Source organism: Curtobacterium sp. 1544, from assembly GCF_040544915.1.
Lineage (GTDB): Bacteria > Actinomycetota > Actinomycetes > Actinomycetales > Microbacteriaceae > Curtobacterium > Curtobacterium pusillum_C.
In genome coordinates this window covers 1-57,671 of the sequence record NZ_JBEPKX010000002.1, presented here as the reverse complement: position 1 = coordinate 57,671, position 57,671 = coordinate 1, and the positions used below count along the sequence as shown (strand labels likewise).

Here is a 57,671-nt window from a genome sequence, read left to right as displayed (position 1 = left end):
GTTGTCCTTCCTCTACATCTGGGAGGGCGGCCTCGCCATCTTCGGCGCGCTCATCCTCGGTTCGGTCGGCGCGTACATCGGCTGCCGTCAGGTCGGCCTGCGCTTCACGGCGTTCATCGACGCGGTCGTGCCGGGTGTGCTGCTCGCCCAGGCGTTCGGTCGCCTCGGCAACTACTTCAACCACGAGCTGTTCGGCATGCCGACGAGCCTGCCGTGGGGTCTCCAGATCGAGTCGTCGAACCCGGCGTTCCCCAAGGGCCTGCCCGAGGGCACGCTGTTCCACCCGACGTTCCTCTACGAGATCATCTGGAACGTCGTCGGCGTCATCGTGATCTTGCTGCTCGACAAGAAGTTCCGCCTGCAGTGGGGCAAGGTCCTGTCGCTCTACCTGATCTGGTACGGCGTCGGCCGGTCGGTCCTCGAGTCCATCCGCGTCGACACGAGCGAGACGTTCTTCGGCATCCGGACGAACGTGTGGATGTCCTTCGCGGCGATCCTGCTCGGCATCATCATCTTCCTCGTCCAGTCCAAGCGGCACCTCGGCAAGGAGCCGAGCCCGTACCTGCCCGGTCGCGAGCCCCGCTCGAAGTCCGGGGTAGACTCGGACGACACCTGGTCGGAGACCGACGACGACGCTCCGGCGTCCGTCACCGACTCCGATCCGGTCACCACCAGCACCGCTGGCCGCGCCTAGGAAGCACCCCTCCTGCGTGACCGATCCCGATCGGGCACGAGTGCCAGCAGCACCCCCAGGACCCACCACAACCGGGTCCGACACCTCGCACGCCGTCAGGCCAACTCGCTGACGGCGGGCACGGGCACCAGTCCCGCCCGTTCGGGCGGAACGCACCACCGGGCCACCGCTGTCCCTGTTCCACTTCCTCGTGAGGACGGTTCCCCATGGCGCTCCAGCCACCCCAGTCCGCAGGCCTCCTGCCGCCCCACCGTCGGTTCTCCGCGGTTCCCGACGCCGCCGGCATGTACGACCCGGCGAACGAGAAGGACGCGTGCGGCCTCGCGATGGTCGCGACGCTCCGCGGCACCGCCGGTCACGACATCGTCGACGCGGCTCTCGGCGCGCTGCGGAACCTCGAGCACCGCGGTGCGGTCGGTTCGGACGCGGGCACCGGTGACGGCGCGGGCATCCTGTGCCAGGTGCCGGACGAGTTCTTCCGCGCCGAGGTGCCGTTCGACCTGCCGGCAGCGGGGGAGTACGCGGTCGGTACGGCGTACCTGCCCGTCGACGAGGACGACCGGCACGCGGTGAAGGGCGCCGTCGAGCGCCTCGCCCGTGAAGAGGGCCTGCGGGTCCTCGGCTGGCGCGAGGTCCCGGTCCGCCCCGAGGTCCTCGGCACGCTGGCGCGCGCGGCGATGCCCGCGTTCGAGCAACTGTTCGTCGCGTCGATCCGGCACGACGTGCACGGCGAGTCGTGGAGCGGCATCGCCCTCGACCGGCAGACCTTCCGCCTCCGCAAGCGTGCCGAGCACGACGCCGAGGTGTACTTCATGTCGCTGTCGAGCCGGACCATGGTCTACAAGGGCATGGTCACGACGCTCCAGCTCGAGCCCTTCTACCCGGACCTCAGCGACGAGCGCTTCGCGTCGAAGCTCGCGATCGTGCACTCGCGGTACTCGACGAACACGTTCCCGTCCTGGCCGCTCGCCCAGCCGTTCCGCACGCTCGCGCACAACGGTGAGATCAACACCGTCCGCGGCAACCGCAACTGGATGCGGGCGCGGCAGTCCCAGCTGCAGAGCGAACTCCTCGGCGACATGGCGCCGCTGCTGCCGATCGTCAGCCCCGGTGCGAGCGACTCGGCCTCGTTCGACGAGGTCCTCGAGCTCCTCACCCTGACCGGCCGGTCGCTGCCGCACGCGGTGTCGATGATGGTGCCGGAGGCCTGGGAGAACCAGGTCGGGATGGACCCGGAGCTCCGCGCCTTCTACGAGTACCACTCGATGCTCATGGAGCCGTGGGACGGACCGGCGGCGATCACCTTCACCGACGGCTCGGTCGTCGGCGCGACCCTCGACCGGAACGGCCTGCGCCCCGGTCGGTTCCTCGTCACCGACGACGGCCTCATCGTGATGGGGTCGGAGACCGGCGTCATCGACGTGCCCGCCGGCAAGGTCGTGCGGAAGGGCCGTCTGCGCCCGGGCCGCATGTTCCTCGTGGACACCGAGGCCGGTCGCATCATCGAGGACGACGAGGTCAAGCGCGAGCTGGCGACCTCCGGTCCGTGGGGCGAGTGGCTCGACGAGGGCCGCATCAACCTCGGCGACCTGCCGGACCGCGAGCACATCGTGCACACCCCCGCTTCGGTGACCCGGCGGCAGCGCGCCTTCGGCTACACCGAGGAAGAGGTCCGCATCCTGCTGCGTCCGATGGCGCAGACCGGTGCGGAGCCCCTCGGCGCGATGGGGTCGGACACACCGATCGCCGTCCTGTCCCAGCGTCCGCGGCTGCTCTTCGACTACTTCACGCAGCAGTTCGCGCAGGTGACGAACCCGCCGCTCGACTCGATCCGCGAGCAGGTCATCACGTCGATGGGCATGGGTCTCGGTCCCGAGCGCAACCTGCTCACCGCCGGCCCCGAGCACGCGAAGCAGATCACGCTCGACTTCCCCGTCATCGACAACGACGAGCTCGCGAAGATCCAGCACTTCGAGACCGAGTCCGGCCGCCACCTCACCGTGACGATCAAGGGTCTGTACCGCGTCGACGCCGGCAAGAAGGCGATGCAGAAGCGCATCGCTGCCGTGTGCGACGAGGTCGACGCCGCGATCGAGTCGGGCAAGCAGTTCATCGTGCTGTCCGACCGCGACGGCAACGCCGAGCAGGCCCCGGTGCCGAGCCTCCTGCTGCTCGCTGCGGTGCACCACCACCTGATCCGCACCGAGCAGCGCATGAAGGTCGGCCTGATCGTCGAGGCCGGCGACGTGCGCGAGGTCCACCACGTCGCGACCCTCATCGGGTACGGCGCGTCGGCGATCAACCCGTACCTCGCGATGGAGACCTGCGAGATCCTCGTCCGTCAGGGCATGATCAGCGGCGTCACACCGGAGCAGGCCGTCAAGAACGTGATCAAGGCGCTCGGCAAGGGCGTCCTGAAGATCATGTCGAAGATGGGCATCTCCACCGTGTCCAGCTACGCGGGGGCACAGGCGTTCGAGGCCGTGGGGCTCAGCCAGGAGTTCGTCGACCGCTACTTCACCGGGACGTCGTCGATCCTCGGTGGAGTCGGCATCGAGGTCATCGCGAAGGAGAACGCCGAGCGGCACGCCCAGGCGTACCCGCAGGACGGCGCGGTGCTCTCGCACGAGCGCCTGCAGACCGGCGGCGAGTACCAGTGGCGTCGCGAGGGTCCGCCGCACCTGTTCAACCCGGACACCGTGTTCCGGCTGCAGCACGCCACGCGCTCACGCCGCTACGACATCTTCCGCGAGTACTCGCAGGCGGTCGACGACCAGTCCGAGCAGCTCATGACGCTCCGCGGCCTGTTCCGCTTCAAGAACGGTGCTCGGAAGCCCGTGGCACTCGACGAGGTCGAGCCGATCGAGTCGATCGTCAAGCGGTTCAACACCGGCGCGATGTCCTACGGCTCCATCTCGAAGGAAGCCCACGAGACGCTCGCGATCGCGATGAACCGACTCGGCGGCCGGTCGAACACGGGTGAGGGCGGCGAGGACGTCGACCGACTGCTCGACCCCGAGCGCCGCAGTGCGATCAAGCAGGTCGCGTCCGGGCGCTTCGGCGTCACGAGCATGTACCTGACGCACGCCACGGACATCCAGCTGAAGATGGCGCAGGGCGCGAAGCCGGGCGAGGGCGGGCAGCTGCCCCCGACGAAGGTCTACCCGTGGGTCGCCCGCACGCGGCACGCGACGGCCGGAGTCGGCCTGATCTCGCCGCCGCCGCACCACGACATCTACTCGATCGAGGACCTCAAACAGCTCATCTTCGACGTGAAGCGGGCGAACCCGTCCGCTCGCGTGCACGTGAAGCTCGTGAGCCAGTCCGGCATCGGGGCCGTGGCCGCGGGTGTGACGAAGGCCCTCGCCGACGTCGTGCTCGTGTCCGGGCACGACGGTGGCACGGGTGCGTCGCCCCTGAACTCGCTCAAGCACGCGGGGACCCCGTGGGAGATCGGCCTCGCCGAGACGCAGCAGACGCTCATGCTCAACGGCATGCGCGACCGGGTGGTCGTGCAGGTCGACGGGCAGATGAAGACCGGTCGTGACGTCGTCGTGGCCGCGCTGCTCGGCGCCGAGGAGTACGGCTTCGCGACCGCGCCGCTCGTGGTCGAGGGCTGCATCCTGATGCGCGTCTGCCACCTGGACACCTGCCCGGTGGGCGTCGCGACGCAGAACCCGGAGCTCCGCAAGCGGTTCAGCGGCAAGCCCGAGTTCGTCGTGAACTTCTTCGAGTTCATCGCGCAGGAAGTGCGCGAGCTCCTCGCCGAGCTCGGGTTCCGCACCCTCGAAGAGGCGATCGGGCACGCCGACGCCCTCGACGTCGACCGTGCCGTCGAGCACTGGAAGGCCTCCGGCCTCGACCTGGAGCCCGTCCTCAAGGGCCCGCGCTTCGAGGCCGACGAGCCGCGCCGGCACCAGCGCGACCAGGACCACGAGCTCGAGCAGCACTTCGACGTGCAGCTGATCCAGCAGACCTCCGACGTCCTCGAGCACGGCGGCACGATCGCGCTCGACCTGCCGATCCGGAACACGGAGCGGGCGGTCGGCACGATGCTCGGGCACGAGGTCACGCTCCGTCACGGCGAGAACGGCCTCCCGTCCGGATCGATCGACGTGACCCTGCGCGGTTCGGCCGGGCAGTCGCTCGGTGCGTTCCTGCCGGCCGGCATCACGCTGCGGCTCATCGGCGACAGCAACGACTACGTCGGCAAGGGACTGTCCGGTGGCGAGGTCATCGTCCGACCAGACGCCGGCTCGGGCTTCGACCCGGCCGAGAACGTCATCGCCGGCAACGTCATCGGCTACGGCGCGACCCAGGGCAGCATGTTCATCCGCGGCATCGTGGGCGAACGCTTCCTGGTGCGCAACTCCGGGGCGACCGCGGTGGTCGAGGGCGTGGGCGACCACGCGCTCGAGTACATGACCGGTGGCCTCGCGCTCATCCTCGGCGAGACGGGTCGGAACCTCGGCGCCGGCATGTCCGGCGGTACGGCGTACGTCCGCGGTCTCCGGACGGAGCACGTGAACACCGACTCGCTCGCGTCCGGCGAACTGCGGCTCGAGTCGCTCGACAGCGCCGACGTCGAGATCGTGAACGACCTGCTCGCCCGCCACGCGGCCGAGACCGGGTCCACGCTCGCCGCCGAACTGCTCGAGTCCGGTGACCTGAGCGACTTCGTCAAGGTGCTGCCGCGCGACTACGCGGCGGTGCTCGAGACCCGACAGCAGGCCGTCGACGAGGGCCTCGACCCGGACGGCGACGTCGTCTGGAACAGAATTCTGGAGGTGACCGGTGGCTGACCCCAAGGGATTCCTGAAGGTCCAGGAGCGCGAGCTCCCGGCCCGTCGTCCCGTGCCCGTGCGGCTCATGGACTGGAAAGAGGTCTACGAGCAGCAGGAGTCCGGCGCGCTCAAGCGTCAGGCCGGCCGCTGCATGGACTGCGGTGTGCCGTTCTGCCACCAGGGCTGTCCGCTCGGCAACCTCATCCCGGAGTGGAACGACCTCACGTGGCGCGGCGAGGGTCGCCAGGCGATCGAGCGGCTCCACGCGACGAACAACTTCCCGGAGTTCACCGGTCGGCTGTGCCCCGCGCCGTGCGAGTCCTCCTGCGTGCTGGGCATCAACCAGCCCCCGGTGACGATCAAGCAGGTCGAGGTCTCGATCATCGACGAGGCGTTCCAGAACGGTTGGGTCACGCCGCACCCGCCGGAGCGACTCACCGGCAAGACCGTCGCCGTCGTGGGGTCCGGCCCGGCCGGCCTCGCCGCCGCGCAGCAGCTGACCCGCGCCGGTCACACGGTCGCGGTGTACGAGCGCGACGACCGCATCGGCGGTCTGCTGCGCTACGGCATCCCGGACTTCAAGATGGAGAAGCGCCAGATCGACGCGCGTCTCGCCCAGATGCAGGCCGAGGGCACCCGGTTCCGTGCCGGTGTCGAGATCGGCCGGGACATCACCTGGGACGACCTGAAGTCCCGCTACGACGCGGTCGTCGTCGCGACCGGCGCCACGGTGCCGCGCGACCTGCCCATCCCGGGGCGCGACCACGACGGCGTGCACTTCGCGATGGACTACCTCGTCCAGCAGAACAAGGCGAACGCGGGCACCACGGTCGACAACCAGCTGACGGCCGAGGGCAAGCACGTCGTCGTCATCGGCGGCGGCGACACCGGTGCGGACTGCATCGGCACGGCGCACCGGCAGGGCGCGCTGAGCGTGACGAACCTGGCGATCGGCAAGCAGCCGCCGCTGGAGCGTCCGTCCGAGCAGCCGTGGCCGATGTTCCCGACGGTCTTCGAGGTCACGAGTGCCCACGAGGAAGGCGGCGAGCGGCACTACCTGGCGTCGACCGTCGAGTTCCTGGCGAACGAGGCCGGCGAGGTCCGCGCACTGCGCGTCGCCGAGACCGAGTACCTCGACGGCCGCCGCGTCCCGAAGGCAGGCACCGAGCGCGAGATCCCCGCGGACCTCGTCCTCATCGCCATGGGCTTCACCGGTCCGGAGACCGACACGCTCGAGCCACAGCTCGGTCTGCCGACGACGGTGTCCGGTGCGGTGTCCCGTCAGGCGGACTACTCCACCAACGAGCCGGGCGTGTTCATCGCCGGCGACGCGGGCCGTGGGCAGTCGCTCATCGTGTGGGCGATCGCCGAGGGGCGTGCCGCCGCTGCCAAGGTCGACGAGTACCTCGAGGGTTCGACGATCCTCCCGGCACCCGTCAAGGCCACCGACCGCGCGATCACCGTCTGAGGTCCGACGTGAACGCATCGGGAACCCGGACCGACCAGTGAGCGTCAGGCCACCAGCACTCGATAGGGTGCTGGTGGCCTCGCTTCGTTCCGCGCGGCCCCACAGCGCGGAAACCCAAGCACCATCCACCACCACGAAGGAATCCATTGAGACGCGCAAAGATCGTTTCGACGCTCGGACCGGCAACGTCGGAGTACGAGACCGTCAAGGAGATCATCGAAGCGGGCGTCGACGTCGCCCGCCTCAACCTCAGCCACGGTGACTACAGCGTCCACGAGGCCAACTACGTGAACGTCCGTCGCGCCGCCGAGGAGCTCGGCAAGCCCGTCGCGATCCTCGTCGACCTGCAGGGTCCGAAGATCCGCCTGGCGAAGTTCGCCGACGGCCCGCACGACCTCGCGGTCGGCGACGTGTTCACGATCACCACCGAGGACGTCCCCGGCTCGAAGGAGATCTGCGGCACGACGTTCAAGGGCCTCCCGCAGGACGTCAAGCCCGGCGACCCGCTGCTCATCGACGACGGCCGTGTCCGCCTCCGCGTGCTGGACACCGACGGCGTCCGCGTCCGCACCGAGGTCGTCGTCGGCGGCACCGTGTCGAACAACAAGGGCATCAACCTGCCCGGCGTCGCGGTCAACGTCCCCGCGCTGAGCGAGAAGGACGAGGCGGACCTCCGCTGGGGCATCCGTCAGGGCGCCGACCTCATCGCCCTGTCGTTCGTGCGCAACGCCGCCGACGTCGAGCGTGCCCACGAGATCATGGACGAGGAGGGCAAGCGCCTCCCCGTCATCGCGAAGATCGAGAAGCCGCAGGCCGTCGATGCGCTCGAGGAGATCATCGACGCGTTCGACAGCATCATGGTCGCCCGCGGTGACCTCGGCGTCGAGCTCCCGCTCGAGGCGGTCCCGATCGTGCAGAAGCGCGCCGTCGAGCTCGCCCGCCGCATGGCGAAGCCGGTCATCGTCGCGACGCAGATGCTCGAGTCGATGATCTCGTCGCCGATCCCGACCCGCGCCGAGACCTCCGACGTCGCGAACGCCGTCCTCGACGGTGCCGACGCGGTCATGCTCTCCGGCGAGACCAGCGTTGGTGAGTACCCGGTGCAGACCGTCCGCACGATGGCCCGCATCGTCGAGTCGACCGAGGACCACGGCCTCGAGCGCATCGCGCCCCTCGGCACGAAGCCGCGCACGCTCGGTGGCGCCATCACCCTCGCCGCCGTCGAGATCGCCGAGTTCACCGAGGCCTCGTACCTTTGCGTCTTCACGGAGTCCGGCGACTCGGCCCGACGCATGTCGCGCCTGCGCCACGGCCTGCCGATCATCGCGTTCACCCCGAACGAGGCGACGCGCCGCCGCATGGCGCTCACCTGGGGCGTCCGCTCCTTCCTCGTGGACCGCAAGACCCACACCGACGAGCTCTTCTCGCAGGTGGACGACGTCCTGCTCGAGAACGGCCTGGCCGCCCCCGGCGACCGTGTCATCGTGACGGCGGGGTCCCCTCCCGGCATCGAGGGGTCGACGAACGACCTCCGCGTGCACCGCGTCGGTGACGCGCACGCCGAGGCCGCACCGGCCTACGTGCGGGACTGATCCCAGCGTCCGACGTCCGACGGGGCGCGGACTGGAGGCGCGGCGCAGCAGCGTCGTCGGCCGCCGGTCCGCGCCCCGTCGCGTTCTCCCTCCACACGTCGCGACCCGACCTGCCGCGTCCACAGAACGCCGTGGACCCGGCCCGACGTCGGCCGGAGGCGGCAGGATGGCCGGTGTGAGCCTCCAGACCGGATCCACGGCGCAGCGCGCCGACGTGCGCCGTTGGCGCCGCTACCTCGCCGACGAACGTGCGGAGGGAGCCGTGTACCGGAACCTCGCCGCCCGTCGGTCCGGCGAGGAACGCGAGATCCTGTCCGCCCTGGCCGATGCCGAGGGGCGTCACGAGCAGCACTGGCTGGACCTCCTCGGGGACGACGTCGGACGACCGCAGCGGGGGAGCCTCCGGACCCGGGTGCTCGCCGCACTCGCGAAACGGTTCGGGTCGGTGTTCGTCCTCGCGCTCATGCAGCGTGCGGAGGACCGTTCGCCGTACGCCGACGACGCCGACGCGACCGCGAGCATGGCGGCCGACGAGCGGATCCACGGCGAGGTCGTCCGTGGCCTCGCGAACCGCGGTCGGATGCGGCTCTCGGGGACCTTCCGGGCGGCGGTCTTCGGCGCGAACGACGGGCTGGTGTCGAACCTCGCACTCATCATCGGCGTCAGTGCGTCCGGCGCGGACCGCCACTTCGTGCTGCTGAGCGGCATCGCCGGACTGCTCGCCGGCGCCTTGTCGATGGGGGCGGGGGAGTACGTGTCCGTCCGGTCGCAGCGCGAACTGCTGACGGCGTCCGCGCCGCACCCCGAGGCGGGCCGGGCCGTGGCGGACCTCGACGTCGACGCGAACGAACTCGCCCTGGTCTACCGGGCGCGGGGCATGAGCGAGTCGGACGCGCAGACCCACGCGGACGAGGTCCTCGGTGGTGCCACGGTGACGGCTCCGGCGTCGGCGGACGACCACGAGGCGATCGGCAACGGGATGAGCGCGGCGATCTCGAGCTTCTGCTTCTTCGCCTCCGGTGCGATCATCCCGGTGCTGCCGTACCTGTTCGGACTGCAGGGCTGGGCGGCCATCGCCGTGGCGGCAGCGCTCGTCGGCATCGCGCTGCTCGGTACCGGTGCGGTGGTCGGCGTGCTCAGCGGAGCGTCCCCGATCCGTCGGGCGCTGCGGCAGCTCGCCATCGGCTTCGGCGCCGCGGCCGTCACCTACGGTCTCGGCCTGCTGTTCGGGACGGGCAGTGCCTAGACAGGCAGCACCAACGGGCAGTGCCTAGCGCCGGACCGCGGCCCGCGGGGGCAGGAGCAGGAGCGCCGCGGCACCGACGACGATGAGCGCGATGCCGGAGAACACCATGAACACGGTCAGCGCGAGCCCGGGTGCGACGAGGACGACCACGCCACCGAGGATCGAGAGCACCGCGCTGACGATCGTCGGGACGCGTGACGACCCTGGGTGCCCGACGAAGCCGCCGACCAGCGAGGCGATCCCCTCGACGATGAACCCGATCCCCGCGAGCACGGCGTAGACCACGAGCGGTATCGCGGGGTCGAGCAGCGTCACCAGGCCCGCGACGCCGACGAGCGCACCCACGATCCCCGAGGTCCACCGCCAGACCGGTGGGGTCCCGTGTCCCCGGACGGCTGCGAACACGCGGAGCGCGCCGGCGACGACGAGGTACACGCCGAACAGCAGCGCGACGACGACCAGCGACGGACGCGGCCAGACGATCGCGACCACCCCGAGGGCGATCGCGACGACCGCGGTGACGATGACGAACACGCGGAACGTGCGGACGGCACGAGAGTCCACGAGCACTCCTCCCTGTCAGAACTGCTCGGTTCGACGGTACCTGCCGTCGCCGAGGTCGGTTCGTGCAACCGGATGCAACGTGGCCGGACGTAGCGTGCGGGCAGGCGCGGACCCAGCGCCCCGACAGAGTCGTCGAAAGGTGTCCACCATGACCATCGCACCCTCGCCCACCACCTACGCCGCCCCCGGCGAGGAGGGCTCGCTCGTCTCGTACCGTTCCCGGTACGACCACTTCATCGGTGGCGAGTACGTCCCGCCGGCCGGTGGCCAGTACTTCGAGAACCCGACGCCCGTCACCGGCAAGGTGTTCACGGAGATCGCCCGCGGTGACTCCACCGACGTCGACCGCGCGGTCGAGGCCGCGTGGAAGGCGTTCCCGGCCTGGGGGCGGACGAGCGTCGCCGAGCGCGCCGGGATCCTCAACAAGATCGCCGACCGGATGGAGCAGAACCTCGAGGCCCTGGCGGTCGCCGAGACGTGGGAGAACGGCAAGCCGATCCGCGAGACCATCGGCGCCGACATCCCGCTGGCGATCGACCACTTCCGCTACTTCGCCGGAGCGATCCGCGCGCAGGAGGGATCGACGGGGGAGATCGACCACGACACCGTGGCGTACCACTTCCACGAACCGCTCGGCGTGGTCGGCCAGATCATCCCGTGGAACTTCCCGATCCTGATGGCGGTGTGGAAGCTCGCGCCGGCCCTCGCCGCGGGCAACTGCGTCGTCCTGAAGCCGGCCGAGCAGACGCCGGCGTCGATCCACGTGCTCATCGACCTGATCGAGGACCTCCTGCCGGCCGGCGTGCTGAACGTCGTGAACGGCTTCGGCATCGAGGTCGGCGCGCCCCTCGCGCAGCACCCGGACATCCGGAAGGTCGCGTTCACCGGTGAGACCACCACCGGCCGACTGATCATGCAGTACGCGTCCCAGAACCTCATCCCGGTGACGCTCGAGCTCGGCGGCAAGAGCCCGAACGTGTTCTTCGCGGACGTCGCCCAGGACAAGGACGCCTTCTACGACAAGGCGCTCGAGGGCTTCGCGTTCTTCAACCTCAACCAGGGCGAGGTGTGCACGTGTCCGTCCCGGGCACTCGTGGCGAAGGAGATCTACGACGGCTTCGTCGCCGACGGCCTCGACCGGGTCCGCGCCGTGAAGCAGGGCCACCCGCTGGACCTGTCGACGATGATCGGCGCGCAGGCCTCCAACGACCAGCTCGAGAAGATCCTGAGCTACATCGACATCGGGAAGCAGGAGGGCGCGAAGCTCCTGACCGGCGGCGAGCGTGCGGACCTCGGCGGTGAGCTGTCCGGCGGGTACTACGTCACCCCGACCGTCTTCGAGGGCGACAACTCGATGCGGATCTTCCAGGAGGAGATCTTCGGCCCGGTCCTCGCCCTGACCAGCTTCAGCGGGTACGACGAGGCCATCTCGATCGCGAACGACACGCTGTACGGTCTCGGCGCCGGGGTGTGGAGCCGCGAGGCGACCACGCTGTACCGCGCCGGGCGGGACATCCAGGCGGGACGCGTGTGGGAGAACACCTACCACCAGTACCCGGCCGGCGCGGCGTTCGGCGGGTACAAGCAGTCCGGCATCGGGCGTGAGAACCACAAGATGATGCTCGAGCACTACCAGCAGACGAAGAACCTGCTCGTGTCCTACGCCGAGGGTCCGATGGGCTTCTTCTGATGAGCACCGACCGCGTGGCGGTCACGCCGGCGGCGGGGGAGCTCCTGCGCTCCCTCGCCGCCCGGCACGGCTCGCTCATGTTCCACCAGTCGGGCGGGTGCTGCGACGGCTCCAGCCCGATGTGCTACCCCGTCGGCATGTTCACGACCGGTTCCGGCGACGTGCTCCTCGGCGCGCTGGACGTCCCCGGGATCGAGCCGATCGAGGTGTACATGTCGAAGTCCCAGTTCGAGTACTGGAAGTACACCCACCTCACGATCGACGTCGTGGACGGTCGTGGCGCGGGGTTCTCCCTCGAGGTCCCCGAGGGCAAGCGGTTCTTGACTCGTTCGAGGATGCTTACAGACGACGAGTTGGGCAATCTTGGGCTCATGCCTCAGCGGCAGTAGTCCGCAAATAGTCCGCAGAATCCGGCCCAGCCGCCATCAACTCGGCGGCTGCGGCCCGGGTCCGGTCCGCAGCATCGGGGAACAGGTGCGCGTAGATCGAGAGGGTGATGGTCGGGGAGGCGTGCCCCATGGCGCGCGCGACTGATACGGCGTCAAGGCCGGAACGGATCAAGCCTGAGGCGTAGAAGTGACGAAAATCATGCGGACTGACCCCGGCGACGCCTGCCGCGTGGCACGCCTTCTCGAACCAACGCCTCAGGGCGTTGGGTGACGGCGGATCGCCCGGAAGTAACCAGCCTTCCGCGCCGAACGCTCCCGAGTCACTGACGGCCTCTGCGAGCCGCTCGGTGAGCGCTGAGGGCACAGGGACGGTCCGCTCGCTCCCGTGCTTCGGCGCGCAGATTTCACGCGCTCCAGGACGGTTCTGCACTTGCCGTGCGACGTGCACGCTACGACGCATCCAGTCGATGTCACCGACTTGTGCGCCCGAGGCCTCTCCGATTCGAAGGCCTGCGTATGCCATGAGATCCAGCAGGGGGCGCAGGAATGGCTCAGCGGCTGCGCGGATGGCCACTACCTCCGAAGGCGTGGGGATGCGCATCGTGTGCTCGAGCTTCCTCACCGCCGGCAACTTCAAGCCATCTGTCGGGTCCTCGGAGAGCACACGGTCAAGGGCTGCGGATCGCAGAGCGCCTCGCACGTACTTCACGCGAGTGCGGATCGTCGATGCCGCGAGCTCGGTCTGCATTGCCTTCACCCATGCTTCCGCGTGGGAGCGACGAAGCTTGCCGAACGGAACTGCCGCGAAGTCGCAGGACGAGATGGCGCGGTCCGCGGCGATCCGGGTTCCGGTTGCCCAAACCTGGCGTGGAGCCCAGTCCGCGTAGAACGCCTGCAGGGTGAGGCGCGATGAGGAGGGGTCGACGTAGGTGCCGGTTCGGCGGGATGAAGCGATGCCATCGAGCCAGTCCTGCGCATCGCGCTTCCGGGGGAAGTGCCTTGCGTGTTCTTTACCCTCGTCGTCGCGGTAGCGGGCTCGCCACGATCCATTACTGCGCTGTCGGATGCTCGCCATCAGATGCCCCTCCGAACGTGAACTGCACGTCGTTGGCGCGCGTCAGCTCCGTTTTCTCGATCCCCTCAAGCAGTGCCCTACCGAACGGTCCGCCCTGGTCGGCCAAGGATCGAACCATTGGCAGGTGTTCTTTGGCAAGGTCGTAAACCAACTCCACCGGAGTCTCCCGAAGGTCCCACTCGAGTCCACGCACCGCCCGCTCGTCGAGCGTGGTTGTGGGCATCTGGTTCAGCTCTTCGACCATCTGGCGCTGCAACCGAAGGACCTTCTCGGCTTGCAGCACGAGTTCGCGTTGGGCCTGTTGGAGCTGAGTCTGAGTGACCAGATACTCGAACTCGCCCGCCGGCGCAGTGATGCTCACAATGCTCTGCAGGTCGAGGACCCTAACCAGGTCCTCTGCTTCGGCAAGTCGCAGGGGGCGCTTGCCCTGCTCAACTGACCAGACCGTGGTTTGCGACCACTTCCAGCCGAGTTCGGTCATCGCTTCGGCAATGTCCTTCTGGGAGCGCGCACCCCGGAGCTGCTGGAGGTTCTGCCCGATCTGCTTGTCGCTGGCTGCCATGTGCTCGACGGTACAGCAAGAGGCCGTACGCGACAACACGATTTGGATCCCATCACCACGTACTCGCAAATCACGTGCTACTGTGGAATCACGTCAGCGTTGACACTCTCACACCATAAGGATCGAGCATGAACCCGACCGCCCCAAGCCTGCCGACACCGAAGCTTCGGCGGCTCATGACACTCAGCGAGACGGCTGAGGCCCTGCGCAAGTCTGATTCGCAGCTGCGCTGGATGATCGCGCAGAACTCCGCACCTCCGCACGCGAAGGTTGGAGGGCGGATCACGTTCGACGCCGACGAGGTAGCTGCCTGGCTGGACGAGCAGTTCCGGGAAGTGTCCTGAATCTCCCAGACCGCGCGATCGACGAAAGCCTCGCGCCCCCCGCCTACGGCGACCCGACCGGCGAACAAGCCATCAGGAACATCCTGAGTGGTGCCGATTGGTCGCCGCACGCCGACTGGAAACTTGTCGGCCCCTGGCGCGACGAGAAGCAGCCCGTCACGGTGCTGCTCGACTCGAGCCTTGCCCTGGAACTCCTGAAGTTCCTCGGACGCCAAGCCGAGACCAAGGAGACCCGACGGGGACGAAACGTCCGTGCCCGTCTCAAGAAGAAAGCCCCAGGTGCGCCAACACCCGGGGCCAAGTCCAACCAGTAACCATCACGAAACCGAAGGACCGAAGACATTGTCTCTCAACAACACGATCATCTCACGTCCCACTGACATCCCCGCTAGCGCCCCTTCGGGGGACGCAGTGGCGTCACGAGTCGGCACGGCCGTTCTCGAGCTGAAGGGATGGCACCACAAGCAGTGGAAGCAGGCTGACCCCAACAACCTCTACAGGGTCATCACACAGCACCGCACTTACGAGGACAACGCAGAAGAGATCGTGGCGATGCCGGACTCAACCACCTGGGGCCACCTGACGCCGGGGGAGTACCAGCAGCTGACAACTCCGGGCTACCAGTGGGGCGACGACCCCGACGACGAGGTTGCGCTGCCCAACGCGTTCATTCAGACCTACGTCGGCCTCTACAAGCTCGTCGGCTACTCGGTGGACCCGTGGGAGGGCGTCATCACAGGCAAGTTCGAGCGCGTCGATGGTGAGGTTGCCTGATGGACGACGTGACCAAGCTCGTCGAAGTAGACATGACCCTGACCGGCCGCGCGGAAGTCATCATCGATGCTCAGCCGAGCCAATTCAGCGACGGCTACTCGATCGTGCTGACGGCCTCTGAAGCGCTTCGGCTCGCTCATGCTCTCATCGCGCGCGTTAGCGATTTGCGGACGTCACCGCTCACTGCCCCACTGCCTGCTCCAACCCTGCTGGTGGCTGCCTGATGGCCGCCGGGAAGACCACGGTCGACGGGTTCTCCGTCCTCGCGGTCAACGGCATTGTCGGTGTCCGAGCAGAACGCCCGCTCACCGAGCTCGCGGGAGACCAAGCACGACGGCTAGCGATCAGCTTGCTCGAAGCGGCACAAGACGCCGAACGGCCGGAGCCGTCTGAGTGGCCGTAGGCCAGTCCGGAACCAGGAAGCCCCCAGATCCTCACCGCGAGGACGAGGGGGCTTTCTCGTACCCGGACCACATCACCCTCAGCCCGCACGCCGAGCGATACATGCACCAACTCGCGATCGATCTCGCCGCAGGTGCGGTGGAGCTCCGGCAGCTACCGCCATCGCTGACGCAGTTCTACGTGTTCGCGTTCGAGCAAGGCAGCGCATCGCGGCAAACCGAAGTTGACCGAGCGAACGACGACGCCGACCGGCTCTACGCCGAAGTTTGCCGCCGCCCGCCATCACGAGACCACCAACGCATCGAGGTCTTCCTCGAGGCGCAAAAGCATCGCGGCGCTGAAGCCGCGGCCAGACGAGCGGCCGAAATCCGCACCCAGATCTACTCCGACAAGGAGACCCCATGACCCGACCCCCGACCAACTTCGATGCCCGATGGCTGATGGAGCAGGAGTTCCCACCCACTCAGTACGTCATCCCCGGCATCATCCCCGAAGGAATGACCTTGCTCGTTGCAGCACCGAAGATCGGCAAGAGCTGGCTGGTACTCGGGCTTGCGCTCTCGCTCCACGTCGGTGAGAAAGCCCTTGGCGGCGTGCCCACTGGTGCACCTCGACCTGTGCTGTACCTCGCCCTCGAGGACGGTCCGCGCCGGCTGCAGCAGCGCATCCGCACTCTCAACCCGGAGGTGGTTACCCCGCGACTCGAGTTCGTCACGGCACTCGACGGCGGTCAGGTGATCCCCGCGATCAAGGAGTTCATTTCGCGGAACATTGACCAGAACCCCGTGGTCATCCTCGACACGCTCGGCAAGGTGTTGCCGAGTACCGCAGCAACGAAGTCGCAGTACGCCGCCGACTATGACTTCCTCGGCGCGCTCAAGGCGACGACGGACGCTGAACCGGGCTCGTCCCTCATCATCGTCCACCACACACGGAAGAGCGGTGGAGCGGACTTCCTGGACGCTGTGAGCGGCACTCAAGGCATCGCCGGTGCTGCCGACACCGTGCTCGTGCTGCGACGCGAGCGCCAGGAGCAGAGCGCCACGCTGCATGTCACGTCCCGTGATGCGAGGGAGGGTGAGTACGCCCTGCTCCTGTCCGACTCGGGAGCGTGGGCGCTCAACGGGGGAGGGTTGGAAGCTGCCAGGGCTGCCGCTGACGCGCTCAAGGTGTCCGCGGGAGTAGGAGATCGGATGGCGGACATCATCGGCGTCATCTACCAGGCAGACGCCCCCGTCTCTCGTCAGGAGATCCAGCACTTGCTGCCGACGATCCCAACGACGCAGCTCGACGTCTACCTCAAGCGCGCGGTCGACGCCAAGCGCATCACGAAGCCAGCGCGAGGCCTCTACGGCCCTGTTAGTTCCGTTAGATCTGTTAGTTCCGAAGAGGGTTCTAACACTTCTAACGGTTCTAACACCCGCTACGGGAGCGACGTGTTCGAGGGCGTCGCATGAACCCGATCACCGTCGCGTGCCCCGACTGCTCTGCCGCCGCAGTCATCGACATCTCTGGCCCCGGCGTAGCCCACGCCGTTCTCGAGCACGACGAGACGTGCCCGCGCCTCAACCACCCAGCCTTCGGGCTGCACCACGACCGTCAGGAGTAGCCATGACAGACACAAGCAGCAACTGGCTCAAGACCTATCTCGAAGAGCTCGAGACAGCCGGAAACAAGATGCTCACCCAGCTCTACGAAGACAGCGAAGGCATCCCGAGCACCGTCGTTGGAGCCGGATCGATCAGCCTCGCCGGTTACGCCCTCGCATCCCAAATCGCAACTGTCACCGACGATCCCGACCGTACGGTGCGGGTCGTCGTCGATCACCATGCAATCGCATCGGCCAAGCTCGGTCCCGACGCCTGGCCGGACGTTCTCTATGGGGCGCTGCTGCACCTCGCGATGCTCTACCTCGAGCCCGCTTATAAGGTCACGGACTCCACTGGCTTCGACATGCGCGCCGCAGCTCGAGCGTGGTGGGCCACGCTCGAGCAGACGACGGGTGACCAGGATGCTACTTCTTCTTGAGGTGCCCGGTGAGAAGTCCCAGGACCTTGTCGAACCCCGTCAGCTTCTGAGCAGCAGCCTCCGCAGCAGCCTTCGCCGCCTCCTTGTCAGCCGCCTCCTTCTCGGCCGCCTCCTTCGCGACGCGCTTGCGCTCGGCGGCTCGCGCTTCCCGCTCATAACCGCTCACCAGCCAGGTGAGGAAGAGCGTCGTGCCGACAATCACGATGCCGAAGAGAAACCAGGCAACTGGAGCCAGTTCCGGGCCGATACCGGACCAGTTCGCTCCCACCGTGACCATCACGATCAAGGCAAGGGCAGCAACGATGGTCACGCCGACGGTGATGGCATAGAAGGCGCTGATGCGAAGCCGGGCCCTGGTCGAACGGCCCTCGAGTGCGACGCCAAGGAGAAGAACTGGGACCACCGTCGCGAGGACGGTGCAAGTTGCGAGAGTCACGAGCAGCTCTGTCGGTCAATCCTGCTGCCATGTAAGGAACTCTCATGAATCGGCAGGCGCGTGAACTCGTCCACGGTACGGACGGCCCAGTCGTGCTTGTGTCCGCGCGCGCGGCAGCCTGGCTGATTCGCTACGCCGAACTCGATAGCTATCACCAAACACACCGCGGTGAAGATGCGGAAGTTGATCAAACGCTCATTGCACTGAAGGTCGCTGCGCTGTCGTGGAGAAATGCCGCAACCGGAACCAAAAGTGCAGCGAAGCCGGAACTTACCGCACAATTGGAATGGCTCAGCACGAAGCAAGCAGCTGATGCCCTCGCGATGACAGACCGTGCAATACGCAAGGCAATCCGCGAGAACCGTCTTCAGGCGACGACGGTCGGTCGCGCCTACCGAATCAATCGCGAACAACTCGCACACTTCAAAGCACGAAAGGGATCAGTATGACGACTCCGACAACCAAGCAGCACGAGCTGGCTGAGACTACCCGTCAGGCGTATCAGCGTCGCGTCGAAGAGATACGCAACGACCGACGCTTCACACCCGAAGCCAAGCAGCAGGCCATCGCCAAGCTCTACCGAGACACCAACCACCAGCTCGGCAAGCTGCGCGACGAACGCGACGGGGCACTCGGCACCCGACGAGCCACCCTCGAAGCAGAGATGTTCGGACTCCCGAAGTACGCCTCCACCTCCGACACGCTGTCGTACCGCGACGCACTCGATCGCGTCAGCCGCGCCGAAGACGGTGCGGCGCTGACCGCGCTCTACAAAACCGCCGCACTCAGCAACGACAGCATTCTCACCAAGGCCATCCTCGCCAAGGCTTACAACGACGGCGAGGTTGACGTCATCAACCGGTACCTCGAGGATCACACCACGCTTGAAGCGAAGGCGCAGGAGCTGTGGGACATCCGTTACGGCGACGAAGGTGCAGGGCAGAGTCTGCAGAATGCTTTCAACGACTTCGTGTTCCAGGCCGACAAGCCCAACGAGATCCGCGCACTTTCGGACTCGATGATCGAAGAGGCAGCCGGAGCAGTCGACTGATGGCCAACTTGTATCAGCACATGTCGACGGCAAGGGGTGGGGGTTGTACCTACCCTTGTATCAACCGGTACCTCCGGGGCGGGCGCGTCTCTCTCCGTGACCGCAGAACGGTTGGCCCTGCGCTTGCTGCTGCTCAGGATTGGAGCGGAAGTGACTGATTCAAACGACACTGAAAGTGCAGTACGGACGCCCCGCGGTTTGAATGCCGCGGGGCGTCGTCTTTGGGATGCCGGCACGTCGGAGTTCGAGTGGGCTCAGCACGAGCTGGCGATGCTCGAAGAGGCTTGTCGCACTCGGGATCGAATCGTCGAGCTCGATGCTGCGGTGAAGGCTGATGGGCTGATGATCACCTCACCGCAAGGCTCGCGAGTGCACCCGGGTGTGGGGGAGGCTCGGCAGCAGCGCCTCACGCTGGCGCGGTTGCTGGCAACTCTCGGCATTCCGCCGCTCGAGGACGACAACCTGCCGGCGGCACGCAAGGTGCGCGGTGTCTACGGGATGCGCTGATGCCTCGGCATAGGTCAGCAGGGGCTAGCGGCCCTCCTTGGTTGCTGGAGTTCGTTGAGGCTGACTGGCCCGGGCGCTGTTCGTTGGAACGTCTGAGGGCGTGGCGTGCAGCGCAACGTGCTGGGGCGACTGACATCCCTGGCGCAGCGTTCGCGGCCCGTGCAGCACGCAGGGCGCTCGTCCACCCCGCGGATTGCCCGGTGCATCCGCTGCCCGCTGTGCGTCCCTCTGGGTGGAACCGAGGGTCGGAAAGGACCGTCTTCACACTGGTTGGCCCTAACGACTCGACTTCAACGGAAGAAGTGGGCAACGATTCGCCGCGGGATCACGAATTGCGGCAATCGTTCGAGGAATGGTTGCGGCGGCTCGATTGATCCGGTGAATGCAATGAGACAATTGAAGTAGCAATCTAGCCCGCCGGTTTACCCGGGCATGAACGAGAGAAATCTTGGCATGCCCGGGTATGGGTGAGTGTTTTGGTGTGCCTGATTTCTCCTTATCGAAGGAGAACATTTTGGCAGACAGAGTGGTGAAAGTCACCATCCAGGCGTCCATCGCCAACTACGTGCAGGGCATGGAGAAGGTCCGTAAGGCGACTGCCGCTGCGGCGAACGAGTCAGACAAGCTCGAGAAGGTCGGGCAGTCCGCCGAAAAGGTCGGCGGTGCCGTCCTCACCATGGGTGCCGCCGCAACAGCCTCCGTGCTCGCGGTCACGAAAATGGCTGCGGATTTCGACGCCCAGATGTCCAAGGTGCAGGCCGCAACGGGTGCCACTGCGTCTGAGATGGACAAGTTCCGTAACCAGGCACTGACTGCTGGCGTAGCGTTCGGCTACACGGCCACTCAGGTCACTGAGGCGCAGATCGAGCTCGGCAAGGCGGGCGTCGCGACCAAGGACATCCTGGGCGGCGGTCTCAGTGGTGTTCTCGCCCTGGCCGCATCGGACAACCTGGATCTCGGCAAGGCGACGCAGATCGCGTCCGTCGCGATGAAGCAGTTCAACTTGCAGGGCAAGGATATCCCGCACATTGCTGACCTTCTGGCGGCCGGTGCGGGTAAGGCGCTCGGTGGTGTCGATCAGCTTGGTGACGCGCTGAACCAGTCCGGCCTCGTGGCGTCCAACTTCGGCTTCAGCATCGAAGAGACGACCGGTGTGCTGTCGGCGTTCGCTGACGCTGGTCTGCTGGGCTCCGATGCGGGTACGTCGCTGAAGACGATGCTGCAGCAGCTGGCGAACCCGTCCAAGGAATCGTCCGAGCTGATGAAGTCGCTCGGCATCAACGTCGAGGATGCCAACGGCCAGTTCCTCGGCGCGGCGAACATCGCGCAGGTACTGCACGACAAGCTCGGCACCCTCAGCGATGCCCAGCGCCAGCAGGCCCTCGCGCAGATCTTCGGTTCTGACGCGGTGCGCGCTGCCACGGTCCTCTACAAAGAGGGCGCTGACGGCATCCAGGACTACATCGACCAGAACAACGACGCCGGCTATGCCATCGACCAGGCTGCGAAGAAGAGCAACAACCTCAACGGCGATCTGAAGAAGCTGCAGTCGGCGGTCCAGTCCAGTCTGATCGACACCGGCAGCTCCGCGTCCAGTGCGCTCCGGCCGCTGGTGCAAAACGTCACCCAGTTCGTTCAGGCAGTCAACCAGATGCCCGAACCGCTGAAGGCTGCCGCGCTTGGCACGACAGCTGTAGTCGGTGGGGCCAGTCTTCTTGCCGGTGGGCTCATGCTCGCCGTCCCGAAGATCGTGCAGTTTCGCTCTGCAATGGCGGCGCTGCGCGAGAGCGGCATTACGGGCCGCGCTGCGCTCGGCTCCGTCTCCGGCTTCCTCGGAGGCCCCTGGGTCGGTGGAGTGACTTTGGGTGTCACTGCGATCGCATTGCTCAACACCGAGCTTGCCAAGCTCAAGGCGAGCAGTGGTGAGGTCACGCATGTCCTGCAGGCCGCGAAGAACGTGCAGGAGATCTACGACACGCTCGGCAAGGGCATGATCTGGTCCCCGGGTACGGCGAGCATCAGCGACCAGCTGAAGGATCTCGACGGCGCACTGCAGGCGTTCGCATCCCACAACAGCGACAACGGATTCCAGGCCATCCTCACTCGCTTCACCAACACCGACTACTCGCAGGGCGTCAACGCTCTCCGGGACATCAATGAGGAAATGGGCCAGCTGGCGTCCTCCGACCCGTCGAAGGCCGTGCACGCATTCAAGCTGCTCGCGGACCAGACGGACGGTACGCAGAAGAGCCTGCACCGGCTCGTCGACGCGATCGGCGGAGACTACCGCTCGGCGCTCGTGTCGCAGGCCGATGCCCTCGGGATCACAGCGAACGACACCAACCTGGTGAAGCTCGCGATGGGGCAGTACGCCGACGCAGCGAAGGGCGCAAAGCAGCCCACCCAGGACAATGCCGACGCGCTCAACGCCCTGCAGGAGGCGGCCGGCGAGGCGGCACCGAGCATCGACGACGTGTCGCAGGCGCTGAAGGATCTGACGTCTCCGACGCTCGACGCTCGTGCCGCACAGCGTGATCTGGAAGCAGCCATCGACGCCGTGTCGGCCAGCGTGAAGGACAACGGCACCTCGCTTGACGTGACCACTGAGAAGGGGCGAGCGAACGAGGCGGCCCTTGACGCCATCGCGCAGGCGGCGCAGAACAACGCCGCTGCCCTGCTCAAGCAGACGGGTAGTCAGGACCAGGCCACTTCAGCGATGGAATCCGGGCGGAACTCGCTCATCGCAGCGCTCGGCCAGTACAACATCACCGGGCAGGCTGCGGAGGATTACGCGGATAAGATCCTGGGCACGCCGGACTCGTGGGCAACGTTGTTCACGAACAACGCCGGGGCTGCAAGTGCTTCTGCTTCCGCGTACAAGGCGCAGTTGGACGCTCTGCCAACAGCGAAGCGCACCCAGATCAACGCAGCTACTGCAGCCGCAAAGACCGCCGTGCAGAGCGTCATCGATGTCGTGAACAACCTCCCATCATCGAAAACGATCACGATCACCACGAACCGTGTGACGACGGGTACGGCTGACAACACGGTCGGGATTTTCAAGGCTGGTGGCGGTCATGTTCGCGGGCCTGGGTCGGAAACGTCCGACTCGATCCCGGCGATGCTCTCCGACAACGAGTACGTCATCAAGGCGTCGTCGGTGCGGAAGTACGGGACGGGGTTCCTGGACCGTGTGAACGCCGGCCGGTACGCGAACGGTGGCCAGGTCCGGAAGTACGCGGGCGGCGGTGCCGTGCAGTTCGAGTATTCGCGGCGCAACGGCGACTACTCGGGCTTGTCTGGTGTGTCGCAGCTGATGTCGATCGCGAATGACAGTAGCTACAAGGCGCGTTGGCGGAACGACGTTGGTATGGCGGCGTTGCGGTTCCAGTCGTCGCTGTCGAAGCTGACGGATCAGTCGTCGGCGGCAGCGTCGAAGCTGTCTGATTTGCGGTCGTCGGCGGATTCGTTGAAGTCGTCGGTGGCGTCAGCGGTCGGGAAGTTCGATGTTGGCGATTACCGGTCCGCGTCGTCGTTGAAGCGTGGCTTGTCGAAGTCGGCGGCGAACGTGACGGAGTTCGCGAACCTGCTGACCACGTTGTCGAAGAAGGGCATCAGCGGTGACCTGCTTGCGGAGATCGCGAGTTTGGGCACTGCTGAGGGTCTTCCGTTGGCTCGTTCGTTGGCTGCTGCGTCAGCGTCGGACATCAAGTCGATCAACGCTTCGTACGCGTCGATCCAGTCGACGGCGACGAAGGCTGGGCAGACCGTTGCGGACGCGAACTACAAGTCACTGATCGCAGCGGCGGACAAAAACGCGAAGTCTCTTGAGGCGCAGATCGCGAAGCAGTCGAAGGCGATCCAGACGATCATCGGCCGCAGTTTCGGGTTGAAGGGGTTCGCGTCTGGCGGGTACACGGGCGCGTACGGAACCGGGCAGGTTGCGGGTGTTGTTCACGGACGTGAGTTCGTGATGAACGCTGCTGCGACTGCACGGAACCGTGCCGTGCTTGAGGCGATGAACCAGGGCGGCAACGTCCGGTATATGGACCCGACACCGGTCGCAGCTGCTGCCATGCCTACTGCTACCCCGGTACGGACCGGCGACCGGCATTACCACCTCACCAACCTCGACCCGACTGCGTTCGTGCAGGCGGTCGAGCGCCGCGAACGATCGGAGTACGCCTGATGCTGCTGGAAACCGATCAGGTGTCGTTCACGCTTGGTGGGATTCGGGGCATCTAGCCGACAAGCTCACCGCCACTCGACTGACGGGTGCCGAGCGGGGCAGGTCATCTCCAACCTGCCCCGCTCCTTCTGGGGTACTGCAAACCTCTTGGGTACACCTCAGACTAAGGGCATGGGACTACTCGGCATCATCCTGTTCATCACCGGAATCTTCGTCACGTACTGGGTCGTTCAGGCAGCTGTACTCAGCGCCCTGAACGACCACTACAAGACCCGAATGCACTTCGAGACAACGGGAGAGTGGAAGCCCGGGCACTGGAACAACAAAACCGCACCGAAGCGCATCACTGAGTAGCAGTAGGCCGCTTCCGCACAGCGTCTCGCCAAAGCCATGCGCACTCAGCGGCTTGCGCGAAGCCCCATTCGGCTAGGACCGCCCGCTCGGTGAAGGCGATCACGTGCGCCTCAAGCTCGAGGATGCGGTCCGGGAACTGCACCCATGCGAGCACCGGGTCTGGCGGTGTGACGTCGTAATCGGGACCGCCCCGCGCTGCCTCGGGCAGTGAGTAAGCCGGCCCCAGCGTCCACCTGTCGCGACGTCTACGGGCCATCAGTGCGCCCGTGGGTCGAGGGTGCGGCGCGTGACCTTCTCGCGAGCTACGAGCACTTGCTGTAAGCGCCCCTGCCACGCGGTCTGCACGAGCACCGCGGACTCCGATTCTGCTACAGCGAAGCACTTGAGGTGCAGCGGCCCGACGCCTACGAAGGCGATGTCAGCCCAGATCGGGCCGACGGGCTCGATCGTCCGAAGGTCTCCGGCTGTGACTGCGTCTAGCATCACGGGCTGGTGCAGGGTGACGTCAGGATGCTCCGGGGGAGCCCACTTATGCTCGGGCATGGAGTGAGTCTGCGGGGCACCACCGACACGCAGCAGAGAAAGTGTGTGATGATCAGGTCTACTCATGACCACGCTCGCCCAACGCTCCTTCTTCCCGCATCAGCCCGTGGGTGAGCGAGTGAGCCACGGTGTGGCTCATCACGACGGGAGGCCAGCGAACGAGTGGGTTCGACCCAACATCGCGGAGTTCCGCCAGGAGATGAACGACTTTTGGGCGAATCGGCTTGATCCACAACTCACCGAGACGGAATACGACGACTTCAAGGCTCTGTTGTCGATACTGAGAACCAAGGCCGAAGAAGGCACCGTGCGTCTTAGCGGCCCACTTTCCGATGGCAAGGTCATCGAGAACACGGGCTTCTTGATCGAACTTCGACCCATCTTGCGTCGGGGGACAGCCTTCGGTCGCAAGCTCCGAGAGGTGCGGTTGTACCTCGCGGAGCCGTCGCTCTACCCACGTTCGCTGCTCGGTCTCCACCTGGCTACCAAGGAAGCGAGCGATGATGGCTACGCTGAGCAGGACGTAGCGATCGCCGAAGCTGTAGACCGGGCGTACGCCTGGCAGGAACGATGACGAAGGAGGCCTCATGACCCATGTTGCAACAAGACAGGGAGCCCGAGTCGAGCTCGATCGAAAGTTCCGCGCCTTCGCCGCTTCATGTAACGCAGAGAGCCAAGAGGATCTGATGAGGACCCTCGTTGCAGCGCTAGCCGATGCACGCGCAGACCTGGACGTGCTTGCTGATCGCCTCGGCGCTGAGCCTGAGATGCTCCGCGAGATGTTCGAGGGCGACCGTGATGTCAACCTCAATGAACTTCGTCTGCTCGCTTCGGCGATGAACATCGTGGTGCATTACCGTGTAACGCCGGCTCCTGTTGAATGGTACAGGCGGGAGCAGGATCTTTTGGCTGCCCGCGCCTCCCGCCGAGTTGGTCGCGAACATTTCTTGCGGAGCCACACAGACATAATTTCCTCGCTTCTGCGTTCGAAGGACGATAATGGCGTCCACGTATAGGGGGCGCTATTCAATCGAGCGGACATTGCTTGATCGAACAGCATTAGATAGCGAAGAATCTTTTGATTGGGATGTTGCGCTCGTCCCAGCGGGGGATGGCAGCGCATTCCTGATTGGCACGCTGGATGTCGCAAATGAGCGAGGCGTGGCTCAGATTACCTCCTTGGCGCGCCTCACTCCTACAAATCGCGAGACAGCCTCAGATGAAGCTGCTCTGGCCTCCTCGCGGAAGCACCATCTGCGCCCGCTTTATGACAATGCCCGTCGGGCCCTGGCTTCGCAGGCTGCGCTCATGGATATGGATTTCGCGATCTCGCAGGAGCCCCCGAATCGCGAGATCAGGCTTCTGGGTCCCGTAGACGATGACGAGATCGCGGTTGCCGAAAGCCTTTGATGCGCCCTGGAGAGCACTGGGCCTATCGAACGTCTAGATCTTCGTCGGCGTTCCATGAGGCCGTGATTCTTGTTATGGGTGATAAGCGTCCGCCCCGAGTTCGCATCGAGCTCGTGGACGATCAGTGGCAGGGAGAACGTCGTTGGGTCGCACCATCCCGGCTTGAAGTGCGCTGGGATGATCGACACGACTACGTCGAGCTTGACCGAAGAATCCGGGCGGTCTCCGCATGGGACCCCCCGCGCCTTGATCGCCGCACCGCCGAGCACGTATTCATAAAAGTCGTACCGCTGGAGATCGCTGAGTTCAACGCCGACAGCGCCGGCACGTCTGTTATCTACGACGTACCAGCGCTCGCGAGGCTGTCTGGGCTGACGCAGGACGAGCTCCGAGCTGCGCCTGCCTTCATGCATGATCAGCAACTCACCGTGCCCTGGCCGACGACAGAGAGCATCGGCCGTGGCGCTGCGGCTCGTCACCCCCAAAGGCTGCTGACCGCCCTCGAGCAGGAGGAACGAGAGGCGAACCTCCACCTGCTCCACGGGGTGACGCTCACCGACTACGACGGCAATGACCATTTTATTTCGCCTGAGGATGCCCGAGTGCGGTTCGAGCAGCGCGAAAAGCCGTACCTCGACAAGCTCCGCGAATGGATCGGGGTAGGCCGCGCGGCCGATCTGCTCGAGCGGCGCGTCCTCCTGACCCGCCTTGGAACCGTCGCAGCGGTCGCAACAGAAGCGCTCGACGTGCTCGAGCCGTCGCAGAAGCGAATCGTTGCTCGACTGAGGGAACGCCTCGAAGTGGCGATGGATGGAGTGGACGCGCTGCCGCCGACATGACGCAGGCAGCCTGGGTAGCGTCATTCGGCAAGGCCAGAACGCGTTCGGTGTTTTTGATGTCGAAGACACTCGCGGACTCTGCGACATGCGCGCCCACGCGCCGAGACGGGCCTACGTTGCGTCGATGGACGAGAACGCTCTGACGATTCAGCAACTGATGGACTGGTTGAACATCTCGCAGTCGAAGGCGTACGAGCTCGCGACCGATCCACTTTTCCCGAAGTTCAGGATCGGTCGGGCCTACCGCTTCTGGCCATCTGAAGTGCGCTCCTACTTCCAACGCGCAGAAGAGGGCCGCGATCCATGGAAGCAGTCCCCACAGTCGCTCGGGCGACGCCGCACGCGAGATGGCAGTGCGCCGTCACAGCTCAGGCAGATGCGCCGATAGTCCGCACGAAGTCCGCAAGAAGTGCTCCAAACCCCAAACACGGGCAACCAAGCACCACCACTCGCGCGGCGTAGAACCGCGGTAGACACCCAGCGACTCACACCAGCTACCACTGTGGGCGAGTACTGGAAGTACACCCACCTCACGATCGACGTCGTGGACGGTCGTGGCGCGGGGTTCTCCCTCGAGGTCCCCGAGGGCAAGCGGTTCCTCACCCGCTCCCGGATGTTCGACGACGCCGAGCTCGCGGATCTCGGCCTGGTGCCGGCAGGCCCTGGCCCGCGCAGGTCGGCGGACGTAGGCTGACGACACCGACGCACCGACGCGGCGGGCGGACCCGGACGGAGGACGCATGGGTGCACGCCGGACGCTCCGCCCGCTCATCGCCGACTCCTGGCAGCGCTCCGCCCGCGTCGACCCGGACGGCGTGCCGCAACTCGCGCTCGGTGCCGACGAACTCGAGGCACTGCGCCGCCAGGGACCGCTCGGGACCGCCCTGCCGGTCGTCCGGAAGCTACTGCTCGACGACGTCCGGGCCGCCGGGTGCATAGCTGCCGTGACCGACGCGTCGGGGCGACTCGTGTGGGTGGACGGCGCGTCGAGCGCACGTCGTGCCGCCGAGGGGATGGGATTCGTCGCCGGGGCGGACTGGGCAGAGGACCGCGCCGGCACGAGCGCGCCGGGGACGGCCCTCCGGCTCGGCCGTGGCGTGCAGATCCGGTCGGACGAGCACTACGCGAACGCCGTGAAGCGGTTCTCGTGCACCGCCGTGCCACTCCGCGACGCCACCGGCCAGGTGGTCGGCGCCGTCGACATCACGGGCGACGACCGGGCGGTCGAGCGGCACACCCTGCCGCTGCTGACCGCCACCGTCGCGGCCGCCGAGGCCGAGCTCGCCCTCGCGGCGCTGCAACACCCCCGTCGACCTGCTGCCCGCGCGCTGCCCGGCTCCGAACTCGTCCTGCTCGGATCGGACACGGCGACGCTCCGGACGGGCGACCACGCGGTCCGGCTGTCCGAGCGGCACTCCGAGATCACGGCGGTGCTGGCGTCGACGCCCGCCGGTCTCGCCGCCGAGGACCTCGCGGCCGCCGTCTACGGCGACCGCCGCGCGGTGACCACCCTGCGGGCGGAGGTCGTGCGCCTCCGACGCGTCCTCGCGCAGCACGCGCCGGGCGCGACCCTGACGTCGCGGCCGTACCGCCTGGACGGCATCCGCACCGACGTCGACACCGTGCTGTCGGCGCTCGAACGCGGGGCGCGCCTCCAGGCCGTCAGCGGGTACACCGGGCCGGTCCTGCCGGGGTCGGCATCACCCGGCGTCGACGACCTGCGCGACCGCGTCCGCCTGCGGTTCCGCGAGGCGCTCGTCGCCGACGGCGGCGCCGACGCCCTGCAGGCGTGGGCGCGCACCGCGGACGGCGGTGCGGACGAGCAGGTGCTGCGCGCGTTGCTCGCGGTGCTGCCGCGGCGGTCGCCGCGACGCGCCGGTCTCGTGGCGGCGATCGAGGCGCTCGAACGTCCGTGACGACGGCCTGGAGGCGCGGCTCGCGTCGACCGGTCGGCCGACGGTCCGCGCCTCCCGCAGTGGCGTTCCGTGCGTCAGGAACCCGAGGTGGGCACCGGTGACGGCGTCGCGCCGTCGGCAGGCGGGGTCGGCGCGTTCCCGTCCTCCGGCGGAGTCGGGGCCTTCCCGCCCGCGGGCGGTGTGGGCGCGTTCCCGTCCTTCGGCGGGGTGGGCGCCTTCCCGTCCGGCATCGCCACGCAGCCCGGTGCGGGCGCAGGTGCCGGCGCGGCCTTCCCGTCCGCGGGCGGGGTGGGCGCCGCCTTCCCGTCCTCCCCGGGGGCGCTCGGTGCACCGCTCGGCGCACCGCTGGGTGCTCCGGTCGGAGCAGCCGCCGGGGTCGTGCTGCCGCTGCTGTCCGCGACCGCTGCGGTCACGCCGAGCCCGCCGAGGAGCAGCGCAGCCGCGGCGGCCGAGCCGATGCCGACACGGCGGAGGGTCCGTCGGCGAGTGTCGTGTCGTTCGTCCTGCATGGTGTCTCCGTTCGTCGAGTCGGTGGACCGCGCGGTCCGCCGACGAGGACGACGCTCGAGCTCGAATCTGAAGCAGAACTGAAGCACAGGGGTTCCCCAGGCGGCTCCATGCTCCGTGGTGGCGGAGCCGACCTACGGTGTCCGCCGTGAACGCTGCAGCACGCATCCTCGTGGTCGAGGACGACGACGCCCTCCGCGCCGCCGTCGGGACGACGCTCCGCGCCGAGGGGTTCCTCGTCGCGGAGTCCGCTGACGGCCGGTCCCTCGTCGACGACATCGACCGAGCCGCGCCGGACCTGGTCCTCCTCGACTGGATGCTGCCCGGGCCGAGCGGCATCCTCCTGGCCGCACGGGTCCGGTCGCGCTCCGACGCATCGGTCGTGATGATGACCGCGCGGGACGAGCTGGACGACCGGTTGCGCGGCTTCGCCGAGGGCGCCGACGACTACGTGGTGAAGCCGTTCGCGATGGCCGAGCTCGTGGCACGCGTCACGGCGGTGCTCCGTCGACGCGGCCGCGTGCCGTCCGTGATCGAGGTCGGCGACCTCGTGCTCGACCCCGAAGCCGCCACGGCACGCCGTGCGGGTGCGCTGCTCGACCTGACCGCGACCGAGTTCCGACTGCTCCGCTTCCTCGCCGAGAGCCGGGGGCGGACGGTGTCGAAGGGTCAGATCACGACGCAGGTGTGGGGGTACGACGATGTCGCACCGAACCTCGTCGAGGTGCACCTCAGTGCACTCCGCCGCAAGATGGAGGCGCACGGACCGCGACTCGTGCACACCGTCCGTGGGCTGGGCTACCGACTCGACATCGACCGAGGCGCCGCGTGAGGGCGCCCGACGGCCGGCTCCGCACGACGTCCCTCCGGCTCCGGACGGTGGTCGCGATCCTCGTGCTCCTCGCCGTGCTGCTGACCGGGCTCGTGGTCGCGGTCGAGGCCGTGCTCGGCGTGCGGTTGCGTGCGCAGGTCGAGGACCGTCTCCGCGACCGGGCCTCCGCAGCAGCCGCGCTCGTCGGGGTCCTCGACGCCGACGACCTCGCCGATCGCCTGTCCGCACAGGGGCTCTCGGTCCGCATCGTGCAACCCGACGGAGCCGCGGTCGAGGCCGGCCCGACTCCCGCCCAGCTCCGCGCCGGACCGCCCGACCCGAAGGCCCTGCCGGCGCCGGTACCCGCTGAGGAGGGCTCCTCGGCGGCGGGGTCCACGGCGTCCGGTGCTCGGATCACCTCGTCGTCCGTCCACGAGGACGACGGGGTCCTGACGTTGCGGTCCGACCTCGACGACGGCACCCGCATCACGCTCACGGCCGGCACCCGTGACGTGCAGGAGACCCTGGCGCAGCTCGGCTGGGTGATGGGTGGTGCCTCCGCAGCGTTCCTGGGCGTCGCGGTCGTCGGCGTCGTGGTCGTCGTCCGGCGGACCCTGCGACCCCTGGACGAGGTGACCGCCGCCGCGCGGTCGATCGCCGGCGGTGACCGTGGCCGACGCCTCCGACCCGCCCGCACCGACACCGAGATCGGCCGGGTCGCGACGGCCTTCGACGAGATGCTCGACGCGGTCGAGGGGGCGGAGGCGCAGGCGGTCGCCGCCGAGGAACGGGTCCGAGCCTTCCTGTCCGACGCCGCGCACGAGCTCCGGACGCCGGTCGCCGGCGTCCGGGCCGCCGCGGACACCCTCGTGCGGAACGGGGACGACGACCCGACGACCCGCGAGGTGCTCGCCGTGCACGTCGTCCGGCAGGCGGACCGGGCTGCGCGACTCGTCGACGACATGCTCACGATGGCCCGGCTCGACCGAGGGATCGACCTCGAACGACGGCCGACCGACCTCGTGCCGTGGCTCGACACCGAGGTCGACCGGCTCCGGCTCCGTCTGCCGCTGACGACGATCCGGGTCGAGACGCCGGACACGTCCGTCGAGGCGGACGTCGACCCCGACCGCCTCGCGCAGGTCGTCGGGAACCTCGTCGACAACGCTGCACGGGCGACCGGCCCGGAGGGAACCGTCCGGATCGGACTGACCGACACGGTGGACGGCCCGGTCCTCACGGTCGAGGACGACGGTCCCGGGATCGCGTCGGTCGACCGCGAACGGGTGTTCGACCGGCTCGTCCGACTCGAGGACGCCCGCGATGCGCGATCAGGCGGCGCCGGACTCGGGCTCCCGATCGCGCGGGGCATCGCCGTCGCACACGGCGGGACCCTCGCGTGCGGGGAGGTCGGCGACCTGGGTGGCGCGGTCTTCGTGCTGCGGCTGCCGTCGTCGGCACACGTGCACGCCGTCGCACCCCCGCCTCTGGTGCCGGGCGCATCGGCTCGGTAGCGTCGGAGCATGACCGACGGGGCGCAGGACCAGGCGAGGGTGGTGTCGGTCAGCCGTGACGACGCACACCGCTTCAGCAAACCGGTCGTCGACGAGATCGTGCTCGTCGAGGGCTGGGGCATCGAGGGCGACGCCCACGCCGGCACCACCGTGCAGCATCGGTCCCGTGTCGCCCGCGACCCCTCCCAGCCGAACCTCCGGCAGGTGCACCTCCTGCACGCCGAGGTCTTCGACGAGGTCGCGCACGACGGCTTCGACGTCACACCCGGGGCGATGGGGGAGAACGTCACCACCCGGGGCGTCGACCTGCTCGGACTGCCCGAGGGCACGCTGCTGCGCCTCGGCGACGAGGCGGTCGTCCGTGTCACCGGACTCCGCAACCCCTGCCAGCAGATCAACGACTTCGAGCTGGGGCTCCTCCGGGCGGTCCTCGGTCGTGCGGACGACGGCACCGTCGAGCGGAAGGGCGGCGTGATGAGCGTCGTCGTCGCCGGTGGCACGGTGCGCGGCGGCGACCGGATCGACGTCGAGCTGCCCGCCGGCGCGCACGTCCCCCTCGCCCCGGTGTGATCGTCAGGCCGTCGCGGCTCCTGTACCCTGGTGTCCTCTGCGAGTGTGGTGGAATGGTAGACACGGGGCACTCAAAATGCTCTGCTTCACGGCGTGCGGGTTCGAGTCCCGCCACTCGTACAAGTCGGTTCTCGGTCTGACGTGGTCAACGTCCGTCGTCTAGTAGGCTGGACGGCGTGAGTGACACAGAAGCAACTGCACCAGCACCCCGTCGCGTCGTCGTCGCCGAGGACGAGTCGCTCATCCGCCTCGACATCGTGGAGATCCTCCGCGACAACGGCTTCGACGTCGTCGGCGAAGCGGGTGACGGCGAGACCGCCGTGCAGCTCGCCACCGACCTCCGTCCGGACCTCGTCGTGATGGACGTCAAGATGCCCCAGCTCGACGGCATCTCCGCTGCCGAGAAGCTCTCCAAGAACCACATTGCTCCAGTGGTCCTCCTCACGGCGTTCAGCCAGAAGGACCTCGTCGAGCGTGCGACCGAGGCCGGCGCACTCGCCTACGTCGTCAAGCCGTTCACGCCGAACGACCTGCTGCCCGCGATCGAGATCGCCCTCTCGCGTCACCAGCAGATCATCACGCTCGAGGCCGAGGTCGCCGACCTCGTCGAGCGCTTCGAGACCCGCAAGCTCGTCGACCGCGCCAAGGGCCTGTTGAACGAGAAGATGGGCCTCACCGAGCCCGAGGCGTTCCGCTGGATCCAGAAGGCCTCGATGGACCGCCGCCTCACCATGCACGACGTCGCCAAGGCGATCATCGAGCAGCTCAGCGCCAAGAAGTAGTCGCTCACCGACGCTCACGCAGCGCCGCCGGACCCGGTGTCCGGCGGCGCTGCTGTGTTCCCGGGGCACGCCGGGCCGACCACCTGCTTGACTGGAGCCGTGGACGACGTGGTGATCCGTGCCTCCAGGCCCGACGACATGCCCGCGGTGGCCGACCTGCGCTGGCGGTGGAGCGTGGAGGAGGGCGGCGCGACGCCCTCGACGACGCCGGAGGCGTACCGCGGGGCGATGGCGGCGTTCGCCGTCGCACACCCCGAGACACACCGCTGCGTCGTCGCGGAGCACGAGGGCCGCGTGCTCGGGATGGCGTGGCTCGGGCTCGTCGCGCGGCCACCGACACCGGACCGACCGGGGCGCCGGCTGACCGCCGACGTGCAGACGGTGTACGTGCACCCGGACCTGCGCGGGCGCGGCGTCGCGAAGCGGCTCGTCACGGCGCTGCTCGACGTGGCCGACGAGCTCGGGGTGGAGCGCACGTCGGTGCACTCGAGCGTCGACGGCGAGACGCTCTACCGTCGCCTCGGGTTCGGCGATGCGCGGCTCCTGCTCCAACGGCCTCCGGAGGACTGAACCGGTCGTTCGTCAGTTCCGGGCGGGCAGCTGCTGGAGCGTCCAGGCGTTCTCGTCGGGGTCGGTGAAGAAGACGAACCGGCCCCAGGCCATCTCGTCGACACCGATCGCGTTCACCCCGAGCCCCTGCAGGTGGGCGAGGGCCTCGTCGGCGTCGGGCACGACGACCTGGATGGACTTGAGGGATCCGGGGAGCACGTCGGGGGACATGATGCCCTCCCCGAACGCGATCGAGCAGGCCGACCCGGGCGGGGTGGCCTGGACGAACCGGAGCCCGTCGGACACACGTTGGTCGTGGTCGATGGTGAAGCCGATGCGCTCGTAGAACTCGCGAGCGCGATCGACGTCGGTCACGGGGACCATGATGAGTTCGATCTTCCAGTCCATGGCGGACTCCCTGCGTCGGTGCGAGGGGTTCAGCGAGCCTCGCGGATCATGTTCGTGATGCGCACGGTGGAGCAGCGCCGCCCCTGGTCGTCGGTCAGGACGATCTCGTGCGTGGTGAGCGTGCCGCCGAGGTGGAGCGCCGTGCAGGTGCCCGTGACCAGGCCGCTCGTGGCGCTCCGCGAGTGCGACGCGTTCAGTTCGATGCCGACGGCGTAGCGGCCGGGGCCGGCGTGCACGTTCGCGGCCATCGAGCCGAGGCTCTCGGCGAGGACGACGTACGCGCCCCCGTGCAGCAGGCCGACGGGCTGGCGGTTGCCCTCGACCGGGATGGTGCCGACGGCCCGTTCGGCCGAGAGCTCCGTGATGACCATGCCCATCTTCTCGGCGAGCTCGCCCATGCCGCGGTCGGCGAGGCGATCGTCGACGGTCCCGGTGGTGGTGGCTTCGTCGGTCACGCTGGCGGACTCCCGTGTCGGATGGCGTCGGTAGGCTGTCCGGGTGTCGGACTCCGCAAAGCCTACCCTCATGGTCATCGACGGCCACTCGCTCGCCTTCCGGGCCTTCTACGCGCTGCCGGTCGACAGTTTCGTGAACCGCGAGGGGCAGCACACGAACGCCATCCACGGCTTCATCTCGATGCTGCTCATGCTCCTCCAGCGCGAGAAGCCGACCCACCTCGCGGTCGCGTTCGACATCTCCCGGTTCTCGTTCCGCACCCGTGAGTACGAGGACTACAAGGGCACCCGCTCCGAGACCCCGGCCGAGTTCAAGGGTCAGATCCCGCTGCTGCAGCAGGCGCTCGAGGCGATGGGCATCACGACGGTCACGAAGGAGGACTACGAGGCCGACGACATCCTCGCCACCTTCGCCCGTCAGGGGTCCGAGCAGGGCTACCAGGTCTACGTCGTCTCCGGCGACCGCGACTCGATCCAGCTCGTGAACGACGACGTCACGCTGCTCTACCCGTCGGTCCGCGGGGTATCGGAGCTCACCCGCTACGACCGCGACAAGGTCTACGAGCGCTACGGCATCGAGCCGCACCAGTACCCGGACATCGCGGCGCTCGTCGGCGAGACCAGCGACAACCTGATCGGCATCGACAAGGTCGGCGAGAAGACCGCCGTGAAGTGGATCACGGCGTACGGCTCGCTCGACGGTGTGCTCGAGCACGCCGACGAGATCAAGGGCGTCGTCGGCAACAACCTGCGCGAGCAGAAGGACCGGGCGATCCGGAACCGCAAGCTGAACCGGCTCGTCAACGACGTCGAGCTGCCCGTCGGTCCCGCCGACGTCGCGCTCCGTCCGCTCGACGAGACCGCGGTGCGCGAGCTCTTCGCGAAGCTGCAGTTCCGCACGCTGCTCGACCGCGTGTTCAAGGTCGCGGGCTCCGGCGAGCCGTCGGAGTCCGGCGAGGCCGAGGGCTCGGTCGACAGCGGTGCGCCGACCCCGCCGCCGGTGAAGACCCTGATCGACGAAGAACTCGGCTACTGGCTCGAGCGTCGCAACGCGTCCGAGGCGGCGAACGGCTACGGCGTCGCGGTCGAGGTCATCGACGGTCGTCTCAGCGCGATCGGCATCGCGACGCACGACGATGCGGTCCTCGTGCCCGGCGGCAGCGGTGCGAAGGACTACGAGCAGCTGTCGGCGTGGTTCGCGTCGGACGCCCCGAAGCACTTCCACGACGCGAAGGAAGCCATCAAGGCCCTCGCCGGGGTCGGCATCCAGGTGAACGGCATCGCCGGCGACGCCCGCATCACGGGTTGGCTCGCGCAGCCGGGCAAACAGGGGCAGCCCCTCACGGACCTCGTCTACCAGGAGCTCGGCGAAGAACTCCCGACGGCGGACCCGAACCAGCTCGTCCCCGAGACCGACCCGGTGAACGTGGGGGTGCACGCCTGGTTCGTGCTGCGGGTCTCCACCGCCCTGCGCGCCCGGATCGACGAGTCCTCGCTGCGGGTGCTCGACGACATCGAGCTGCCGCTCGTCCCCGTCCTCGCGGGCATGGAGACCGTCGGCGTCGGCATCGACCGTCCCGTGCTGACCGGGCTCTCGCACGACCTGGGGGAGCGCGCCGCCGAGCTCGCACAGCAGGCCTTCGCCGAGATCGGGCACGAGGTCAACCTCGGGTCGCCGAAGCAGCTGCAGGAAGTCCTCTTCACCGAGCTCGCGATGCCGAAGACCCGCAAGACGAAGACCGGGTTCTCGACCGACGCCGCCAGCCTCACCGACCTGCAGGAACAGCACCCGCACCCGTTCCTCGGTCTGCTGCTGCAGCACCGCGACGCGACGAAGCTGCGGCAGATCGTCGACACCCTCGACGCCGCGGTCGTCGACGGCCGCATCCACACGCGCTACGAGCAGACCGGCAGCAGCACGGGCCGCATCTCGTCCACTGACCCGAACCTGCAGAACATCCCGGTCAAGACCGCGGTCGGCCGTCGGGTGCGCTCGGCCTTCGCCGTGGCCGAGCCGTACACGACGCTCATCACCGCCGACTACTCGCAGATCGAGATGCGCATCATGGCGCACCTCTCCGGTGACCCGGGGCTGATCCAGGCGTTCAACGAGGGCGAGGACCTGCACCGCTTCGTCGGCGCGCGCGTGTTCTCGGTCGAGCCGGCGGACGTCACGCCCGAGATGCGCACGAAGGTCAAGGCGATGTCGTACGGCCTCGCGTACGGCCTCAGCCCGTTCGGTCTGTCGAAGCAGCTCCGCATCGAGCAGTCCGAGGCGAAGACGCTCATGACCGAGTACTTCGCCCGCTTCGGTGCCGTGCGCGACTACCTCCGCGGCGTCGTCGAGCAGGCGCGGGAGGACGGCTACACCGAGACCATCTTCGGTCGCCGTCGTCCGTTCCCGGACCTCAAGAGCCCGAACCGCGTCCTCCGTGAGAACGCGGAGCGTGCCGCCCTGAACGCACCGATCCAGGGGTCGGCTGCCGACATCATGAAGATCGCGATGCTCGGTGTCGCTCAGGACCTGCGCGAGGGCGACCTCGGGTCGCACCTGCTGCTGCAGGTCCACGACGAGCTCATCCTCGAGGTCGCTCCCGGCGAGCAGGATCGCGTCGAGGAGATCCTCCGCACCCGCATGGGCGGCGCTGCCGAACTGAGCGTCCCGCTGGACGTGTCCGTCGGTCTCGGCCCGAACTGGGAGGCGGCGGCGCACTGACGCGCGACCGTCTGTCGGACCGGAGGCACGGTGTCGGCTGGCACCGTGCCTCCAGTCCGTCTGCGGCCGGGTCGCAGACCCGTCGGCGGTCCTCGATAGGGTCGAGAGCATGACCGAAGACCGTCCCGTCCGCCAGCCCTCCGCAGTCGACCGCGTCGCCGAGGACTGGGTGACCACCCTCGTCGACCTCGACCCGACCGTCGCCACGTACATCGGTGTGCCCGGGCGCACGGGGGAGTACGGCGACACCTCGCCCGCCGGCGCAGCGGCCCTCGCCGACGCCGCACGCGCAGCGAAGAGCGACCTCGACGCGGCCGACGCAGTGGACGCCGTCGACCGCGTGACGAAGACCGACCTCGGCGCCGAGCTCGACCTGATCCAGGAGTCGTACGACCGGAAGCTCCACCTCCGTGACCTCAACGTCATCGCGAGCCCGGCGCAGTCCGTCCGCGAGATCCTCGACCTCATGCCGACCGGGACCGAGTCGGACTGGCAGGACATCGCGAGCCGCCTGCAGGCGCTGCCCGACGCGCTCGAGGGCATCCGGGAGACCCTGCTCGAGGGCACCCGCGAGGACGTCACGCCCGCGAAGCGCCAGGTCGCGCTCATCGCCGAACAGGCCGCCCGCAACGGTGCCGAGGGTGGCGTCTTCCAGCAGCTCGTCGACGGTGCCGCACCGGAGGCCGGCGGCTCCGTCCCCGAGTCGCTGCGTGCCGACCTCGCCCGCGGGGCCGAGGTCGCGGCGGCCGCGTACCGGTCGTTCGGGCAGTTCCTCGAGCACGAGCTGCTGCCCCTCGCGACCCCGGTGGACGCTGTCGGGCGTGAGGCGTACGAGCTGCACTCCCGCCGCTTCCTCGGCGCCGTGGTGGACCTCGACGAGACGTACGAGTGGGGGATCGAGGAGCTCGCCCGGATGCGTGCCGAGCAGGAGCGCATCGCCGACCGCATCGAGTCCGGTGCGAGCGTCGCCCGCGCGATCGAGGTCCTCGACACCGACCCCGCCCGTGTCCTCCACGGCACCGACGCCCTGCAGCGCTGGATGCAGGAGACGAGCGACGAGTCGATCCGGGCGATGGACGGCAAGTACTTCGACATCGCCGACCCGATCAAGCGTCTCGAGTGCCGGATCGCCCCCACGCAGGAGGGCGGGATCTACTACACGGGCCCGTCCGACGACTTCTCCCGCGCCGGTCGCATGTGGTGGTCCGTCCCGCAGGGCGTCACCGAGTTCGGCACCTGGCGTGAGAAGACGACGGTCTACCACGAGGGTGTCCCGGGACACCACCTCCAGATCAGCCAGGGCGTCTACAACCGCGGCGAGCTGAACACCTGGCGCCGGCAGCTGTCCGGCTCGTCGGGCCACGTCGAGGGCTGGGCGCTCTACGCCGAGCGACTGATGGAGCAGCTCGGCTTCCTCGACGACGACGGCGACCGCCTCGGCATGCTCGACGGCCAGCGGATGCGTGCCGCCCGTGTGGTGCTCGACATCGGCGTCCACCTGCAGAAGACGAACCCCGACGGCGGCGCGTGGACGTGGGAGTACGCGCTCGACTTCATGCGCGAGAACGTGAACATGTCCGACGCCTTCGTGCAGTTCGAGGTGGCCCGCTACTTCGGCTGGCCGGGCCAGGCACCGTCCTACAAGGTGGGGCAGCGCGTCTGGGAGTCGATCCGTGACGAGGTCGCCGCTCGTGAGGGCGCGGCCTTCGACCTCAAGGCGTTCCACCACCGTGCCCTCGCGCTCGGCAGCATCGGCCTCGACACCCTCCGGACCGCACTGCTCGACTGAGCGGACTGACCGACAGCGGCAGGCCCGCAACCGGGTGACACGCCCGGTTGTGGGCCTTCGCTGCGTGCGGTTAGACTTGTGCGGCGCATCCCGCGCCAATCAACCACATCGCCACGACGGCTCGCACCGGCATCCGGTACGGACCAGGGGGTCGCTCCCTCGCCGTCACGGCCCGACTCATGTCCGTTCGGAGCAATCTCTACATGACAACCACCACGACCAAGGCTCCCAAGCAGGTCGCCATCAACGACATCGGCTCGGCTGATGACTTCCTGGCCGAGGTCGAGAAGACCCTGAAGTTCTTCAACGACGGAGACCTCATCTCCGGCACCGTCGTGAAGATCGACCGCGACGAGGTCCTCCTCGACGTCGGTTACAAGACCGAGGGTGTCATCCCCTCGCGCGAACTCTCGATCAAGCACGACGTCGACCCCAACGAGGTCGTCGAGGTCGGCGACGAGGTCGAGGCCCTGGTTCTCCAGAAGGAGGACAAGGAAGGTCGCCTCATCCTGTCGAAGAAGCGCGCGCAGTACGAGCGTGCGTGGGGCGACGTCGAGAAGATCAAGGAGTCCGACGGCGTCGTGACCGGCACGGTCATCGAGGTCGTCAAGGGCGGTCTCATCGTCGACATCGGCCTCCGTGGCTTCCTCCCGGCCTCGCTCATCGAGCTGCGTCGCGTCCGCGACCTCACGCCGTACCTCGGCCAGGAGCTCGAGGCGAAGATCCTCGAGCTCGACAAGAACCGCAACAACGTGGTCCTCTCGCGCCGCGCCCTGCTCGAGCAGACGCAGTCCGAGTCGCGCACCACCTTCCTCAACAACCTCCACAAGGGCCAGGTCCGCAAGGGCATCGTGTCGTCGATCGTCAACTTCGGTGCGTTCGTCGACCTGGGTGGCGTCGACGGTCTCGTCCACGTCTCCGAGCTCAGCTGGAAGCACATCGAGCACGCCAGCGAGGTCGTCGAGGTCGGTCAGGAAGTCACCGTCGAGATCCTCGAGGTGGACCTGGACCGCGAGCGCGTGTCGCTCTCGCTCAAGGCCACGCAGGAGGACCCGTGGCAGGTCTTCGCCCGCACCCACGCGATCGGTCAGATCGCGCCGGGCAAGGTCACGAAGCTCGTGCCGTTCGGTGCCTTCGTCCGCGTTGCCGACGGCATCGAGGGCCTCGTGCACATCTCGGAGCTGTCGAACAAGCACGTCGAGCTCGCCGAGCAGGTCGTGTCGGTCAACGACGAGGTCTTCGTCAAGATCATCGACATCGACCTCGACCGTCGCCGCATCTCGCTCAGCCTCAAGCAGGCCAACGAGGGTGTCGACCCCGAGGGCACCGAGTTCGACCCGGCGCTCTACGGCATGCCGACCGAGTACGACGACAAGGGTGACTACAAGTACCCGGACGGCTTCGACCCGGAGACGAACGAGTGGCTCGAGGGCTACGACACCCAGCGCACCGAGTGGGAGGGCCAGTACGCGGCCGCCCAGTCGCGTTGGGAAGCCCACAAGGCGCAGGTCGCGAAGACCATCGCCGACGAGGCGAAGGGCGACTTCGATCTCCCCGCCACGGCCTCCTCGTCGTCGACGTTCGCGAACGAGTCGAACGGTCAGGGCACCCTGGCCGACGACGCCTCGCTCGCAGCGCTCCGCGAGAAGCTCAGCTCGACCAACTGATCGAGCGGTTCGCCCGTACCGGAAGCCCGGCATCCCTGAGAAGGGGTGCCGGGCTTCCGGCCGTTCGGGCAGGTGCGCTCGCTACGCTGTTCCGGTGCGCATCATCGGTCTCACGGGCGGCATCGCCGCAGGCAAGTCGACGGTCTCCGGGCGCTGGGCGGAGCACGGCGCGGTCGTGGTCGACGCCGATCGGCTCGCGCGTGCGGCGGTGGCCCCGGGGAGTCCCGGTCTCGCACGGGTCGCGGAGCGGTTCGGACCCGGTGTGATCGCGGCCGACGGGTCACTCGATCGTCCGGCACTCGGTGCGGTCGTGTTCTCGGACCCCGCCGCACGGAAGGACCTCGAGGCGATCACCCATCCCGAGGTCTGGCGCCTCGCACGACTCGCCTTCGACGCAGCCGAGGCCGCCGATCCCGATGCGGTGGTCGTGTACGACGTCCCGCTCCTGGCCGAGGCCCGCGGCAGCCGTCCGCTGCACTTCGACGCGGTCGTGGTGGTGGACGCGCCCGCGGCGCAGCGGATCGAGCGACTCGTCGACCACCGCGGCATGGCCCGTGATGAAGCTGAGCGCCGCGTGTCCGCGCAGGCGAGCGACGCTGAACGGCTGGCACTGGCGGACCACGTCGTCGACGCCACCGGGACGCTCGCGGACACCATCCGCTCGGCGGACGAGGTCTGGGGACGCCTCTCCCGATGAAGCACCGGCTGCTCCTGATCGTGGCGGCGGTCGTGCTCGTCGCGATGGGCGCCGCGGCACTGGTCGCGGCGAACGTGCTCGGCGGGCAGCGGATGGAACAGCACGGACGGATCTCGGCGGCGGACCGGCCGCACGGCGATGCGCACGGCCCGGAGGGGGAGTTCCACCGCTTCCGGCTCGGCACGATCAACGGGCAGCGACTCGAACCGAACCGCGACGACTTCGCGGCACGCACCAACGCCGACGGCCCACTGCTGCTCTTCCTGCCGGCGACCCGCGCGAAGCCGGCCGACTACCAGCTGTTCCTCGGCACCGCGCTGCAGGACGGGTACCACGTGCTCGGGCTCGACTACTGGAACCTCGGCAGGACCCTCTCGGGCACGTGCGAGGCCGACGCGCACTGCTACGGCCAGGTGCAGCGCAACCGATTCGACGGCAGCCGCCCGTCCGAGTTCAGCTCGGTGCGGCCCTCCGGTTCGATCGTGTCGCGGTTCCGTGACGCGATCGCGTACCTCGACGACCACGACCCCGGTGGCGGCTGGGGTCGGTTCGTCCAGGACGGCGACGACATCGCGTGGAACGACATCGTCGTCGCCGGGCACTCGCAGGGCGGCGGCGAGGCGGCGTACATCGCGCACATCCGGTCGGTGCAGGGCGCGCTGATGTTCTCGTCCCCGGTGGAGTCGCTCGGCGCGGAGCACGCCGCCTGGATGGACCGACCCGGCAAGACCCCGGTCGACCGGATGTACGCCATCGACGACGTCCGCGACGTGTTCGGTCCGCGGATCCGTGGGTCGTGGAAGGTACTGGGCCTCGACGGTCCGACGGGCCCGTTCCGCACCGACACCGCGCCACCGGGCACCGACGCGGACCCGCACGCGATCCTCACCGACATCCGGGTCGGGTCACCGGGGGAGTCGCACTCCCGGACGATCAAGGACTCGACGCCCCTCGGCCCGGACGGCACCCCTCGGATGCTCGCCCTCTGGCAGTGGCTCCTCCACCGGTTCCCGACCGGGCCGGAGGGCTCAGGGCCGTCCTAGGAAGCGGCAGTGCCGCCCCACCTCGGACCCGTCATAGGGAGCCGCAATACTCTGAGTCCGTGCAGCATGCAGGCGAACGACCCGACCTGCGCTCGATCATCCGCACCCGGGCGGAGCAGGACGGCGAGCGCAACTACCTCGAGGACGCGCGCAGTGACCGCGTCCTGACCTACCGTGCCCTCGACGACGCCGTGTCCGCGTGGTCGTCGACGTTCGACGCGATCGGCGTCCCGGCGTCCGGCGCGGTCCTCGTCGACCTCGGTGACCCGCTCGCCTTCGCCGTCGTGCACCTCGCCGCCCTCGCGACCGGTCGCCGGGCGATCCCCGTGGACACCGGCCAGCCGACGACGGAACCCGGTCGGCTCGCCGACCTGATCGGTGGGGCCTCCATGGTGGTGTCGGACCGCGCCGCGGACGCGACCGTCCCCGGAGCTCCCGCCAGCGGGATCGACGCGGCCACGTTCCTCCCGGCCGGCGTCCGCGACGGCGACCTGCCGTCGGAGAGCCCGGATGCTCCGGGCGAGGGATCGGTCGTGCTGTTCACCTCCGGGTCGACCGGCACGCCGAAGGGTGTCGAACTGCCCGAGTCGCAGCTGCTCTTCGTGGCACGCGCCGTCGCACGCCACAACGCCCTCACGTCGGCGGACCGCGGCTTCAACTCCCTGCCGCTCTTCCACGTGAACGCCGAGGTCGTCGGCCTGCTCGCGACGCTGGTGTCCGGCGCGACGCTCGTGCTCGACCGACGCTTCCGCCGCACCGGGTTCTGGGAGCTGCTCGCCGAGCGACGGATCACCTGGCTGAACGCGGTGCCGGCGATCCTCGCGGTCCTCGCGAAGACCGGACCGCTGGACTTCCCGGAGGGCCTGCGCTTCGTCCGCAGTGCGTCGGCTCCGCTGCCCGACCCGGTGCGTCAGGCGCTGGGCGACGTCCCGCTCGTCGTGAGCTGGGGGATGACCGAGGGCGCGTCGCAGATCACCGCGACCCCGCTCGGTGCGTCGGCACGCGTCGGGACCGTGGGCGTGCCAGTGGGTTCCGAGGTGCAGGTCCGCGGCGAGGACGGCTCCGTCCTGCCCGCCGACGAGGTCGGTGCGCTCTGGATCCGCGGCGAGGGCATCGTCCACCGCTACCTGTTCGGCCGCGCCGCCGAACGCTTCGACGCCGACGGCTGGCTGAGCACGGGGGACGTCGGCTCGGTTTCGGCGGACGGATGGGTGTCCCTCGCGGGGCGCTCCGACGACGTGATCAACCGCGGTGGCGAGAAGGTGTACCCGTCCGAGGTCGAGGACGTCCTGCTCGGGGACGAACGCGTCCTCGAAGCCGTCGTCGTCGGCCGCCCGCACGACGTCCTCGGTGCCGTGCCGATCGCGTACGTCATCCCGCAACCCGACGAGCCGGTCGACGCCGAGGCCCTCGTCGCCGACCTGACCGCACGCGCCGAGGCACGCCTCACCCGGTTCCGGCGCCCCGTCGAGATCGTCGTCGTACCCGACCTGCCCCGCGCACCGACCGGCAAGGTGCAGCGGGCGAAGGTGCGCACGATGGCCGCCCACCCGTGAGCGCCGCTGCTTCCGCTGCGGGCACCGGCGAGCAGACGCCCACCCGGACCGCGGAGGGGAAGCCCCGTCACCTGTACGAGGTGGACGTCCTCCGCATCCTCACCTTCGCGTGCGTGATCGGCGTCCACACCACGAGCCACACGGTCGCCACCGACGACGTGCCGCTGAACGCACTGCTCGGGCTGTTGCACTTCACCCGCCTGGTGTTCTTCTCGCTCACGGCGTTCGTGCTCGTGTACAGCTACACGCTCCGGCCGCGGCCGATGGCGCAGTTCTGGCCGAAGCGCTTCCTGCTCGTGGGTATGCCGTACCTGGCGTGGTCGTTCGTCTACGTCGCCGCGTCGTGGTTGCTCAGCAGCACCCGGCGAGGCGACGTCCCCGACCTCGTCCGCACCTACGCCGAGGGCATCGTCACCGGGGTCTCCTGGTACCACCTGTACTTCCTGCTGGTGACCATGCAGGTGTACCTGCTGCTGCCGGTGATCGTCTGGATCGTGCGGAGGACCCGCGGCCACCACGTCACCCTGCTCGTCGTCTCCCTGGTGGTCCAGCTCGTCGTCTTCGCCGGGTACAAGTACTTCCCCGCGAGCGACGCGTGGCTGCAGGGGCACCAGAAGCAGTTCTTCTTCTCGTACGTGTTCTTCATCGTGTCCGGCGCCATCGCCGCGGACCATGCCGACCGCTTCCTCCGCTTCATCCGCGTTCACCGGCGTGCCGTGCTCTGGGGCTTCGCCGGGGTGGGCGTCCTCACCCTCGGCGTCTGGGCGCTGCAGGTCGGGCTCGGACAGTCGCTCTACGCCGCCGGCACCCCGTTGCAGCCGATCCAGGCGATCTGGAGCGGCGCGGTCTTCGTCGGGTTCCTGGCGATCGGAGCCCGCTGGGCGGACCGACGCCGGCCCGGCAGCCCGCTTGCACGCTTCATCGACTACGGGTCCGACCGGTCGTTCGGGATCTTCCTGAGCCACCCGTTCATGATCTGGATCCTGCTGTACGGCGACAGCTGGCTCGAGCGGGTCGTCCCGAAGCCGTGGCTGACGCTCGTGACGTACCTGCTCGTGCTCGTGCTGTCCGTCGCGGTGACGGAGTTGTTCCGGTGGACGCCGTTGAGCGTGCCGCTGACCGGGCGGCCGTCGCTCGCGTCCCGCGGGCAGCGGGAGGCACGGACGCGGAAGCGTGCGGCTGCTGCGGGGGTGCCGTCGCCGGTGCCCGCACCGGCGCGGTCGGCGGAGCCGGTCGAACCCGACGACGCGCTCGTGGGCGAGACGGACGACGTGGGGCGGCGCGCCGCGCGCTGACGCGGCGGCAAGGTGCGGTTGACGAGATCCGCCGCTTCGGCGAGTGGGTGTCGGCCTGGAGGCGCGGGGCGGGCGGGCACCGTGCCTCCCGTCCGGTAGACGCTGCGTCGCGAAAGCGACAGAGTGCTGCGGACGGTTCCGCGCAATCTGTCGCCTTGGCGGTAGCAAGGTGCTGCGCGTGACGGGATCTGTCGCTTCGGCGAGTGGGTGTCGGCCTGGAGGCGCGGGGCGGGCTGGCACCGCGCCTCCCGTCGGGTCCGTACCGGCCCGCTCGGCCGCCGTCGCGTGAGCGACAGTGTGCTGCGGACGGTTCCGCGCAATCTGTCGCCTCGGCGGTAGGAAGGTGGCGCGCGTGACGGGACCCGTCGCTTCGGCGAGTGGGTGTCGGCCTGGAGGCGCGGGGCGGGCTGGCACCGTGCCTCCCGTCCGGTAGACGCTGCGTCGCGAAAGCGACAGAGTGCTGCGGATGGTTCCACGCAATCTGTCGCGTTGGCGGCAGGAAGGTGGTGCGGTTGACGGGATCTGTCGCTTCGGCGAGTGGGTGTCGGTCTGGAGGCGCGGGGCGGGCTGGCACCGCGCCTCCCGTCCGGTGGGGCGCGAGCGGGTGTATCAGGCGGCCGGCTGCTCGGCCTTCGGGGTGCCGATCTCGAGGACGCCGTCGGTCATCGTGAGCCGCTGCGGCTTCATGACCCACGCGACGACCGCAGCCGCCGCGAGCAGTGCGCACGACAGCGCGAACGGCAGTTGCCAGCCAGAGGCGTCGATGAGCACGCCGAACACGATCGGCGAGATGACGCCGGCGATGCCGAAGCCGGTGTTCATGAAGCCGGACGCCGTGCCGGACCACTGGGGCGCGACGTCCATCGGGATCGCCCAGAGGTTCGCGTTGCAGAGCTCGAGGAAGAAGAACGAGAGGGCGAGGGAGATCGTCGCCACGACGAGGCCCTGCCCGATGACGAGCGGGAGCAGGCAGACGAGCGAGCCGCCCAGCCCGATGACGAGCACGATCCGTCGGGCGTTCCGGCTGTTGCCCCCTCGGTGGATGATGCGGTCGCTCAGCATGCCGCCGACCGTGTCCCCGACGACGCCGGCGAGCAGCACCAGGGTGGTGAAGAGCGCGAACTGGCTGATCGGCAGGCCGTACGTGCTGCTCAGGAAGGTCGGGATCCAGGTGAGGAACACCCAGAGCACCCAGCCGTAGCCGAAGTCGACGAAGGTGACCGGCAGGATCTGGCGGGCGAGCGTGCGCCACGGGACCGGCGGTCGGGTCGCGCGGGTCTCGACGGGCGGGAGCTCGTCGAGTTCGACCTGCTTGATGCCCGCGGTGTCCTCGGGCTTGTCGCGGAACCAGACGAACCAGACGATGGCCCACGCGATCGACAGCACGGCGGTCGCGAAGAACGCCCAGCGCCAGCTGCCGGTGGCGCCGATCACCCACGCGACCAGGAGCGGTGCGAGGGCGTTCCCGAGCCGGGCGGCCGAGTGCACGACGCCCTGCGCGAAGCCGTTCCGGTCGCGGGGGATCCACCGGCTCATCGCCTGGGTCGCTGCGGGGAACGCCGCGGCCTCACTGAGACCGAGGAGTGCGCGGGCGGCGAAGAGGGTCCAGAACCCGACCGAGAACCCCGTCCACAGCGTGGCCACGCCCCAGACGACGGTGATGACGAAGAGGGCCTTCCGCGGGCCGAACTTCTCGGCGATGGTCCCCCCGAAGACCTGCAGCAGCGCGTACGGCAGGGCGAAGGCGGAGACGATGAGCCCCGCCGTCGTCTCGTTGAAGCCGAAGTCCTCGGTGATGTGGGGGAGCGCGGTGGAGATGTTCGTGCGGTCGATGTACGAGATCGCGTACATGCAGCACAGCAGGATGAGCACCCGTCCGCGGATGCGTCCGCGGATCGGGGTGCCCTTCGTCGGTGCGGCGGGGGTCGCCGTCGTCATGGGGCCTCTTCGGGGAGTGAGAAGGTGTCGGGTTGCTGAACGGATCGGAGGCTATGCCCGGTCGTTATCAGCCGTCTTGGAGGCTGCTTGGGACGGACGATACGCCGAGGGCGAGCAGACGGCTCCGGTGTCAGGGGTCCCGACTACCGTTGGAGCCATGTCAGTGTCAATCGAGCCCACGCGCGCGGTCCGCCCGTTCGAGGTCATCAGCGAGTACTCGCCGAGCGGCGACCAGCCCGCGGCGATCGCCGAACTCGCGGGACGGATCAACGCCGGTGAGACCGACGTGGTGCTGCTCGGTGCGACCGGTACCGGCAAGTCCGCGACCACCGCCTGGCTCATCGAGCAGGTGCAGCGGCCGACGCTCGTCCTCGCGCACAACAAGACGCTCGCGGCCCAGCTCGCGAACGAGTTCCGCAGCCTGCTGCCGGAGAACGCGGTCGAGTACTTCGTCTCCTACTACGACTACTACCAGCCCGAGGCGTACGTCCCGCAGACGGACACCTTCATCGAGAAGGACTCCTCGGTCAACGCCGAGGTCGAGCGGCTCCGGCACTCGACGACGAACTCCCTGCTCAGCCGACGCGACGTCGTGGTGGTCTCGACCGTGTCCTGCATCTACGGCCTCGGCACGCCGGAGCAGTACATGAACGCCTCGGTCGCGCTGCACGTCGGCCAGACGATCTCGCGCGACCAGCTCGTCCGCAAGTTCGTCGCGATGCAGTACCAGCGCAACGACGTCGACTTCGCCCGCGGCACGTTCCGGGTCCGCGGCGACACGCTCGAGATCATCCCGATGTACGAAGAGCAGGCGATCCGCATCGAGATGTTCGGTGACGAGGTCGAAGCGCTGTCGTACCTGCACCCGCTCACCGGCAACGTGATCGAGGACATGCCCGCAGTGTCGATCTTCCCGGCGTCGCACTACGTCGCCGACACCGAGGTGATGCACCGGGCCATCGGCACCATCAAGGAAGAGCTCGCAGAGCGCCTCGCCGAACTCGAGGGGCAGGGCAAGCTGCTCGAAGCCCAGCGGCTGCGGATGCGCACCACGTTCGACATCGAGATGATGGAGCAGATCGGCTTCTGCTCCGGCATCGAGAACTACTCGCGGCACATGGACGGCCGTGGCGCGGGCGAGCCGCCGCACTGCCTGCTCGACTTCTTCCCCGACGACCTCCTCATCGTGATCGACGAGTCGCACGTCACGGTGCCGCAGATCGGTGCGATGTACGAGGGCGACGCGTCGCGGAAGCGCACGCTCGTCGAACACGGCTTCCGCCTGCCGAGCGCGCTCGACAACCGCCCGCTGACGTGGGAGGAGTTCCTCGAGCGCTCCGGGCAGAAGGTGTACTTGTCGGCGACGCCGGGGCGGTACGAGCTCGGCGTGACCGACAGCGTCGTGGAGCAGATCATCCGCCCGACGGGCCTGATCGACCCCGAGATCGTCGTGAAGCCGAGCGACGGCCAGATCGACGACCTGCTCGAGGAGATCAAGCAGCGCGTCGACAAGGACGAACGCGTGCTCGTCACCACGCTGACGAAGCGGATGGCGGAGGAACTCACCGACTTCCTCGGCAACGCCGGCGTCCGGGTCCGGTACCTGCACTCCGACGTCGACACCCTGAAGCGCGTGGAGCTCCTGACCGAGCTCCGCCAGGGCGTCTACGACGTGCTCGTCGGCATCAACCTGCTGCGCGAGGGCCTCGACCTGCCCGAGGTCTCCCTGGTCGCCATCCTCGACGCCGACAAGGAGGGCTTCCTGCGGTCGTCGACGTCGCTCATCCAGACGATCGGTCGTGCTGCCCGCAACGTGTCGGGGCAGGTGCTCATGTACGCCGACAAGATGACCGACTCGATGAAGCAGGCGATCGAGGAGACCGACCGCCGTCGCGAGAAGCAGGTCGCCTACAACACCGAGCACGGCATCGACCCGCAGCCGCTCCGCAAGAAGATCGCCGACATCACCGAGGTGCTGCAGCGCGAGAACGACGACACGAAGGCGCTGCTCGAGGGACGTCCCGGCGCCGACGGTCGCCGCTCGCCCACGCCGAACCTGAAGCGCGGCGGCATCGCGGGCGAGGGCGCGACCCAGCTCGAGGCGACCATCGGCGACCTCAACGGACAGATGCTGCAGGCCGCGGCCGAGCTGAAGTTCGAGCTGGCCGCCCGCCTTCGCGACGAGGTGCAGGACCTCAAGAAGGCACTGCGGCAGATGGAGTCCGCCGGCCATGTCAGCTGACCGTCGGACCGTCGTCGTCACGGGGGCGAGCGCCGGCCTCGGGTACTTCGCGGCCGAACAGCTCGCGGACGCCGGGCACCGCGTGGTGCTCGCGACGCGCAGCGCGACCCGTGCCGCGGCAGCCGAGCGGAGCATCCGTCGCCACGTGCCGGACGCCGACCTCGGGCACGTGCACCTCGACCTGGCCGACCTGGACAGCGTCCGGGCCGGTGCCGACGAACTCGCGCGGCTGGAACCGGACGGTGTGGACGCGATCGTCAACAACGCCGGCGTGGTCGGGTCCACCTCGATGCAGACCACGCCGCAGGGCACGGAGCTGCAGATCGGCACGAACCACCTGGGGCACTTCGCGTGGACCGCGCTGACACTCCCGCTGCTCGAGGCTCGGTCGGGGCGAGTGGTGCACCTCGGATCGATCGCCCACCGGTGGGCGCGGCTCGACAGCGCCGACCCGCTCGGGGCCGGTCGCTACTCGAGCTACCGGCAGTACGGCCGCAGCAAGCTCGCGGTGATGCTCTTCGGCTTCGAGCTCGCCGAACGGCTGGCGGACGCCGGGTCGACCGTCGCCAGCGTCGTCGCGCACCCGGGGTTCTCGCTCGACGTCCTCGCCCCCGAGCGACCGGACATCGCGGCCTCGCGGTCGGAGCCGGCGTGGACCCGCCCGGCGCAGCGGCTGTACGCCCAGGGCAAGGACGCTGGTGCGGAGCCCCTCGTCCACGCCGCGGTGGGCGCTGGTGTCCGCTCCGGGCAGTACTGGGGACCCGACGGCTGGATGCAGCTTCGGGGACCCGCGGCGGTCGTCCGTGCCGAACCGAAGGCCCACGACCGCACCGAGGCAGCCCGGCTCTGGGCCGCGAGTGAGCGGGCCTCCGGGGTCGCGTTCGCTCTCGACGCACTCGTCTGACCGTTCATCGCGGCCGAATGTCGGTGCCGCTTCGTAGAATCGACGACGATGACCATCACCTCTGACCGCGGTACCTCGACCTCGGGCCGGAACGCCTTCGGCGAGCCCGTTGACCTCCACCTCCCCGGCGGGACGGCACCCCACAGCACCTCGACGCTCAGCGTGCGGGGTGCTCGCGTGCACAACCTGCGTGACGTCGACCTCGAGATCCCGCGGGACTCACTCGTCGTGTTCACCGGCCTGTCCGGATCCGGCAAGTCCTCGCTCGCGTTCGACACGATCTTCGCCGAGGGGCAACGTCGCTACGTGGAGTCGCTCTCCGCGTACGCGCGCCAGTTCCTCGGGCAGGTCGACCGTCCCGACGTCGACTTCATCGAGGGACTGTCGCCAGCGGTGTCGATCGACCAGAAGTCGACGAACCGCAACCCGCGCTCCACCGTCGGCACCATCACCGAGGTCTACGACTACATGCGTCTGCTCTGGGCGCGCATCGGCATCCCGCACTGCCCCGTCTGCGGCGAGGTGATCAGCAAGCAGAGCGTGCAGCAGATCGCCGACCAGCTCATGGAGTTCGAGTCCGGCACGCGTTTCCAGGTCCTCGCGCCCGTCATCTCCAAGAAGAAGGGCGAGTTCGTCGACCTCTTCCAGGAGCTCGCGGCGTCCGGCTACGCCCGCGCGATCGTCGACGGGGAGCGCATCCAGCTCAGCGACCCGCCGAAGCTCAAGAAGCAGGTCAAGCACGACATCTCGGTGATCGTCGACCGGCTGGTGTCCAACGAGGACATCCTCGGACGCCTCACCGACTCGCTCGAGACGGCGTTGCGCCTGACCGACGGCACGGTGGCGATCGACCTCGTCGACGCCGAGGGTCCCGGTGCGGTCCGGACCTACTCCGAGAACCTGTCGTGCCCGAACAACCACCCGCTGGCACTCACCGAGATCGAGCCGCGGACCTTCTCGTTCAACGCACCGTTCGGCGCCTGCCCGGAGTGCTCCGGCCTCGGGACCCGTATGTCCGTCGACCCGGACCTCGTCCTCGGCGACCCCGAAGCGTCGCTGCGTGACGGCGTGCTGCTGCCCTGGACCGGCACGAGCGGGCTCTACTCGTACTTCGAGAAGCTCCTCGCCGGTCTCGGCAAGGAGCTCGGCTTCGACCTGGACACCCCGTGGAGCAAGCTCGACGCGTCGGTGCAGGCAGCGATCCTCACCGGCAAGGACTTCCAGGTGTCGGTGTCCTGGCGGAACCGCTTCGGCCGCGAGATGCGGTACACGAGCGGCTTCGAGGGCGTCATGCCCTACATCGAGCGCAAGTTCGCCGAGGCCGAGTCGGACTCGCAGCGGCAGCGGTTCCAGGGCTACCTGCGCGAGGTCCCCTGCCCGGTCTGCGAGGGCACGCGCCTCAAGCCCGAGGTCCTCGCGGTCTCGGTCGACGGTCGGAGCATCGCGGACGTCACCGAGATGTCCCTCGACAACGCGTACGCGTTCATGGACAGCCTGACGCTGACGGAGCGCGAAGCGCACATCGCGGCGGCGGTCCTCCGCGAGATCCGGGCACGCCTCGAGTTCCTGCTCGAGGTCGGCCTGAACTACCTCACGCTCGCACGCGGCGCCGGCGGCCTGTCCGGTGGCGAGGCCCAGCGCATCCGTCTGGCGACGCAGATCGGTTCCGGCCTGACCGGCGTCCTGTACGTCCTCGACGAGCCGAGCATCGGCCTGCACCAGCGCGACAACCGGCGGCTCATCGACACCCTGGTGAAGCTCAAGGACCTCGGGAACACCCTGATCGTCGTCGAGCACGACGAGGACACCATCCGCACCGCGGACTGGGTCGTCGACATCGGTCCCGGCGCGGGCGTCAACGGCGGCAACGTCGTGCACTCGGGGTCCTACGAGGGGATCATCGAGAACCGCGAGTCGATCACGGGGGACTACCTCGCCGGCCGACGCGCGATCGAGGTCCCGGCGGAGCGCCGCAAGGTCAACCTGAAGCGCACGATCAGTGTGCAGGGAGCGCGGGCGAACAACCTCAAGTCGATCGACGCGGACTTCCCGCTCGGCGTCTTCACCGCGGTCACCGGGGTGAGCGGTTCGGGCAAGTCCACGCTGGTCAACGACATCCTGTACAAGGTGCTCGCCAACCAGCTCAACGGGGCCCGGCACATCGCCGGCAAGCACACCCGCGTGAAGGGCCTCGACCAGCTCGACAAGGTCGTGCACGTCGACCAGGCGCCGATCGGTCGGACCCCTCGGTCGAACCCGGCGACGTACACGGGCGTGTTCGACCGGATCCGTCAGCTGTTCGCCGAGACGCCCGAGGCGAAGGCGCGCGGGTACCAGCCCGGCCGCTTCAGCTTCAACGTCAAGGGCGGTCGCTGCGAGAACTGCTCGGGTGACGGCACGATCAAGATCGAGATGAACTTCCTGCCCGACGTCTACGTCGCGTGCGAGGTCTGCGGCGGAGCGCGCTACAACCGCGAGACGCTGCAGGTGCACTACAAGGGCAAGGACATCTCCGAGGTCCTCGACATGCCGATCAGCGAGGCCGCCGAGTTCTTCGAACCGATCTCCGCGATCCACCGCTACATGGCGACCCTGGTCGACGTGGGCCTCGGGTACGTCCGGCTCGGGCAGAGCGCGACGACCCTCTCCGGTGGCGAGGCACAGCGCGTGAAGCTCGCGACCGAGCTGCAGCGGCGCTCGAACGGCCGGACCGTCTACGTGCTCGACGAGCCGACGACGGGCCTGCACTTCGAGGACGTCCGGAAGCTGCTGCTGGTGCTGCAGAGCCTGGTCGACAAGGGCAACACCGTGATCACGATCGAGCACAACCTCGACGTCATCAAGTCGGCGGACTGGCTCATCGACATGGGCCCGGAGGGCGGTTCCGGTGGCGGGACGGTCCTGGCGACCGGCACCCCGGAGCACGTCGCGAACGTGCCCGAGAGCCACACCGGTGTGTTCCTCAAGGAGATCTTCGACGCGCAGGACGCCCGCGTGGGCAAGCAGCAGGCGGTCGGTGCCCGGACGGCATCGCAGAAGGCGCAGAAGCCCAGCAAGCAGAAGGCGGGTGCTCGGTAGGTGGCGGACACCGTCCCGTGGCGCCCGAAGGCCGGTGAGATCCCGACCGACCCGGGCGTCTACCGTTGGCGCGACGAGGCCGGCCGGGTGCTCTACGTCGGCAAGGCGAAGAACCTCCGCGCGCGGCTGAGCAACTACTTCGCGCCGCTGCCGACGCTGCACGAGCGGACGCGGCGGATGGTCCTCACGGCGCGCAGCGTCGAGTGGACAACCGTCGGCTCCGAGATCGAGGCGCTGCAGCTCGAGTACACGTGGATCAAGGAGTTCGATCCGCCGTTCAACGTCAAGTTCCGTGACGACAAGTCGTACCCGTACATGGCGATCACCCTGGGCGAGGAGTCCCCGCGGGTGATGGTGACGCGGAACCGGAAGATCAAGGGCGCGAAGTACTTCGGGCCGTACCCGAAGATCTGGGCCGTGCACGACACCATCGACCTGATGATCAAGGTCTTCCCGATCCGTACCTGCTCGGACTCGTCGTACAAGAAGGCCATGCAGACCGGCAAGCCGTGCTTCCCGGGTCAGATCGGCAAGTGCGGCGGTCCGTGCTCGCAGAAGGTCACGATCGCCGAGCACCGGGCCATGGTCGAGGAGTTCGTCCGCTTCATGGGCAGCTACGACCGTCGGGTGATCACCACGCTGCGGCAGCGGATGGGCGCCGCAGCCGACGCCATGGACTACGAGCAGGCCGCGAAGTACCGCGACCAGGTCGGCGCGCTCGAGGCGGTGCTCGAGAAGTCCGCCGTGGTGCTCCGTGACTCGGTGGACCTCGACCTGTTCGGCATCTCCGAGGACGAACTCGCCGCCGCCGTGCAGCTGTTCTCCGTCCGGGGCGGGCGCATCCGCGGTGTCCGCGGGTGGGTGGTCGACAAGGAGCTCGACATCTCGACGGGTGACCTCATCGAACAGATCGTGCAGGGGCAGTACGCCGTCGAGGAACCCCCGCGCGAGGTCGTCGTGCCCGAGCTGCCGGAGGACGCCGACGCCCTGCAGCAGTGGCTCAGCGAACGGCGTGGCGGACGCGGCACGAAGCTCAGCACGGCCCAGCGCGGTGACCGGGCGGGCCTCGCGCGGACCGCGGCGCAGAACGCGGCGCAGGCGCTCATGCTCTACAAGACGAAGCGCTCGGCCGACTACACGACCCGTTCTGCCGCCCTCGCGGACATCCAGGACGCCCTCGGCATGACCGAGGCACCGCTCCGCATGGAGTGCTACGACATCTCGCACCTGCAGGGCACGAACGTCGTCGCCTCGATGGTGGTGTTCGAGGACGGTCTGCCGCGCAAGGACCAGTACCGGCGGTACTCGATCGCCGAGACGACCGACGACACCGACAGCATGTACCAGGTGCTCAGCCGGCGCCTGGCACGCCTGGACGAGGACGCCGAACTGCCCGACGTGCCGGACGTCACGAGCGACGAGGTGGTCGAGGGTTCGAAGCCGACCAAGCGGTTCGCGTACCGACCGCAGTTGCTCATCGTGGACGGCGGGCAGCCGCAGGTGCAGGCCGCGAAGCGCGCGATGGACGACGCCGGCGTGCACGACATCGCCCTGGTCGGGATCGCGAAGCGACTCGAGGAGCTCTGGCTGCCCGACGACGACTTCCCGGTGATCCTGCCGCGCAACTCCGAGGCGCTGTTCGTCATCCAGCGCATCCGCGACGAAGCGCACCGCTTCGCCATCACCCACCAGCGGACGCGTCGGAAGCGCGACGTCCGGTCGCGGCTGTCCGAGATCCCCGGACTCGGTCCGACGCGGGTGAATGCCCTGCTGAAGCACTTCGGGTCGGTCGCGCGGTTGCGCGAGGCCACTGCCGAGGAGATCAGCGAGGTCAACGGCGTCGGGCCGGCGACCGCCGCAGCGGTCGTCACCAAGCTGGCGCAGACCCCGACGAGCGCACCCGCGACGAGCGCGCCGGAGCCGGGCAGCGCACCGGAGCCGGGCAGCGCACCGGACCCGGGCAGCGCACCGGACCCGGGCAGCACGCCAGAGCCGGACGGCCAGCCGCTCCCCGGAGGCCCGGTGCGGGTCCCCGAGGTGACCCACGACGGACCGCACCTCCCGTCGTGACGCAGCCCCGCGCCTCCCGTCCGGGCGATAGCCTGGTCTGCAGCCGAGACCTCCCCGAGCCGGAACGACACACGCGCCGCGCCCGGGCCGCCACGACGGAGCCCACTCCCAGATGACCGACAGCGCCCAGGCAGCGACACGATCGCCGCAGCAGCACGACATCCTCATCGTCACCGGCATGTCCGGCGCCGGTCGGTCCACCGTCGGCAAGGCCCTCGAGGACCTCGGGTGGTACGTGGTCGACAACCTGCCGACCCAGATGCTCGCTCCGCTGACCGAGCTCGCCGACCGCGCGGGCGAGAAGATCCCGAAGATCGCCACCGTCGTCGACGTGCGCGGCGGGCGCTTCTTCACGGACCCGGAGCAGGCCGTCGAGCAGGTGCGGAAGTCCGCTTCAGCGAGGGTCCGCGTGCTCTTCCTCGAGGCGACCGACGCCGTCCTGGTCCGACGCTTCGAGCAGGTCCGTCGACCGCACCCGCTGCAGGGCGAGGACACCCTGCTCGACGGCATCGCCCGCGAGCGTGGTCGGCTGGCCGCGCTCCGCGAGGCCGCCGACGTCGTGATCGACACCTCCGACCTGAACATCCACCAGCTCGCGAACGCGGTCACCGAGCAGTTCGCCGACGACCACTTCGTGGGTGTTCAGGTGACGCTGATGAGCTTCGGCTTCAAGTACGGACTGCCCGCCGACGCCGACATGGTGGCCGACGTCCGGTTCCTGCCGAACCCCTACTGGGTCCCGGAACTCCGGGCGCACACGGGCCTCGACGCCCCGGTCTCCGACTACGTCCTGGCCCAGCCCGGAGCCCGCTCCTTCGTCGATCGCTACGCCGATGTCCTCGAGCCGGTGTTCGAGGGGTACCAGCGCGAGAACAAAAGACACGCTACGATCGCCATCGGCTGTACCGGCGGGAAGCACCGCTCGGTCGCCATCGTCGCCGAGTTGGCGAACATCCTCCGCGGGATGCCCGACGTCGCCGTGCGTGTGAAGAACCGAGATCTCGGCCGGGAGTGACCGTCCCTCCGGCCGCTCCACACGACGTGCGCCGGGGCACGCGGACCCCACCAGAAGAAACGTTAGGAATGATGCTGTGCCGTTGACTGCCGAGGTCAAGGACGAACTGGCCCGGGTCGTCGTGAACCGCAACACGGTCCGCGCCGCCGAACTCGCGACCATCCTGCGGTTCGCGGGCGGCCTGCACGTCATCTCGGGCCGGATCGCGGTCGAGGTCGAACTCGACACCCGGATCATCGTGCACCGTGTGCGCAAGGACCTCGCCGAGCTGTACGGCGTGCGGAGCGAGGCGTCGGTGGGGTCGTCCGCGTCCGCCCGTCGTGGCACCCGGTACCTCGTGCGCGTGCTCGAGGCGGGGGAGACCCTCGCCCGGCAGACGGGCCTCATGGACGCCCGCCGCCGTCCGGTCCGTGGCCTGCCGAACCGCCTGACCACCGGCAACCGCGAAGACCTCGCCGCGATCTGGCGCGGTGCGTTCCTCGCCGCCGGCACGCTCACCGACCCGGGCCGGGCCGCCGCGCTCGAGGTCACCTGCCCGGGCAACGAGGCAGCGATGGCGCTCGTGGGTGCCGCGTCGCGCCTCGGCATCGCCGCCAAGGGCCGTGAGGTCCGCGGGGTGCACCGCGTCGTGATCCGCGACGGCGAGGCCATCGGTCAGATGCTCACCGTGATGGGTGCCGCGCGCACCACCGCCGAGTGGGAGGAGATGCGCCAGCGCCGCGAGGTCCGCGCCACCGCCAACCGCCTGGTCAACTTCGACGACGCGAACCTCCGCCGCTCGGCGCAGGCCGCCGTCGCCGCGTGCGCCCGCGTCGAGCGTGCGCTCGAGATCCTCGCCGACGAGGTCCCGGACCACCTCAAGTACGCCGGCTCCCTGCGTCTGCAGCACCGCGACGCGTCGCTCGACGAGCTCGGCCAGCACGCCGATCCGCCGATGACGAAGGACGCCATCGCCGGTCGCATCCGCCGACTGCTCGCGATGGCCGACAAGAAGGCGTCGGACCTCGGCATCCCGGGGACCGAGGCCAGCGTTCCCGAGGAGCTCGAGGGGGCCTGATCGGTCGCGTTCCGACCACCGGACGGGAGGCGGGGGGGGCCCGGGGCCCCCCCCCCCCCCCCGGGGGGGGGGGGGGGCGAGTACAGTTAGCCCCCGGACGCCGCCCAGGGGGCCTGGGGGGGGGCGGGGGCGGAGGGGGGAAACGGGGGGC

The 57,671-nt window shown here is 68.6% G+C and carries 50 protein-coding genes, 1 tRNA gene and 1 pseudogene (1 of these 52 running past the window's edge); 44 read left to right on the top strand and 8 right to left on the bottom strand.

The window, feature by feature from the left end; translation table 11 throughout:
* The 5 genes from lgt to ABIC61_RS01790 all read left to right on the top strand — a co-directional run.
* A protein-coding gene (gene lgt, locus ABIC61_RS01810) for a prolipoprotein diacylglyceryl transferase (RefSeq protein WP_354028596.1) crosses the window boundary here: on the top strand, nt 1-694 show its 3' portion. It extends 305 nt beyond the left edge of the window; only the last 694 of its 999 coding nucleotides appear in the window; the start codon falls outside the window, past its left edge; the stop codon is at nt 692-694.
* 206 nt (nt 695-900) lie between these two features.
* A complete protein-coding gene (gene gltB, locus ABIC61_RS01805; RefSeq protein WP_502908774.1) occupies nt 901-5,496 on the top strand; it encodes a glutamate synthase large subunit in 4,596 nt (1,531 codons plus the stop codon).
* Nucleotides 5,489-6,946 carry a glutamate synthase subunit beta gene (locus tag ABIC61_RS01800; protein WP_144749664.1) on the top strand — a complete coding sequence of 486 codons (1,458 nt, stop codon included), beginning with the start codon at nt 5,489-5,491 and terminating at the stop codon, nt 6,944-6,946. The genes gltB and ABIC61_RS01800 overlap by 8 nt, the downstream gene beginning before the upstream one ends.
* Nucleotides 6,947-7,092: 146 nt before the next feature.
* On the top strand, nt 7,093-8,538 hold the full coding sequence (gene pyk, locus ABIC61_RS01795; protein WP_144749666.1) for a pyruvate kinase: 1,446 nt from the start codon (nt 7,093-7,095) through the stop codon (nt 8,536-8,538).
* A gap of 166 nt (nt 8,539-8,704) precedes the next feature.
* Complete coding sequence (locus ABIC61_RS01790) at nt 8,705-9,784, top strand: VIT1/CCC1 transporter family protein (protein WP_354028595.1); 1,080 nt, start codon at nt 8,705-8,707, stop codon at nt 9,782-9,784.
* Between the two features lie 24 nt (nt 9,785-9,808).
* Here the strand turns inward: ABIC61_RS01790 and ABIC61_RS01785 are convergent, their stop codons facing one another.
* Nucleotides 9,809-10,348 carry an HdeD family acid-resistance protein gene (locus ABIC61_RS01785; protein ID WP_186321863.1) on the bottom strand — a complete coding sequence of 180 codons (540 nt, stop codon included), beginning with the start codon at nt 10,346-10,348 and terminating at the stop codon, nt 9,809-9,811.
* A gap of 148 nt (nt 10,349-10,496) precedes the next feature.
* Between ABIC61_RS01785 and exaC the strand changes: the two genes are divergently transcribed.
* Both exaC and ABIC61_RS01775 read left to right on the top strand, forming a co-directional pair.
* On the top strand, nt 10,497-12,038 hold the full coding sequence (gene exaC, locus ABIC61_RS01780; protein WP_354028594.1) for an acetaldehyde dehydrogenase ExaC: 1,542 nt from the start codon (nt 10,497-10,499) through the stop codon (nt 12,036-12,038).
* A complete protein-coding gene (locus ABIC61_RS01775; RefSeq protein ID WP_354028593.1) occupies nt 12,038-12,427 on the top strand; it encodes a DUF779 domain-containing protein in 390 nt (129 codons plus the stop codon). The genes exaC and ABIC61_RS01775 overlap by 1 nt, the downstream gene beginning before the upstream one ends.
* On the opposite strand, the gene ABIC61_RS01770 is transcribed toward ABIC61_RS01775, so the two are convergent.
* The gene (locus ABIC61_RS01770; RefSeq protein ID WP_354028592.1) at nt 12,408-13,502 is read right to left on the bottom strand and encodes a tyrosine-type recombinase/integrase; all 1,095 of its coding nucleotides are present in this window, start codon (nt 13,500-13,502) and stop codon (nt 12,408-12,410) included. The two genes, ABIC61_RS01775 and ABIC61_RS01770, sit on opposite strands and share 20 nt — an antisense overlap.
* Complete coding sequence (locus ABIC61_RS01765; protein ID WP_354028591.1) at nt 13,477-14,064, bottom strand: helix-turn-helix domain-containing protein; 588 nt, start codon at nt 14,062-14,064, stop codon at nt 13,477-13,479. The genes ABIC61_RS01770 and ABIC61_RS01765 overlap by 26 nt, the downstream gene beginning before the upstream one ends.
* A 128-nt stretch (nt 14,065-14,192) precedes the next feature.
* Here ABIC61_RS01765 and ABIC61_RS01760 point away from each other — a divergent pair, with 128 nt between their 5' ends.
* The 6 genes from ABIC61_RS01760 (at nt 14,193) to ABIC61_RS01735 (ending at nt 17,612) form a co-directional block, all read left to right on the top strand.
* Nucleotides 14,193-14,408 carry a helix-turn-helix transcriptional regulator gene (locus ABIC61_RS01760; RefSeq protein WP_354028590.1) on the top strand — a complete coding sequence of 72 codons (216 nt, stop codon included), beginning with the start codon at nt 14,193-14,195 and terminating at the stop codon, nt 14,406-14,408.
* Between the two features lie 411 nt (nt 14,409-14,819).
* The gene (locus ABIC61_RS01755) at nt 14,820-15,182 is read left to right on the top strand and encodes a hypothetical protein (RefSeq protein ID WP_354028589.1); all 363 of its coding nucleotides are present in this window, start codon (nt 14,820-14,822) and stop codon (nt 15,180-15,182) included.
* Entirely contained in the window at nt 15,182-15,406 is a 225-nt protein-coding gene (locus ABIC61_RS01750; RefSeq protein ID WP_354028588.1) for a hypothetical protein, read from the top strand. Before ABIC61_RS01755 ends, ABIC61_RS01750 begins: the two co-directional genes overlap by 1 nt.
* 280 nt (nt 15,407-15,686) lie before the next feature.
* On the top strand, nt 15,687-15,989 hold the full coding sequence (locus ABIC61_RS01745) for a hypothetical protein (protein ID WP_354028587.1): 303 nt from the start codon (nt 15,687-15,689) through the stop codon (nt 15,987-15,989).
* Nucleotides 15,986-17,041, top strand: a complete 1,056-nt coding sequence (locus ABIC61_RS01740) for an AAA family ATPase (protein ID WP_354028586.1) — start codon at nt 15,986-15,988, stop codon at nt 17,039-17,041. Before ABIC61_RS01745 ends, ABIC61_RS01740 begins: the two co-directional genes overlap by 4 nt.
* Nucleotides 17,042-17,195: 154 nt before the next feature.
* Entirely contained in the window at nt 17,196-17,612 is a 417-nt protein-coding gene (locus ABIC61_RS01735) for a hypothetical protein (RefSeq protein ID WP_354028585.1), read from the top strand.
* Here ABIC61_RS01735 and ABIC61_RS01730 read toward each other — a convergent pair.
* Nucleotides 17,599-18,048: a hypothetical protein gene (locus ABIC61_RS01730; protein WP_354028584.1), complete on the bottom strand. Its 450-nt coding sequence runs from the start codon at nt 18,046-18,048 to the stop codon at nt 17,599-17,601. The two genes, ABIC61_RS01735 and ABIC61_RS01730, sit on opposite strands and share 14 nt — an antisense overlap.
* 44 nt (nt 18,049-18,092) lie before the next feature.
* On the opposite strand from ABIC61_RS01730, the gene ABIC61_RS01725 reads away from it, so the two are divergent.
* The 12 genes and pseudogenes from ABIC61_RS01725 (at nt 18,093) to ABIC61_RS01670 (ending at nt 28,857) form a co-directional block, all read left to right on the top strand.
* A complete protein-coding gene (locus ABIC61_RS01725; RefSeq protein ID WP_354028583.1) occupies nt 18,093-18,497 on the top strand; it encodes an excisionase family DNA-binding protein in 405 nt (134 codons plus the stop codon).
* Nucleotides 18,494-19,099: a hypothetical protein gene (locus ABIC61_RS01720; RefSeq protein WP_354028582.1), complete on the top strand. Its 606-nt coding sequence runs from the start codon at nt 18,494-18,496 to the stop codon at nt 19,097-19,099. The genes ABIC61_RS01725 and ABIC61_RS01720 overlap by 4 nt, the downstream gene beginning before the upstream one ends.
* Nucleotides 19,100-19,195: 96 nt before the next feature.
* Nucleotides 19,196-19,606: a P27 family phage terminase small subunit gene (locus tag ABIC61_RS01715; protein WP_354028581.1), complete on the top strand. Its 411-nt coding sequence runs from the start codon at nt 19,196-19,198 to the stop codon at nt 19,604-19,606.
* 481 nt (nt 19,607-20,087) lie between these two features.
* Nucleotides 20,088-23,795, top strand: coding sequence for a phage tail tape measure protein (locus ABIC61_RS01710; RefSeq protein WP_354028580.1), 3,708 nt, complete (start codon nt 20,088-20,090; stop codon nt 23,793-23,795).
* 171 nt (nt 23,796-23,966) lie between these two features.
* Nucleotides 23,967-24,149 carry a hypothetical protein gene (locus ABIC61_RS01705; RefSeq protein ID WP_354028579.1) on the top strand — a complete coding sequence of 61 codons (183 nt, stop codon included), beginning with the start codon at nt 23,967-23,969 and terminating at the stop codon, nt 24,147-24,149.
* A gap of 607 nt (nt 24,150-24,756) precedes the next feature.
* Nucleotides 24,757-25,266, top strand: a complete 510-nt coding sequence (locus ABIC61_RS01700) for a hypothetical protein (protein ID WP_354028578.1) — start codon at nt 24,757-24,759, stop codon at nt 25,264-25,266.
* Between the two features lie 13 nt (nt 25,267-25,279).
* Entirely contained in the window at nt 25,280-25,708 is a 429-nt protein-coding gene (locus tag ABIC61_RS01695; RefSeq protein ID WP_354028577.1) for a hypothetical protein, read from the top strand.
* A complete protein-coding gene (locus ABIC61_RS01690) occupies nt 25,692-26,102 on the top strand; it encodes a hypothetical protein (protein ID WP_354028576.1) in 411 nt (136 codons plus the stop codon). Before ABIC61_RS01695 ends, ABIC61_RS01690 begins: the two co-directional genes overlap by 17 nt.
* A 113-nt stretch (nt 26,103-26,215) precedes the next feature.
* Entirely contained in the window at nt 26,216-26,941 is a 726-nt protein-coding gene (locus ABIC61_RS01685) for a hypothetical protein (protein ID WP_354028575.1), read from the top strand.
* Nucleotides 26,942-27,065: 124 nt separating this feature from the next.
* A complete protein-coding gene (locus ABIC61_RS01680; RefSeq protein ID WP_354028574.1) occupies nt 27,066-27,329 on the top strand; it encodes a helix-turn-helix domain-containing protein in 264 nt (87 codons plus the stop codon).
* Nucleotides 27,330-27,449: 120 nt separating this feature from the next.
* A pseudogene (locus tag ABIC61_RS01675) lies at nt 27,450-27,635 on the top strand (DUF779 domain-containing protein); the annotation flags it as partial.
* Nucleotides 27,636-27,681: 46 nt separating this feature from the next.
* A complete protein-coding gene (locus tag ABIC61_RS01670) occupies nt 27,682-28,857 on the top strand; it encodes a GAF domain-containing protein (RefSeq protein WP_354028573.1) in 1,176 nt (391 codons plus the stop codon).
* A gap of 74 nt (nt 28,858-28,931) precedes the next feature.
* Here the strand turns inward: ABIC61_RS01670 and ABIC61_RS01665 are convergent, their stop codons facing one another.
* On the bottom strand, nt 28,932-29,366 hold the full coding sequence (locus tag ABIC61_RS01665; RefSeq protein ID WP_354028572.1) for a hypothetical protein: 435 nt from the start codon (nt 29,364-29,366) through the stop codon (nt 28,932-28,934).
* A 146-nt stretch (nt 29,367-29,512) separates the two neighbouring features.
* On the opposite strand from ABIC61_RS01665, the gene ABIC61_RS01660 reads away from it, so the two are divergent.
* From ABIC61_RS01660 to ABIC61_RS01635, 6 genes are all read left to right on the top strand, one after another.
* Nucleotides 29,513-30,196 (top strand): response regulator, encoded by a 684-nt coding sequence (locus tag ABIC61_RS01660; RefSeq protein WP_260852491.1) that lies wholly within the window; start codon nt 29,513-29,515, stop codon nt 30,194-30,196.
* On the top strand, nt 30,193-31,689 hold the full coding sequence (locus ABIC61_RS01655) for a sensor histidine kinase (RefSeq protein WP_354028571.1): 1,497 nt from the start codon (nt 30,193-30,195) through the stop codon (nt 31,687-31,689). Before ABIC61_RS01660 ends, ABIC61_RS01655 begins: the two co-directional genes overlap by 4 nt.
* Before the next feature lie 9 nt (nt 31,690-31,698).
* The gene (locus ABIC61_RS01650; protein ID WP_354028570.1) at nt 31,699-32,259 is read left to right on the top strand and encodes an MOSC domain-containing protein; all 561 of its coding nucleotides are present in this window, start codon (nt 31,699-31,701) and stop codon (nt 32,257-32,259) included.
* A gap of 39 nt (nt 32,260-32,298) precedes the next feature.
* Nucleotides 32,299-32,379: transfer RNA gene (locus ABIC61_RS01645), tRNA-Leu, on the top strand.
* 56 nt (nt 32,380-32,435) lie between these two features.
* Nucleotides 32,436-33,041, top strand: coding sequence for an ANTAR domain-containing response regulator (locus ABIC61_RS01640; RefSeq protein WP_079236134.1), 606 nt, complete (start codon nt 32,436-32,438; stop codon nt 33,039-33,041).
* 99 nt (nt 33,042-33,140) lie between these two features.
* On the top strand, nt 33,141-33,611 hold the full coding sequence (locus ABIC61_RS01635; RefSeq protein ID WP_354028569.1) for a GNAT family N-acetyltransferase: 471 nt from the start codon (nt 33,141-33,143) through the stop codon (nt 33,609-33,611).
* A 12-nt stretch (nt 33,612-33,623) separates the two neighbouring features.
* Here ABIC61_RS01635 and ABIC61_RS01630 read toward each other — a convergent pair whose 3' ends face one another.
* Both ABIC61_RS01630 and ABIC61_RS01625 read right to left on the bottom strand, forming a co-directional pair.
* On the bottom strand, nt 33,624-33,998 hold the full coding sequence (locus ABIC61_RS01630; protein ID WP_354028568.1) for a VOC family protein: 375 nt from the start codon (nt 33,996-33,998) through the stop codon (nt 33,624-33,626).
* A 29-nt stretch (nt 33,999-34,027) separates the two neighbouring features.
* Entirely contained in the window at nt 34,028-34,396 is a 369-nt protein-coding gene (locus ABIC61_RS01625; protein ID WP_079238910.1) for a PaaI family thioesterase, read from the bottom strand.
* Nucleotides 34,397-34,496: 100 nt separating this feature from the next.
* Between ABIC61_RS01625 and polA the strand changes: the two genes are divergently transcribed.
* From polA to ABIC61_RS01590, 7 genes are all read left to right on the top strand, one after another.
* Nucleotides 34,497-37,169, top strand: a complete 2,673-nt coding sequence (gene polA, locus ABIC61_RS01620; protein WP_354028567.1) for a DNA polymerase I — start codon at nt 34,497-34,499, stop codon at nt 37,167-37,169.
* A 109-nt stretch (nt 37,170-37,278) separates the two neighbouring features.
* On the top strand, nt 37,279-38,958 hold the full coding sequence (locus tag ABIC61_RS01615; RefSeq protein WP_354028566.1) for a DUF885 domain-containing protein: 1,680 nt from the start codon (nt 37,279-37,281) through the stop codon (nt 38,956-38,958).
* Between the two features lie 203 nt (nt 38,959-39,161).
* Nucleotides 39,162-40,625, top strand: a complete 1,464-nt coding sequence (gene rpsA, locus ABIC61_RS01610; protein ID WP_144749694.1) for a 30S ribosomal protein S1 — start codon at nt 39,162-39,164, stop codon at nt 40,623-40,625.
* Between the two features lie 94 nt (nt 40,626-40,719).
* Nucleotides 40,720-41,322, top strand: a complete 603-nt coding sequence (gene coaE, locus ABIC61_RS01605) for a dephospho-CoA kinase (protein ID WP_354028565.1) — start codon at nt 40,720-40,722, stop codon at nt 41,320-41,322.
* Nucleotides 41,319-42,365, top strand: coding sequence for a BPSS1187 family protein (locus tag ABIC61_RS01600; RefSeq protein WP_354028564.1), 1,047 nt, complete (start codon nt 41,319-41,321; stop codon nt 42,363-42,365). The genes coaE and ABIC61_RS01600 overlap by 4 nt, the downstream gene beginning before the upstream one ends.
* Before the next feature lie 59 nt (nt 42,366-42,424).
* The gene (locus ABIC61_RS01595; protein WP_354028563.1) at nt 42,425-43,921 is read left to right on the top strand and encodes a class I adenylate-forming enzyme family protein; all 1,497 of its coding nucleotides are present in this window, start codon (nt 42,425-42,427) and stop codon (nt 43,919-43,921) included.
* Nucleotides 43,918-45,216 carry an acyltransferase gene (locus tag ABIC61_RS01590; RefSeq protein ID WP_354028562.1) on the top strand — a complete coding sequence of 433 codons (1,299 nt, stop codon included), beginning with the start codon at nt 43,918-43,920 and terminating at the stop codon, nt 45,214-45,216. Before ABIC61_RS01595 ends, ABIC61_RS01590 begins: the two co-directional genes overlap by 4 nt.
* Before the next feature lie 609 nt (nt 45,217-45,825).
* On the opposite strand, the gene ABIC61_RS01585 is transcribed toward ABIC61_RS01590, so the two are convergent.
* Nucleotides 45,826-47,154, bottom strand: a complete 1,329-nt coding sequence (locus tag ABIC61_RS01585) for an MFS transporter (RefSeq protein WP_354028561.1) — start codon at nt 47,152-47,154, stop codon at nt 45,826-45,828.
* A gap of 169 nt (nt 47,155-47,323) precedes the next feature.
* Here ABIC61_RS01585 and uvrB point away from each other — a divergent pair, with 169 nt between their 5' ends.
* From uvrB to whiA, 6 genes are all read left to right on the top strand, one after another.
* Nucleotides 47,324-49,396, top strand: coding sequence for an excinuclease ABC subunit UvrB (gene uvrB, locus ABIC61_RS01580; RefSeq protein WP_144750774.1), 2,073 nt, complete (start codon nt 47,324-47,326; stop codon nt 49,394-49,396).
* Nucleotides 49,386-50,300 carry an SDR family NAD(P)-dependent oxidoreductase gene (locus tag ABIC61_RS01575; RefSeq protein ID WP_354028560.1) on the top strand — a complete coding sequence of 305 codons (915 nt, stop codon included), beginning with the start codon at nt 49,386-49,388 and terminating at the stop codon, nt 50,298-50,300. The genes uvrB and ABIC61_RS01575 overlap by 11 nt, the downstream gene beginning before the upstream one ends.
* A 48-nt stretch (nt 50,301-50,348) precedes the next feature.
* Nucleotides 50,349-53,378, top strand: coding sequence for an excinuclease ABC subunit UvrA (gene uvrA / locus ABIC61_RS01570; RefSeq protein ID WP_354028559.1), 3,030 nt, complete (start codon nt 50,349-50,351; stop codon nt 53,376-53,378).
* Entirely contained in the window at nt 53,379-55,448 is a 2,070-nt protein-coding gene (gene uvrC / locus ABIC61_RS01565; protein WP_354028558.1) for an excinuclease ABC subunit UvrC, read from the top strand.
* Between the two features lie 112 nt (nt 55,449-55,560).
* Nucleotides 55,561-56,463 carry an RNase adapter RapZ gene (rapZ, locus tag ABIC61_RS01560; protein WP_144749710.1) on the top strand — a complete coding sequence of 301 codons (903 nt, stop codon included), beginning with the start codon at nt 55,561-55,563 and terminating at the stop codon, nt 56,461-56,463.
* A 76-nt stretch (nt 56,464-56,539) separates the two neighbouring features.
* A complete protein-coding gene (gene whiA / locus ABIC61_RS01555; protein WP_354028557.1) occupies nt 56,540-57,520 on the top strand; it encodes a DNA-binding protein WhiA in 981 nt (326 codons plus the stop codon).
* The last annotated feature ends 151 nt before the right edge of the window (nt 57,521-57,671 follow it).

Coding starts and splice junctions, on each gene's coding strand:
- ABIC61_RS01690 (WP_354028576.1), top strand. CDS start 25,692: ATGGCGTCCACGTATAGGGGGCGCTATTCAATCGAGCGGACATTGCTT.
- ABIC61_RS01650 (WP_354028570.1), top strand. CDS start 31,699: ATGACCGACGGGGCGCAGGACCAGGCGAGGGTGGTGTCGGTCAGCCGT.
- ABIC61_RS01790 (WP_354028595.1), top strand. CDS start 8,705: ATGGCCGGTGTGAGCCTCCAGACCGGATCCACGGCGCAGCGCGCCGAC.
- ABIC61_RS01735 (WP_354028585.1), top strand. CDS start 17,196: ATGACAGACACAAGCAGCAACTGGCTCAAGACCTATCTCGAAGAGCTC.
- ABIC61_RS01705 (WP_354028579.1), top strand. CDS start 23,967: ATGGGACTACTCGGCATCATCCTGTTCATCACCGGAATCTTCGTCACG.
- gltB (WP_502908774.1), top strand. CDS start 901: ATGGCGCTCCAGCCACCCCAGTCCGCAGGCCTCCTGCCGCCCCACCGT.
- exaC (WP_354028594.1), top strand. CDS start 10,497: ATGACCATCGCACCCTCGCCCACCACCTACGCCGCCCCCGGCGAGGAG.
- ABIC61_RS01725 (WP_354028583.1), top strand. CDS start 18,093: ATGAATCGGCAGGCGCGTGAACTCGTCCACGGTACGGACGGCCCAGTC.
- ABIC61_RS01770 (WP_354028592.1), bottom strand. CDS start 13,502: ATGGCGAGCATCCGACAGCGCAGTAATGGATCGTGGCGAGCCCGCTAC.
- uvrA (WP_354028559.1), top strand. CDS start 50,349: ATGACCATCACCTCTGACCGCGGTACCTCGACCTCGGGCCGGAACGCC.
- ABIC61_RS01765 (WP_354028591.1), bottom strand. CDS start 14,064: ATGGCAGCCAGCGACAAGCAGATCGGGCAGAACCTCCAGCAGCTCCGG.
- ABIC61_RS01700 (WP_354028578.1), top strand. CDS start 24,757: ATGACCACGCTCGCCCAACGCTCCTTCTTCCCGCATCAGCCCGTGGGT.
- rpsA (WP_144749694.1), top strand. CDS start 39,162: ATGACAACCACCACGACCAAGGCTCCCAAGCAGGTCGCCATCAACGAC.
- ABIC61_RS01600 (WP_354028564.1), top strand. CDS start 41,319: ATGAAGCACCGGCTGCTCCTGATCGTGGCGGCGGTCGTGCTCGTCGCG.
- ABIC61_RS01575 (WP_354028560.1), top strand. CDS start 49,386: ATGTCAGCTGACCGTCGGACCGTCGTCGTCACGGGGGCGAGCGCCGGC.
- ABIC61_RS01740 (WP_354028586.1), top strand. CDS start 15,986: ATGACCCGACCCCCGACCAACTTCGATGCCCGATGGCTGATGGAGCAG.
- ABIC61_RS01585 (WP_354028561.1), bottom strand. CDS start 47,154: ATGACGACGGCGACCCCCGCCGCACCGACGAAGGGCACCCCGATCCGC.
- ABIC61_RS01670 (WP_354028573.1), top strand. CDS start 27,682: ATGGGTGCACGCCGGACGCTCCGCCCGCTCATCGCCGACTCCTGGCAG.
- ABIC61_RS01695 (WP_354028577.1), top strand. CDS start 25,280: ATGACCCATGTTGCAACAAGACAGGGAGCCCGAGTCGAGCTCGATCGA.
- ABIC61_RS01750 (WP_354028588.1), top strand. CDS start 15,182: ATGGACGACGTGACCAAGCTCGTCGAAGTAGACATGACCCTGACCGGC.
- rapZ (WP_144749710.1), top strand. CDS start 55,561: ATGACCGACAGCGCCCAGGCAGCGACACGATCGCCGCAGCAGCACGAC.
- ABIC61_RS01760 (WP_354028590.1), top strand. CDS start 14,193: ATGAACCCGACCGCCCCAAGCCTGCCGACACCGAAGCTTCGGCGGCTC.
- ABIC61_RS01680 (WP_354028574.1), top strand. CDS start 27,066: ATGGACGAGAACGCTCTGACGATTCAGCAACTGATGGACTGGTTGAAC.
- ABIC61_RS01615 (WP_354028566.1), top strand. CDS start 37,279: ATGACCGAAGACCGTCCCGTCCGCCAGCCCTCCGCAGTCGACCGCGTC.
- ABIC61_RS01625 (WP_079238910.1), bottom strand. CDS start 34,396: ATGGGCGAGCTCGCCGAGAAGATGGGCATGGTCATCACGGAGCTCTCG.
- ABIC61_RS01775 (WP_354028593.1), top strand. CDS start 12,038: ATGAGCACCGACCGCGTGGCGGTCACGCCGGCGGCGGGGGAGCTCCTG.
- ABIC61_RS01630 (WP_354028568.1), bottom strand. CDS start 33,998: ATGGACTGGAAGATCGAACTCATCATGGTCCCCGTGACCGACGTCGAT.
- ABIC61_RS01720 (WP_354028582.1), top strand. CDS start 18,494: ATGACGACTCCGACAACCAAGCAGCACGAGCTGGCTGAGACTACCCGT.
- ABIC61_RS01665 (WP_354028572.1), bottom strand. CDS start 29,366: ATGCAGGACGAACGACACGACACTCGCCGACGGACCCTCCGCCGTGTC.
- ABIC61_RS01745 (WP_354028587.1), top strand. CDS start 15,687: ATGCACCAACTCGCGATCGATCTCGCCGCAGGTGCGGTGGAGCTCCGG.